The following is a 41,553-nucleotide window of genomic DNA, read 5'->3' as shown; positions in this document are numbered from 1 at the left end:
TCCGCGCGCGCCGAAGGGCGCCCCCCGGCCACCTCGCCGATTCATCCGTCGCAAGTCCCGCCGCCCGGCATGAGCCTGCCGGGCTTCCACGCGCCTGCCGTGTCGGACGGCACGGTCGCGCGCGGCACGGTGCGCGTGCAGCCCGCGCGCATGCCGTTCTACGTCGCGACCAAGGGCAAGGTCACGCTCTACGTGCTCGGCACGCTGCACACGGGCGACCCGTCCGATTACCCGAGCGCGCAGCCGTTCCGGCCGCGCATCCTCGCGGCGCTCGCCGCGTCGCCGACGCTCGCGCTCGAGCTGTCGCCGGACGATCTGCTCGAATCGCAGGACGACGTGTCGAAGTACGGCATCTGTCGTTACCCGTGCCTGCAGCGCCTGCTGCCGGAGCCGCTGTGGCTGCGGCTCGCGGCGCGCCTGCACGGCAACCCGGCCGCGCTCGCCGAGATCCGCAAGATGCGGCCGTGGCTCGCGGCGCTCGTCGTCGAGACCTACGATTCGCTGTCGGCCGGCCTGCAGACCGAATACGGCACCGAGGCGCAGCTGCAGAACGTGTTCCTGAAGAAGAAGGGCGGCCGCGTGATCGGGCTCGAGACGCTCGCCGAACAGATGCGCGCGTTCACCGGGCTCACGCTGGCCGAGCAGCGCGAGATGCTCGCGCAGGACATGGTGCAGACACCCGCGCAGAACGCCGACGACATCAAGTCGCTGCATCGGCTGTGGCGAATTGGCGACGCCGATGCAATCTCCGCGTGGGCGGTCGCGAAGACCGAGCGGCTCGCGCGTTCGAAGGCGTTGTCGGCGTCGATCGACAACAAGATCGTGTACGAGCGCAACCGGCGCTTCGTTGCACGGATGACCGCAATCGCCGCGCCGAACCGGCCGCTGTTCGTTGCGATCGGCGCGCTGCATCTGGGCGGCCCGCGCGGCGTGCTCGAATTGTTGCGTCAACAAGGTTACAGCGTCGACGCGAACTGAACGTCGCCGTCGCGCCCGAACCGATCCTCCCCTGTTTGATCGACGCCGTCCGGATCGCGTCAAACGCCTGTATGGGCGTGCCATTCGATAAGGAAAACCCTCGATTCGTCGGAAAATAGCGTTTCAAACGATTGACATCCCGTTCTGCCAATATCTATTCTTCGATCCACAAGTTGAAAAAATGAAAAGAATAGAAAAAGTTCTACGGGGTAGCAGAAAAGAAAGCGCGGGGTGAGCGCGTTGCCGGCACGTGGTGCACACGTGCCGGCCGCGGAAAGTGTCTGCATGTACGGCGGGGCCAATCATCGTCGGACAACAACAAGGCATGCAGGCCGACTTGCGAATAAGCAACGCTCCGTCGTCCAACCGGGGTAAGCAGTGAATCGGGCGGCGGCGGACGTTTTTTAATCCGGAAGATTTTTCCGGTCACCGTCGAAAGACGGTTTCGGGGGGTGAATCGACAGACGGCGAAGCCGCACCGATTGCACCAACGGAAAAGCGCCACGAGGGCGCTTTTTTCTTTTGGGCCGCCGATCCGTTCCGATTGCGATCGCGCGCGTCCTGATGCGCTGCTGCGCATCGCCCCCTCGCTTGCCGGGCACGCCGGCATGATCCATACACCGCCTGCGGGCGCATCTGTTCCATCGTCGAATCGCACCCTGTACGTACGTCAGGCGTGCACCACGCTCCACGAATTGGCGGATTGGACGGTATGCGATTGTTTCGAGATGCCCGCGATGGCACCGTCGACGTTCTGCCCCAGGTGCGAACAGGAGTGGACGGATGCAACGAGAAGGACGCGAGCGCCTGCCGGTGCTGGTGGTCGATGGGCACCCGATCGTCGCGGATGCGATCGGCGGGGTGCTCGTTGACCTCGACAGCCGGCTCGACGTGACGGTTTGTCACAGTGCAGTCGGTGCGATCGACGCTTTTCGTCGGGTGCCCACGTGGTTCCGGATTCTTGTGGATCTCGAGATGCCCTGCGGCGGGCTGGCGCTGGCACGACAGTTTCACGCGTCGGGTATTGCCGATCGATGCGCGATCGTCACGGCCGGCGCGCGGCCGTCGTGGATCGCCGAGGCGAAGCGCCTCGGCATGATCGCGTACGTCGTCAAGGATGCGCCGCTCGGCGTGTTCTCCGGCGCATTGCAGTCGATACTCGACGGGCGCCCTGCGTTTCCGGAAATCGCGACGGGCATGCGATTGACGGGGCGCCAGCAGGATGTTCTGCAGTTGCTTTGCGTGGGGTATTCGACGAAGGAAATCGCGGTGATGCTGAGTCTGGCCGTCGGCACGGTCGACAATCACATTGCGAGCGCGATGCGGATACTGGGCGTGAGGAATCGCACGCACGCCATTACGCGGGCACTCGCGCTCGGGATGATCGATGCATGCGAGGGCGGGGGATGGGGAGGCGAACCGGGCGAAGCTGTCGCTCGCAGGCGCGGTGCGATGTCGGCGTGAACGAGCGCGTCGATGAGCAGTCAGCGTCGTCGTTGCCGGCTCAGGTCGATTTCGAGCAAGACCGAGTAGACGAGAAAAACGACCGTCACCACGCTCCATCTGAACAGGTCCCATGTGCCCAGCAGGTACAACAAGAGCGCGTATGGGGCGGAAACGACGAGACTCCTGAAAGCACCGCCCGTCAGGATGCCGATCCATCCGCCTCCGAAGCGAGGGGCAAGCGGTGCAGGGAAAATGTTGTAAGCCCAGTATCGTTTCAATATGTTTGCGACAGCACGGAATTTCATTGACTGGATTCTCCCGGTCAGGTGTTACCAGCGGGAACGACAAATCGTTCCGCCATGGCAACGCGTGCCTTCACTCTGGAACAGAACCGATAAATCCAGCTTTGGGAATTGTCGTTCGCCCGCCGGTAATGATGGCCATCTGTCGTCTGGCCAATGTGCCTGTCGCTATCGACATGGCACGCGAGGAAGGGGCGATCGGCTCCGGATTCAGCGTGCACGTAGTTGCGCCGCTGGCCTGATCGAGTTCGTTCTTCGTCAAAGCGCGCATGAGTTAGGTATCCTATAAATTTGAGGCAAGTGACCGGCCAATCCGATCGACCTGCTCAGGCACCTAACTTATCACCGGCCCTTTCCTCAGGAAATATGGAATTTCTCACGTTTTTGGGGCCAAACCGACGATTCGACGAAAACAACGCGGCGCGCTGCCGCTTCGATGATCCGTCGGTTTGACGTGACAGTGGCTCACGGCCACGACCGCGCTACGCGCCTTCGTCCGCCTGCAGCGCACCCGGCGCCACGACGTCGACGCCGGCGGCCTCCAGCGCCGCGCGGATCCGCTTCGCGAACGCCAACGCGTGCGGCCCGTCGCCGTGCAGGCAGACGGTCTGCGCATTCAGCGGCACCCATTCGCCGCTCAGTGCACGCACCTGCCGGTTGCGCACCATGTCGAGCGTGCGCGCGAGCACCGCGTCTTCATCGTCGATCAGCGCGCCGGGCTGGCTGCGCGGCACGAGCGAGCCGTCCGCCCGGTAGCCGCGATCGGCGAACACTTCCTCCACCGCGGCGAGCCCCGCATGCCGCGCGGCCGCGACGAACACGCTGTTCGCGAGCCCGAACACCGCGAGCGACGGATCGAAATCGTGGATCGCGGACACCACCGCATCGGCGATCATCGGGTCGCGCGCGGCCTGGTTGTACAGCGCGCCGTGCGGCTTCACGTGCGCGATGCGCCCGCCTTCGGCCTGCGCGATCGCCGACAGCGCGCCGAGCTGGTACAGCACGCCGGCATAGATGTCGCCGGCCGGCAGTTGCATTTCCTTGCGGCCGAAATTCTCCGGATCGTGAAAGCTCGGGTGCGCGCCGATCGACACGCCCTTCTGCACGGCCCAGCGTACGCAATCGCGCATCGCATTGGCGCCGCCTGCATGCCACCCGCATGCGATGTTCGCCGACGTGACGAGGTCGAGCAGCGCCTCGTCAGATCCGCATCCTTCGCCGAGATCGGCATTCAGATCGATTTCCATGATGTTCCTCGTCCACTGATTGCGTGGCGCGTCTTTCGTACTGCTTCCGCCATTGTCACGCTGCGCGCGATTGCGCGCGGCGGCGCGCTTCCTCGCGCATGTCGATCGCGACGTCGATCTGCCGCAGATAGGCACGTTCTGCGGTCAGGGCGGCGCGCGCGGCGTCGGGTGTCGTGCGCACGAAGCGGATCGGCAGGTTGAGCCGCGCCTGCGCAAGCTTCCACAGATCGGCGCGGATCACCGTGCCGATCTTCGGGTAGCCGCCGGTGGTCTGCGCGTCGTGCATCAGCACGATCGGCTGGCCGTTCGGCGGCACCTGGATCGTGCCGGGCAGTACCGCGTGCGACAGCAGCTCGACCGGCCGCTCGCGCACGAGCTCCGCGCCGGCGAGGCGATAGCCCATCCGGTTGCTGTTCGCGGTGACGAGCCATTCCTCGTCCCAGAACGCCTGCTGCGAATCGGCCGCGAACGACGCGTAGTCGGGGCCCGGCAGCACGCGCACGGGCATCGCCCACGGCGCATGTGCGGGGCGGTGCCGGCGCGGCGGCTCGTCGATGCGCACGAACGCGCACCACGCGGGCGCCTTCACGCCGAATTCGGGCGCATCGGCCGCGAGGCAGCCCGCGCCGGCCGGCGGCACACCGACCGGGAGCCGATCGCCGTCGCGCAGCGTGCGGCCGCCGAGGCCGCCGAAGCGCGACGCGAGATCGGTGCTGCGCGAGCCGAGCATCGGCAGCACGTCGATGCCGCCCGCGATGCACAGATAACCGCGCATCCCGCGTTTCGCGGCCGGCAGCACGAGCGTCTGCCCGGCGTCGACCGGCAGGCTCCACCACGAATACACGCGTTCGCCGTCGAGCGTCGCGCCGAACTCGGTGCCGGTGATCGCGATGCGGGTGGCCCGCGTGAAGCGGAAGGCGGCCGGGCCGATCGTGATCTCGACGGCCGCCGCGTCGGGGCGGTTGCCGACGAGCCGGTTGCCGACCTCGAGCGCGAGGCCGTCGAGCGCGCCGCCCTGCGCGACGCCGAGATGGCGCGCGCCGCGGCGCCCGAGATCCTGCACGGTCGACAGCGGGCCGGCCCGCAACACTTCGATGGTGCCCGGTGCGTTGCTCTGGGTCATCGTGCGTCGACTCCCGCAATGGTGAAGCGGACCCGGTCGCCGGGCAGCAGCAGCGTCGGCTGCGGTCGCGTCGGATCGAACAGCACGTGCGACGTGCGGCCGATCAGTTGCCAGCCGCCGGGTGACGTGGCCGGGTAGATGCCCGTCTGCGCGCCGCCGATGCCGACCGAGCCGGCCGGCACCTCGAGACGCGGCGCCGCGCGGCGCGGCGTGTGCAGCGACGCGTCGAGGCCGCCCAGATACGCGAAGCCCGGCTGGAAGCCGACGAAGAACACGACGTATTCGCCGGCAACATGGCGCGCGACGACCTCGTCGGCCGACAGGCCCGTGTGCGCGGCGACGGCCGGCAGGTCGGGCCCGGCTGCGCCGCCGTACTCGACCGGGATCTCGACGTCGCGGCCGTCGGCGTGCTCGACGTCGGCGGTTTCCCACGCGTCGCGCAGCGCCGGCGTGAGCGACGCGGCCGTCGCGGCGAGCGGGTCGAATACGATGGTCAGGTTGTTCATGCCCGGCACGACGTCGATCACGTCGGGCCACGCGCGCGCGGCCTCGGCAACGGCCCAGACGCGGCGCTGGCAATCGAGCGTGGCGGGCGGCGGCACCTCACAGACGAGGGCGGCATCGCCGAGCGGATAAATGCGGGGTTGCGTCATCGGACTGGCACGGTTCGGACGGCAATGTTAGCGCACATTGTCAATAAGATATCGATAACTTCCCAATAAGCGTTTTCGCCTAGCCCGTATACCCGGGCTTCTGACGTACACTCGGCAAACCCTGACATCCTGCTTGCGCCGCCCTTCCATGAAGCGTCCTCCGACCAAGATCGTGTCATCCGAACACCTCGTTTCCGATTCGAGCGCGGAGCTGTCGGAGCTCGAATACGGGCTCATCATGGCCGGCAACGCGTTCAACCGCTGGATGGTGCGCTGCATGTCGGCAGCCGGCGCGAAGGACATGACGGCGGTCGAGGTATCGCTGCTGCACCACGTCAGCCATCGCGAACGCAAGAAGAAGCTTGCCGACATCTGCTTCGTGCTCAATATCGAGGATACGCACGTCGCGACCTATGCGCTGAAAAAACTGATCGCCCGCGGCTATGTGAAGAGCGAGAAGAGCGGCAAGGAAGTGTTCTTCTTCGCGACCGACGCGGGCCGCGAACTGTGCCTGAAGTATCGCGAGGTGCGCGAGCACTGCCTGATCGAGACGCTGAAGGACAGCGGGCTCACCAACGCGCAGATCGGCGACGCGGCGCAGTTGCTGCGCCACGCATCGGGCCTGTACGACACGGCCGCGCGCGCGGCGGCGTCGCTGTAAACGATTGCGGAAACAATTGCGCGCGGCCAGGCGCTGACGGGCGTGCGGCGACGACCGTGGCGCGCCGCGCCGCGTCATCCGGCGGCCGGGTAGAGCGCGCCGTCGGTCACGATCCAGCGCAGCGCGAGATCGTGCGCTTCGGCCGGCAGCGCATCGACGCGGCACGCTTCATAGGCGATGCCGACCGTCACGGGCAGCGCGTCGCCCGGCCACGCGGCGAGCGTGCGGTCGTAGTAGCCGCCGCCATAACCGAGCCGGTAGCGCTGCGGATCGAATCCCACACAGGGAATCAGCAACAGGTCGGGCACGACGTCGATTCCCGACGCCGGTTCCGGAATCCGGTGATGACCTTCGCGCATCGGCGTGTGCGCATCCCATGCATGGAACGCGAGCGGCGCGTGCCGCTCGCCGATCACCGGCAGCGCGGCGCGCCGGCCCGCGCCTGCCGCGCACCACGCGAGCACCACGTCGCGCGCATCGAATTCGCCCGGCAGCGGCCAGTAGAACCCCACCGTGCGCGGCGCGAGCCGTTCGAGCAGCGTGCGCAGCCGCGCGTCGAGCGCGGCGTTCGCGGCGGGTTGCGACGCGGCGTCGCGGCGCGCGCCGGACAGCGTTTTGCGCAGCGCAACCTTCGGGTTCGGCACAGGGTTGCGTGCTATGCTTTCGCTCAATTCGTGCTCCATTCAAAACGATGTCGAACAGCCTTTTTCGAGTATATCGCGCGGTCGCGCTGACGCTTTCCGCCGCCGCGCTCGTCGCGGGCACGACCGCGTGCGCGGCACCGGGCGACGACACGGTCGCCGGGGATGACCAGACCTTCGTGCAGCTTCGCGAAGCCGCGCGCCGCAACGACGCCGCGAAAGCCGCGCAGCTCGCGTCGATGATCCCGAACTATCCGGTACCGTCCTACGTCGAGTATTTCCAGATCAAGCCGCAGCTGTTCGATTCGACGGGCCGCGCGCGCGTCGATGCGCCGGACGCGCCCGTGCAGTCGTTCCTGCAGCGCTACGACGGCCAGGCGATCGCCGACCGCCTGCGCAACGATTACCTGCTCGTGCTCGGCGCGCGCCACGACTGGCGCAGCTTCGACGATCAATACAAGCGCTTCGTGCTCGACGACGACACGCAGGTCAAGTGCTACGCGCTCGAATCGCGCGCGGCGCGCGGCGAGAACGTCGCCGAGGCCGCGCGCGCGCTGCTCGTCGAGCCGAAGAACTACGGCGACGCGTGCGTCGACCTGATCACCGCGCTCACGGTCAACCAGCAGTTCACGAACGACGACGTGTGGCAGCAGGCGCGTCTCGCGTACGAACAGAACTACACGACGCTCGGCGGCAAGATCGTCGACGCGCTCGGCCCGCGACCGGTCGGCTTCGACCAGGCGACGAGCGCGCCGCCGCTGTACCTCGCGCGCGGCGTCGGCCCCGACGCGGCGTCGCACCAGCTTGCGCTGATCGCGCTCGGCCGCATGGCGCGCAACGATCCGGACGCGGCTGCCGGGATGCTGACGTCGGTCGCCGGCTCGCTCACGAAGCAGGAGCAGGCGATCGCGTGGGGTGCGATCGGCTACCAGGGCGCGATCAAGCGCTCGCCGCTCGCGTCGGTCTGGTATGCGAAATCCGCGAATGCGCCGCTGTCGAACCCGGGCTACGAATGGCGCACGCGCGCCGCGCTGCTCGCCGGCAACTGGCCGATGGTGCGCTGGTCGATCGAGCAGATGCCGCCGTCGCTGCGCGACGATCCGGCATGGATCTACTGGCATGCGCGCGCGCTCAAGCAGAGCGGCGACACGCTGCAGGCGAACCAGGAATTCGAGCAGGTCGCGGGCCAGTTCAACTTCTACGGGCAGCTCGCCGGCGAAGAACTCGGCCAGCGCACGACGATCCCGCCGCGCACGAAGGTGAGCGACGCCGAGATCGACGCGATGAGCAAGATTCCGGGCTTCGCGCTCGCGCAGCGCTTCTACGCGCTGAACCTGCGCCTCGAAGGCAACCGCGAATGGAACTGGCCGCTGCGCGGGATGACCGATCGTCAGCTGCTCGCGGCCGCCGAGTACGGCAAGCGCGTCGAGCTGCTCGACCGCACGGTCAACACGGCCGACCGCACGAAGGCCGAGCACGACTTCACGCTGCGCTACCCGTCGCCGTACCGCAACATCGTCGAGCGCTATGCGCAATCGACGGGCCTCGACGTCGAATGGGCGTACGGGCTGATCCGCCAGGAATCGCGCTTCATCACGAGCGCGCGTTCGTCGGTGGGCGCGGGTGGCTTGATGCAGCTGATGCCGGCGACGGCCCAGATGGTCGCGAAGAAGCTCGGCATGGGCGCGATCACGCGCGCGCAGATGCACGACATCGATACCAACATCCAGCTCGGCACCTGGTATCTGTCGGACATCTACAATAACTTCGACAGCTCGCCGGTGCTGGCCACCGCCGGCTACAACGCGGGCCCGGGCCGGCCGCGCCAGTGGCGCCAGGTGTTGACGCAGCCGGTCGAAGGCGCGATCTTCGCGGAGACGATTCCGTTCAACGAGACGCGCGACTACGTGAAGAACGTGCTGTCGAATACCGTCTACTACGCGGCGCTCTTCGAGGGCAAACCGCAGTCGTTGAAGAAACGTCTAGGCATGATCTCGCCCTGATCCGCAATCTTCACACTGCCGCGCGAGACGCGGCAGTGTTCTTTTGAGGTGTCGAACATGGATCGCCAGACCGTCGCGCTGCTGGGCGGCACCGGCTTCATCGGCAGCCGGCTCGTCAATGCGCTGATCGACGCCGGCAAGCAGGTACGGATCGGCACGCGGCGGCGCGACCACGCGCGTCACCTGCAGATGCTGCCGGTCGAGATCGTCGAGCTCGAGGCGCTCGACACGCGCACGCTCGCCCGCTTCGTCGCCGGCGCGCACGCGGCGATCAACCTCGTCGGCGTGCTGCACGGCGGCCGCGGCACGCCGTACGGGCCCGGCTTCGAGCGCGCGCACGTCGCGCTGCCGGCCGCGCTCGCGAGCGCCTGCACCGAGGTCGGCGTGCGACGCCTGCTGCACATGAGCGCGCTCGGCGCCGATTCGCGCGGCGCGAGCATGTACCAGCGCTCGAAGGGCGACGGCGAAGCGGCGCTGCATGCGATCGCGGCGACCGATTCGCTCGCGCTGACGATCTTCCGCCCGTCGGTCGTGTTCGGCCCTGGCGACGCGTTCCTCAATACGTTCGCGAAGCTGCAGCGCACGGTGCCGGTGCTGCCGCTCGCGATGCCCGATGCGCAATTTCAGCCCGTGTTCGTCGGCGACGTCGTGCGCGCGTTCGTCAACACGCTCGATCTCGCGGCCGCGCATGGCAAGACCTACGAGCTCGGCGGCCCGACCGTCTATACGCTCGAGCAACTGGTGCGTTATTGCGGCACGCTGGTCGGCCGGCAGGCGCGCATCGTGCGGCTGCCCGACGCGCTCGCGCGGCTGCAGGCCAGCGTGTTCGAGTGCCTGCCCGGCGAGCCCGTGATCACGCGCGACAATCTCGCGTCGATGTCGGTGCCGAACGTGCTGTCGGGGCCGCTCGCGCCGGAACTCGGGATCTCGCCCGCGAGTCTCGAAAGCATCGCGCCCGCCTATCTCGGCAACGCCACGCAGCGGTCCCGGTTCGACTGGTTCCGCTCGCGTCGCCACTAGGCCCGCCCGGCGCCGTTGTTCGGCACCGCTTTTTTCACCTTCGCGTTTTCCGGAACACCGTCATGAAACTCGTCATTGGAGACAAGAACTACTCGTCGTGGTCGATGCGTCCGTGGCTGCTGCTCACGCATTTCGGCATCCCGTTCGACGAGATCGCGGTCGAGCTGCGCCGCGACGACACGACCGCGCGCATCCTCGAGTATTCGCCGTCCGGCAAGGTGCCGTGCCTGGTCGACGACCACGGCGTCGCGATCTGGGATTCGCTCGCGATCGCCGAGACGCTCGCCGAGCGCTATCCGCAGTTCCCGATGTGGCCGGCCGACCCGCTCGAGCGCGCGCATGCGCGCTGCGTCGCGGCCGAGATGCACGCGGGCTTCGCGGCGCTGCGCACGCAGATGGGGATGAACGTGCGCGCGTCGATGCCGGGGCGCGGCGCGACGCCCGACGCGCTCGCCGATGTCGCGCGCATCGATGCGCTGTGGAGCGCATGCCTCGAAGCGTCGGGCGGGCCGTTCCTGTTCGGCGAATTCGGGATCGCCGACGCGATGTACGCGCCCGTCGTGATGCGCTTCAACACGTACGCGCCGGGCCTGTCGCCGGAAGCGGCCGGTTACGCGGCGCGCGTGACGGCGCTGCCGGCCGTCCAGCGCTGGATCGACGCGGCGCGCCGCGAAACGACCGTGATCGCCGACTACGAGCCGACGCGATGAACATCTATGCGGTAGGCGGTGCGATCCGCGACGAATTGCTCGGCGTGCCCGTGCAGGACCGCGACTACGTGGTGGTGGGCGCGACGCCCGAGCAGATGGCCGCGCAGGGCTTCCGGCCGGTCGGCAAGGATTTCCCGGTGTTCCTGCATCCGCAGACGCAGGAGGAGTACGCGCTGGCGCGCACCGAGCGCAAGACGGCGGCCGGTTATCACGGTTTCCAGTTCCATTACGCGCCGGACGTGACGCTCGACGAGGATCTCGCGCGGCGCGACCTGACGATCAACGCGATGGCGCGCGAGGTGAGCCCGGAGGGTGTGCTGGTCGGGCCCGTGATCGATCCGTTCGACGGGCAGGCCGACCTGCTCGCGCGCGTGTTCCGGCACGTGAGCGACGCGTTCGTCGAGGATCCGGTGCGGATCCTGCGCATTGCGCGCTTCGCCGCGCGGTTCGCGGATTTCACGGTCGCGGACGAAACGCTCGCGCTGATGCGCCGGATGGTCGACGCGGGCGAGGTCGATGCGCTGGTGCCGGAACGCGTGTGGCAGGAAATCGCGCGCGGGCTGATGGAGGCGAAGCCGTCGCGGATGTTCGCGGTGCTGCGCGAGTGCGGCGCGCTCGCGCGCATCCTGCCCGAAGTCGATGCGCTGTGGGGCGTGCCGCAGCGCGCCGACTACCACCCGGAAGTCGACACGGGCGTGCACGTGATGATGGTCGTCGACTATGCGGCGAAGCAGGGTTATTCGCTGCCGGTGCGCTTCGCGGCGCTCACGCACGATCTCGGCAAGGCGACGACGCCCGCCGACGTGCTGCCGCGCCACGTCGGCCACGAAGGCCGCAGCGTCGACCTGCTCAAGCCGTTGTGCGAGCGGCTGCGCGTGCCGAACGAATGCCGCGATCTCGCGCTGGTGGTCGCGCGCGAGCACGGCAACCTGCATCGCGTGATGGAGATGGGCGCGGCCGCGCTGGTGCGGCTGTTCGAGCGCAGCGACGCGCTGCGCAAGCCCGCGCGTTTCGCCGAAATGCTGCAGGCCTGCGAATCGGATGCGCGCGGGCGGCTCGGACTCGACACGCAGCCGTATCCGCAGGCCGAGCGGCTGCGCGTGGCGCTCGCGGCCGCGCGCAGCGTCGATGCCGGCGCAATCGCGCGCGGCATCGGCGCCGATACGGAGAAGATCAAGGATGCCGTGCATCGCGCGCGGATCCAGGCCGTCGCGCAGGCGCTCGAGATCGGCGAATAAGGACGGGCGGCGCGCGCCCGCAAGCCGCCGTTACGACTTCTTGCGCGTGGCCGCCTTGCGGGCCGGGGTGGCGGCAGCCGGGCGTTTGCCGGCGGTGGCGCGCGGCTTCGCCGATGCCTTCTTTTTTTCCACCGTGCTGACCGGCCGTGCCGCGTCGGCGTCGCGCTCGCGTTTCGGCGCCGGCTCGCGGCGGCTCACGCGCGGCTCGCCCGGCGCGGGCTGCCTGATTTCCATCGTCGCGGATACGAATTCGGCGCAGCTGTCGTCGAACAGCGGCAGCGTGCCGACCGCGATCAGCTCGGCGGGCCCGTCGCCCACGTTGGCGACGCGATGCCGCTTGCGCGCATCGAAGTGCAGCGAGTCGCCGGGCGACAGCGGGTAATCCTTCTTGCCGACCGTGTAGCAGATGCGGCCGGTCAGCACGTACACGAATTCGTCGCCGCCGTGCGACACCCATTCCGAGCGATAGCCTTCCATCATCCGCACCTTCACCGCGTTGATCAGGCTGCCGTCGAACGTGGTGGAGAGGCGTTCGTACCACTGCGACGTGCTGTCGACCGCGTACGGCTCGCGGCTGCCCGCGTGCGAATCGGGCTGCGCCTGGCGCGGCTGGTCGATCAGCGCGCCGAGCGGCACGTCCAGCGCCTTCGCGACGTTGACGAGCGACGACAGGGAGATGCCCGTGAGATGGCGCTCGACCTGGGACAGGAACCCGACCGACAGCTTCGCTTCGGTCGCGACTTCCAGCAGCGTCTTCTTTGCTTCCCGGCGCAGGCGGCGAATGCGCTGGCCGATACGCATGATGTCTGAATCCATGAATCTCTTTCGTGGCAACGAGTCGGGAGGCGAGCGGAGGGGCGGTGCAGTCGCCGGGAAGCTGGGTTCCGCGAATCGCACGAAGCACGGCCGTCGGGACGCCGATGCCGGCGCATTGTACCGCGCGGCTTGGCCGCGCGAAGCCGCGTTGCGCGGGCCTGCGGCACCGTGTCGCCGATTTTAGTCCTACGAAAATTTTAGCTTGACCTCAATTTCCGCCTGCTCTAGATTCTGTCGCGCGCATCAAAAAAAGTTAAGTGAGACAAAAATTTCCGCGGACCTGCCGCTGGCATAGCCCAGTGGCCCGGCGACGTGCAGTGCCGCGCGTCGTCCGTGCAGCGGCGCCGTGTCGCGTTACGCCTGTTTCAGGCGTGCGCCCCGCCGCGTCGCATCGCCGACCGCCGACAACAATGAATAACGTGGGGATCCGATGATCGATCGACTGCAATACAACTTCTCCGGCCTTCCCCCGTACGACGCGTCCGTCGCCGACACGCAGGCCGGCCTGGCGCGCCTGCTCGACGCCGCGCGGCTCGACGCGGTGGTGGTCACGTCGCAGGACGAATACGTCACCGAGTACCTGCCGCGCAGCAACAACCCGCGCTACGCGCTGTCGGGCTTCGACGGTTCGGCCGGCTGCGGGATCTTCCTGAGCACGGCGACCGCGCAGGCGCTCGGCGTGCCGCCGTTCGTGCTGTTCGTCGACGGCCGGTATCACTTTCAGGCCGACCAGCAGTGCGATCCGGCGCGCGTGCGCATCGAGAAGCTCGGGATGGGCGTGACGATCTGGCAGGCGCTGGCCGACTGGCTGGTCGCGCACGCGAGCCGGCTCGCGCGGGTCGGCTACGACGCGCTGCGGGTCAGCGTCGCGCAGCGCGACCGGTTGTTCGAGCAGGCGCAGGCCGCGGGGCTGGACTGGACGAGCTTCGCCGAGCGCGAGATCGACCGCGCGATCGCGCTGCCGGGCTGGGTCGTCGAACGGCCGATTTTCGAGCTGCCGGAATCGATGACCGGCCTGAGCGTCGCGCAGAACCTCGACACGCTGAGCCGCAAGCTCGCCGCGCATACCGGCGCGGCCGACGGCAAGACCGCGTTCTTCTCGTGCGCGTCGGACGATCTCGCGTATCTGCTGAACAGCCGCGGTTATCACATCCCGAACGCGTCGTCGCACCTCGGCTTCCTGTTCGCGGTCGGCGGGCAGGTCGCGCTGTTCCTGCCGGAAGGCTGCGACCGCTGCGACGTCACGCTCGAATCGTATCCGGCGCTGCACGTGATCCGGCGCGATGTCGCGGCGCTCGAGCGCTTTCTCGCGCAGTTCGTAGTCGATCACGTGTGCTACGGCTTCGAATCGGTGAACTGCGCGCTCGTCGACGCGGTGAGCCGTGTGTGGCCGCGGGCGCGGCATGCGGACTTCAACCCGGTCGAGGCGATGCGGGCCGCCAAGACGCCGGCGGTGCTCGACCGGTTCCGCGACGCGTTCGCGCGCAGTTCCGCGGCGATCGCCGAGACGATGCGCTGGGCGAAGACCGGCGAGCCGGGCGCACGCCACACCGAATACGACCTGGCGCGCACGATCAACGACGCGTACGGCGCGCGCTCGGCGGTGGCGCTGACGTTTCCGTCGATCGCGGCGAACGGCGCGAACAGTGCGTTCGCGCATTACACGGCGGCGAGCGCCGACGTCGAGCTGACGGAAGGCGAACTCGTGCTGCTCGACAGCGGCGCGTACTACGAAGCCGGCTTCGCGACGGACTGCACGCGCGTCGTGCTGCGCCGGACGCACGCGGATACGGTCGCGCAGCCGTGGCAGCGCGAGATCTACACGGTCGCGCTGAAGGCCTGCATCAAGGGGCTCGTCACGCGCTTTCCGAGCACGGCGACGGGCGGCGACGTCGATGCGGTCGTGCGGCAGGTGTGCCTCGACCATGGCCACGATTTCGGTCACGGCACCGGGCACGGCGTCGGCATTCACGTGCACGAGGGCGGCGTGCGGTTCGCGCCGGGCGCGAAGTACGGGCTGGTGCCGAACGCGGTGATTTCAGTCGAGCCGGGCATCTACGTGCAGGGCAAGGGCGGCGTGCGGATCGAGAACATCGTGATCATCCGGCCGGACGAAACGCAGCCGGACACGGTGACGTTCGAGAACATTGTGACGGTCGGCTACGACTGGGACCTGATCGATCTCGACCTGCTGGACGACGACGAGCGCGCGTACCTGCGCGACTACGAGCGGCTGTGTGCGGAGCGCGGCACGCAGGTGACGGCGTGCCCGCTGCTGTAAGCGGGGCCGGCGCGGGCGGCATCGGCCGCCCGCTTGCCCCCGGTCATCGATGACCGGTCATCAGAGCCGGATCGGGATCCGGCTCCATTTCAGTCCAGCAACCGCGCGCGCACGAACGGCGCGATCCGCTCGGCGAGCCACGCGTGCGTGCGCGTCGTCGGGTGCAGCGTGTCCCAGAACACGAAGCGCGCCGGGTCGCGGCAGTCCGCGCGCGGCGTCTGCGCGGCCATATAGGTGAACGACGACGGCTTCGGGATGTCGAGGCACGAGCGCTTCGAATCGTCGAAGCCGTATTGCGCGGGGCGGCTCAGCAGATCGTCGAACGGCGCGTACGCATCGAACACCTCGAGCCGCAGCGTTGCGCCGTAGCGGGCCCGGACGGCGGCGGCCGCGTCGGCGAGCCGCTGGTTGTAGTCCTTGACCTGCGCGGCGACGCTGGCGGTGTCGGTGCGCGTCGCGAACACCGGCGCGCGCGACACGTCCGGCAGCGTGACGAGCAGGATGCGCGTCGCACCAGCCGCGGCGAGCCGCTCGAGACTGTCGCGCACCGCGTTCGCCGCCTGCTCGGGCGTGCGGCCGTAGTTCACCAGATCGTTGCCGCCCGCGAACACCACGAACAGCGTATTGGCGGGCCGGTAGTTCGGCGCGCGATCCATGTATTCGCGCCACGAGTCGACCTCCTGCACCAGGCCCGGCACGACGAGGTGCTGGTCGGTCGCCGCGCCGCCGATTGCCCAGTTGTAGAACGGCAGCCGCAGCGTGTTCGCGACGTATTCGGCCCACACCGGCCCGTTGCTGAAGCGTCCGGCGTGCCAGCTCGTGCCGTTCGGCAGCTTCCACTGGCTCGCGTTGAACATGTTCTGCGTGTCGGACAGGCTGTCGCCGAACACGATCAGCTTGTTGACCCGCGTGTCCTGCTGCGCGGCGTCGATCGTCCAGACCGTGTAGTTGAACGACAGCGCGTTGTTGGCCGCGACCGCCTGCGTCAGGTTCGCGCGGATGCCGCGCGCGGCGAGCGTCTGGCGGCAGACGTCGGCGAGCGTGTCCTGCGTCGTCGCGCTGTAGAACATGTTCTTCCACTGCGTGATGCCGTCCGCCCACCAGTAGCCGGGCACGCGATACCAGTCGCCGCCCGACGGATCGCGCGCCCACTCGTAGGTCGCCTCGGGCTTGAGCGGATCGTCGCTGATCCGGTACCAGCAACGCAGGTAGGTGTAGGTGTCGCTGCCGCGCGATGTGGCGCGCGGCGCCCTGCCGGGCGGAGTGGAAGCCGGTGCCGCGAGCGGGCCGGCCGGCGACAGCGTCATGTCGCCGGTCGGCGTCGGCAGCGGGGCCGGGGCCGGGGCGCCCAGCGCGAGCGACGCGGTGAAGGTCAGTGCGGCGCCGAGCGTGGCGACGGCGGCCTGACGGCGTGCGGATTCAAAACGGGAATGATGCATCGATGCCCTCCGATCGGTTGTTGTTGGATCAGGCAGCGCGGCTGCGCTGCCGCGTATCGGGGGGACGGTTGCGCCGGGCTGGAGCCCGGTCTGTCGAAGCGGAATTCGGGGTGAAGCGGGTAAGGCGGGTGAAGCGGCGGCGGACCGGACTGCGGGCCGCCGCGGGGCGTCAGCGCGTCAGCGCCGACACGCGCCCGTCGGGGCCGTAGACGCCGGCCGGCGCGGGTGCCGAGCGCAGCACCGCGAGGGCGCGCTCGTTGTAGTCCATCCGGATCCGGATCAGCATGCCGTTGTTCGCGTTGGCCTGGCGCGCGCGTTCGGCGGCCTGTTGCAGCAGTTGCCAGCGGCCGGCGAGGCGCGCATCGCGCTCGGCGGCCTGGTCCATCCCCTTCTTGCCGGCCGGAAAGCCGAGCGCGGAAAGCTGCGTGTCGCGCGTGCGTTCGAGTTGCGCGAGCCGGTCGATCAGCGCGCTTTTCTTCTCGACGATCCCGGGCAGCATCTCGAGCGGCTCGGCCGTCGTCAGCGCCTTTTCCTCGTAGACGAGCAGGGACGCGAACGCCTCGACCGTCGCGTGTTCGTCGTTGACCGTGGCCAGCAGCTCTTCTCTCATCGCGTCATGCTCGTCGCGCCGGTGCGCGGGGTGCGGCGCGCCGGCAAACCGGGGGACCGGCCGCGAGGCGGCCGGCTCAGCTGCCCGGGCGCTGCTGCTGCAGCAGCTCGCGGGCGGTATTCAATACGCCGTCGGCAATCTTGTTCGCGTCGATCGTCAGCGTGCCGTTGTTCAGCGCGTCCTTGATCGACTGGACTAGGCCCGTGTCGATATCGGCGCCGCCGGACGCGGATACCGAGCGCAACTGGCCGGACAGCCCCGACAGATTCACGTTCGTGTCGCCGCCGGTCGTGCCTGCGTCGGCCGCCTGCGCGGACGACGGGGCCGCGCCGGATTGCGCACGGGTCGCGCCGTTGCCGGTCGGCGCGAGAGGGCTCGGTTTCGGAGTGGAATCGATCTTCACGATGGGGTTCCTGTACGGTATGACCCAGATAACGGCCGGGTCGGCCCGAACTTTAGCATCGTGAGCCCGAAATTCTCCGAATAAACAATTCTTTGCAATCTTGCGGCGATATCCGTCCCTATAGCGGAATTTCCACGGTGCCGGCGTCCTTGACGATCGCCGTGACGATCTGGCCCGCCGCCATCCGCACCCGCACCGACTGGCCGGGCGCCGCATTCGCGAGCACGCTGCCTTCGGCCGAAATCGTGAAACCGGGCCCGGCCGCGACGACCCGCACCGTCTGGCCGGCCGACACCGACGCCGCGCTCTTCAGCATGTCCTGCCGCAGCGGCAGCCCGGCCGAGATGCGCGCGAGCGCGGTCGAGCCGATCGCCTGCGCCGGATCGGTGATCACCGCGAGCGGCAGCACCGTCAGGTCGCCGTCGCGCGCGACCAGGTCGGCCGCGCTCAGCGGCTCGCCGGGCGCGATCTGGCGCGCGGCGACGTAATAGGTGGCCTGCACGGTGACCTTCGCCTGCAGGTAGACGGTCCACGGCCGCTCGCCCGCGCAGCGCACGCCGACCGTCGTGCGGCCCCACAGGCGCGCGCCGGTCGGCAGGAACGGTTCGAGCGTCGTGCACGCGGCGAGCCCGCGCGGGAAGGCGGTCGTGACCGTCGCGGTGGTCTTGCCGGGCAGGCCCGCGATCTGCTGCTGCAGGAACGTGAGGGCCGCACGGCGGAGCGCTTCAGGGTCCTGCTGGCCGGGCGGCGTCGCGGGCTGGGCCGCGGGGGCCGCCTGGGCCGGGTTGGCGGCCACCGCCGCCGTGCGCGGCGCCGGCGCGGCTGACGCGGCGCGGGCCGCCGCCATGCGCGCGGCGCTTGCCTGCGGCGTCGGCCGCGCGGGATTCGATGCGGGCTCGGCCGTACCGGCGACGACCGTCGCGATGGCGTTGGGATCGGCAGCGCGCGGCGCGCCGTAGGCGGGCTTCGCGCGGGCGGTTGCGTATGCCGGGGCCGGCACGGAAGCCGGCGGCGGGACGGTCGTCACGACCATCGCGCCGGACGGTTGCGCCGCGTAGCCGGCCGCGGCAGCACCGGCCACACCGGCCGACCCACTGGCGCCCGCTGCCGCGCGCCCGGCATCCGGCGCGATGCCCGGACCCGAACCCATCCCCGCATTCCCGCCGACCTGCCCGCCGCTCGCCGCGTTGGCGTGCGCGAGCGCCGTTTCGGCCGTCTCGCCGCGTCCGGGAATCACGATCATCCCGTCGTCCGCGTGCGCGGCCGGCACGGCGATCCACAGCGCCGCGGCGAGCGCAAACGCACGCCGGACGTGCGTGAGCCGCCCGTTGCTGCCGCGAAGTGCGCTGCCCGTCATCGCCGTGTCCTCGATCTGTTGCTCCGCTTCGCATTCTAGGGAGCGGGGCCGTCGCGCAAACGATGAATAGAGGGGGGCTTTGCCGCGTTATTCGCCCGATTGCCGGTTGCGTGCGACGCCTACCATCGCTGTCATGGAAAAAAGCCTCTCGGGTCGCCATCCGGCGCGAGGGGCGTGCAGCGCTTCATACGGAGAGACGCACACATGCTGGACAAACTCGATGCGGAATTCGCGTTCGGCCGACAGGCGCTCGACGTGCGCGCCTACCGGCAGGAACTGCTGTCGTCGAACATCGCGAACGCCGACACGCCGGGCTACCAGGCCCGCGACGTCGATTTCGCGTCGACGCTCGCGCGCTCGCTGAAGCAGACGAACGGCGGCCTCGCGCCGAGCAACGCAGGGCAACTGCCGATGACGCAGCCGGCCGGCGTGACGAGCGGCATGTCGATGGTGTCGACGGCGCAGGGCCACATGGCCGGCACGGCGAAGCTGATCCCGACCGGCGGCCCGGCGGACGACTACGGCCGCGCGCAGTACCGGATGCCGCTGCAGCCGTCGCTCGACGGCAACACGGTCGATCTCGACGTCGAGCGCGTGCAGTTCGCGAACAACGCGCTGCACTACGAGACCGGGATGACCGTGATGACCCAGCAGATCAAGGCGATGATCGCCGCGATCACGACCAACTCGTAAGCGCGCCGCTTCCGAACCCGAGCACAAGCACACGCACCAGGAGCCTCCATGCCTTCGTTGATGAACATCTTCGGCGTCGCCGGTTCGGCGCTGTCCGCGCAATCGCAGCGCCTGAACGTCACCGCGTCGAACCTCGCGAACGCCGACAGCGCCACCGGCCCCGACGGCAAGCCGTACAAGGCCAAGCAGGTCGTGTTCGCGACCGACCCGATGGGCGGCGCACGCACCGCGTCCGGCCAGGGCGTGGGCGGCGTGCGCGTGACGAAGGTGATGGACGACCCGTCGCCGATGAAGTCGACCTACGACCCGGCGAACCCGGCCGCCGACGCGAACGGCTACGTGCAGATGCCGAACGTCGATCCGGTGCAGGAGATGGTGAACATGATCTCGGCGTCGCGCTCGTACCAGGCCAACGTCGAGACGCTGAACACCGCGAAGACGCTGATGCTCAAGACGCTGACGATCGGCTCGTAAGCCGCGCGCCGCCCGATCTTACCGACCCGACAGTTCCGATAGTTCCGACAGAAGGCTAGCCAGGATGACCTCCTCCAACACGACGATCGGCAGCAACGGCACGAACGTGTCGACCTTGCCGACCGACACGATGAACACCAACAACGTGTCGTCGACCAACGGCACGTCAGCGAGCGACCTGCAGGCAACGTTCCTGAAGCTGCTCGTCACGCAGCTGCAGAACCAGGATCCGACCAGCCCGGTCGACAGTTCGCAGATGACCTCGCAGCTCGCGCAGATCAACACGGTGAGCGGCATCGCGCAGCTGAACACGTCGCTCACGTCGTTGTCGACGCAGCTGGCAGCCGGCCAGCAGACGCAGGCCGCGATGCTGATCGGCACGAACGTGCTCGCGCCGGGCAACGCCGTCGCGGTGAAGAGCGGCGCGGCGTCGCCGTTCGGCGTGTCGCTGGCGAGCTCGGTGTCGAACCTGACGATCACCGTGAAGAACTCGGCGGGCACCGTCGTGAACACGATCAACGCGGGCGCGCAGTCGGCCGGCACCGTGCCGTTCAACTGGAAGCCGACCGACGCGGCGGGCAACGCGCTGCCGGACGGCAAGTACACCGTCAGCGCGTCGTACACCGACAGCAACGGCACGCCGCAGCCGGCCACGACGCTCGCGGCCTCGACGGTGCAGAGCGTGATCAAGCAGGCGGACGGCACCGCAGGGCTCGTGCTGTCGAACGGCACGACGGTGGGGCTCAGTCAGGTCGCGTCGATTTTTCCGAACACGACGTCGTCCGCGTCGTCCTCTTCCTCGTCCGGCGGCACCGCCACCAACTGATCGAGCTTTCTCGAAACGGAGACCGAAATGGGTTATCAACAGGGTCTGAGCGGCCTCGCCGGCGCATCGAACGCGCTCGACGTGATCGGCAACAACATCGCGAACGCGAACACGGTCGGCTTCAAGTCGAGCACCGCGCAGTTCGCCGACATGTACGCGAACTCGGTCGCGACGTCGGTCAACACGCAGATCGGCATCGGCACGGCGCTGAACTCGGTGGAGCAGAATTTCGGCCAGGGCACGATCAATACGACGAGCTCGTCGCTCGACGTCGCGATCAACGGCAACGGCTTCTTCCAGATGTCGAACAACGGCGTGACGACGTACTCGCGCGACGGCACGTTCCAGCGCGACAAGAACGGCTACATCATCGACTCGCAAGGCCGCAACCTGATGGGCTACGCGGCCAACGGGGCAGGCGTGATCAACACCGCGCAGACCGTGCCGCTGCAGGCGCCGACCAACAACATCGCGCCGACCGCGACGACCAAGATCACCGGCCAGTTCAACCTGAACTCGCAGGACACGGTGCCGGCCAAGACGCCGTTCAGCGCGACCGACAACACGACGTACAACTACTCGACGTCGATCCAGGTGTACGACTCGCTCGGCGGTTCGCAGGCGGTCAACATGTACTTCGTGAAGTCGGCGGCCGGCACGTGGGAAACCTACGCGGGCGTCCAGGGCGGCGCCACGACCGATCTCGGCACGGTCACGTTCAACTCGTCGGGCGCGATCCAGAGCACGACGACGGGCACGCCGGCGACACCGACCGCGTCGCTCGGCCAGTTCCAGTTCACCGTGCCGAACACCGACGGCTCGGCGACGCCGCAGGGCCTCACGCTCGACCTGACCGGCACGACGCAGTACGGCGGCAAGGACGGCGTGAACAACCTCGCGCAGGACGGCTACGCGAGCGGCACGCTGACGACCTACACGATCGGCACCGACGGCAAGCTGACCGGCAACTACTCGAACGGCCAGACCGCCGTGCTCGGCCAGATCGCGCTCGCGAACTTCAACAACCCGAACGGGCTGGTGAACCTTGGCGGCAACCAGTATGCGGAGTCCGCCTCATCGGGCGTGCCGCAGGTCTCCGCGCCGGGCAGCACGAACCACGGCACGCTGCAGGGCAGCGCGCTGGAGAACTCGAACGTCGACCTCACGTCGCAGCTCGTGAACCTGATCACCGCGCAACGCAACTACCAGGCGAACGCGCAGACGATCAAGACGCAGCAGACCGTCGACCAGACGCTCATCAACCTGTAACCCAGGGATAACGGGCAGCCATGGACCGACTGATCTACACGGCGATGACCGGCGCGTCGCAGTCGCTCGACCAGCAGGCGACCGTCGCGAACAACCTCGCGAACGCGTCGACGACGGGCTTTCGCGCGCAGCTCGCGACGTATCGCGCGGTGCCGATGAATTTCGGCGACGGCAGCACGAGCGACCCGACGACGACGCGCACCTACGTGCTCGCGTCGACGCCCGGCGCGGATTTCGCGCCGGGTCCGATCACGCGTACCGGCAATCCGCTCGACGTCGCCGTGCAGGGCGCGGGCTGGCTGTCGGTGCAGACGGCCGACGGCAGCGAGGCGTACACGCGCGCCGGCAACCTGCACGTCGACGAGAACGGCCAGCTCGTGAACGCGAGCAACCTGCCGGTGATCGGCAACGGCGGCCCGATCTCGGTGCCGCCGAATGCGGAAGTGACGATCGGCAAGGACGGCACCGTTTCCGCGCTGATGCCGGGCGACCCGCCGACGGCGGTCGCGATCGTCGACCAGATGAAGCTCGTCAATCCCGATCCGGCCACGCTCACGCGCGGCAATGACGGCTTGTTCCGCACCGCCGACGGCAATCCGGCCGACGCCGACGCGAACGTGGTCGTCACGCCGAATTCGCTCGAAGGCAGCAACGTCAACCCGGTGACCGCGATGGTCGCGATGATCGACAACGCGCGCGCGTTCCAGCTTCAACAGAAGCTGATCCAGACGGCCGACCAGAACGAGCAGTCGGCGAACCAGCTGCTCAACTTCAGCTGAGCGCCCGCGCCAGCTTACGCAGGAGAATCGACAAGTGAACCGTTCGCTCTACATCGCCGCCACCGGCATGAATGCGCAGCAGGCGCAGATGGACGTGATCTCGAACAACCTCGCGAATACCAGCACGAACGGCTTCAAGGCGTCGCGCGCGGTGTTCGAGGATCTGCTTTACCAGACGATCCGCCAGCCGGGCGCGAACTCGACGCAGCAGACCGAGCTGCCGTCGGGCCTGCAGCTTGGCACCGGCGTGCAGCAGGTCGCGACCGAGCGCCTGTACACGCAGGGCGGCCTCACGCAGACCGGCAACTCGAAGGACGTCGCGATCAACGGCGCGGGCTTCTTCCAGGTGCTGATGCCGGACGGCACGAACGCGTACACGCGCGACGGCTCGTTCCAGACCAACGCGCAGGGCCAGCTCGTCACGTCGAGCGGCTACCAGATCCTGCCCGCGATCACGATCCCGCAGAACGCGACGTCGCTGACGATCGGCAAGGACGGCGTCGTGTCGGTCACGCAGGCGGGCTCGACCAATTCGGTGCAGATCGGCTCGCTGCAGATCGCGACCTTCATCAATCCGGCCGGCCTCGAGGCGCGCGGCGAGAACCTGTTCTCCGAGACGACGTCGTCGGGCGCGCCGAACGTGTCGCAGCCGGGCCTGAACGGCGCGGGCGTGCTCAACCAGAACTACGTCGAAGCGTCGAACGTGAACGTCGTGCAGGAGCTCGTCAACATGATCCAGACGCAGCGTGCCTACGAGATCAACAGCAAGGCCGTGACGACGTCCGACCAGATGCTGCAGACCGTCACGCAGATGAAGAGCTAACCGGAATACCCGTCGTCGCCATGAAGCAGGTTCGCCTCCTCCCGTCAGCCACCGTCCGCGCCCTAGGCGCGCTCGCGGTGGCGGCGCTCGCCGGTTGCGCGCAGATTCCGCGCGATCCGATCATCCAGCAGCCGATGACCGCGCAGCCGCCGGTGCCGATGTCGATGCAGGCGCCCGGCTCGATCTACAACCCCGGCTACGCGGGCCGGCCGCTGTTCGAGGATCAGCGGCCGCGCAACGTCGGCGACATCCTGACGATCATGATCGCGGAGAACATCAACGCGACCAAATCGTCGGGCGCCAACACGAACCGGCAGGGCAACACCGATTTCAACGTGCCGACGGCCGGTTTCCTCGGCGGGCTGTTCGCGAAGGCGAACCTGTCGGCGACCGGCAACAACAAGTTCGCGTCGACGGGCGGCGCGAGCGCGGCGAACACGTTCAACGGCACGATCACGGTGACCGTCACCAACGTGCTGCCGAACGGCAACCTCGTGGTCAGCGGCGAGAAGCAGATGCTGATCAACCAGGGCAACGAATTCGTGCGCTTCTCGGGCGTCGTGAACCCGAACACGATCTCGGGCGCGAACTCGGTCTACTCGACGCAGGTCGCCGACGCGAAGATCGAATATTCGGCGAAGGGCTACATCAACGAAGCCGAGACGATGGGCTGGCTGCAGCGCTTCTTCCTCAACATCGCGCCGTGGTGATGACGATGCAGACGACCCTGTTCAACCGCCTGTCGGCCCGCGCGCATGCCGCCGCGCGGCTCGCCGTCGCGTTCGCGGCCGTGGCCGCCGCCTGCGTGTTCGGCGCGGCGCCCGCGCACGCGGAACGCCTGAAGGATCTCGCGCAGATCCAGGGCGTGCGCGACAACCCGCTGATCGGTTATGGCCTCGTCGTGGGTCTCGACGGCACCGGCGACCAGACGATGCAGACGCCGTTCACGACGCAGACGCTCGCGAACATGCTCGCGAACCTCGGCATCTCGATCAACAACGGTTCGGCCAACGGCGGCCCGTCGTCGCTGAGCAACATGCAGCTGAAGAACGTCGCGGCCGTGATGGTGACCGCCACGCTGCCGCCGTTCGCGCGGCCCGGCGAGGCGCTCGACGTCACCGTGTCGTCGCTCGGCAACGCGAAGAGCCTGCGCGGCGGCACGCTGCTGCTTACGCCGCTGAAAGGCGCGGACGGGCAGGTGTACGCGCTTTCGCAGGGCAACATGGCGGTCGGCGGCGCGGGGGCCAGCGCGAACGGCAGCCGCGTGCAGGTGAACCAGCTCGCGGCCGGCCGGATCGTCGGCGGCGCGATCGTGGAGCGCGGGGTGCCGAACGCGATCGCGCAGATGAACGGCATGCTGCAGCTGCAGCTGAACGACATGGATTACGGCACCGCGCAGCGGATCGTGTCCGCGGTCAATTCGAGCTTCGGCCCGGGCACCGCGACGGCGCTCGACGGCCGCACGATCCAGCTCGCCGCGCCGGCCGACTCGGCGCAGCAGGTCGCGTTCATGGCGCGGCTGCAGAACCTCGACGTGAGCCCGGACAAGGCCGCGGCGAAGGTGATCCTGAACGCGCGCACCGGCTCGATCGTGATGAACCAGATGGTCACGCTGCAGAGTTGCGCGGTCGCGCACGGCAACCTGTCGGTGGTCGTCAACACGCAGCCGGTCGTGTCGCAGCCGGGGCCGTTCTCGAACGGGCAGACGGTGGTGGCGCAGCAGTCGCAGATCCAGCTCAAGCAGGACAACGGCGCGCTGAAGATGGTGACGGCCGGCGCGAACCTCGCCGACGTCGTGAAGGCGCTGAACACGCTCGGCGCGACGCCCGCGGACCTGATGTCGATCCTGCAGGCGATGAAGGCGGCCGGCGCGTTGCGCGCCGACCTGGAGGTCATCTAAATGGCGGCGAACCTTCCGAACGCAAACGACCTCACGCAGCGCTTCGCGCTCGACGTGCAGGGTTTCGACGCGCTGCGCGCGCAGGCGAAGCAGTCGCCGCAGGCCGGCGCGAAGGCCGTCGCGGGCCAGTTCGACGCGATGTTCACGCAGATGATGCTCAAGAGCATGCGCGACGCGTCGCCCGACGGCGGGCTGTTCGATTCGCATACGTCGAAGATGTACACGTCGATGCTCGACCAGCAGCTCGCGCAGCAGATGTCGACGCGCGGGATCGGCGTCGCCGACGCGCTGATGAAGCAGCTGCTGCGCAACGCGGGGCAGGGCGCGGGCAGCGACACGGCGGCCGACGTCGGCGCGGGTGGCCTCGGCGCGGGCGGCAACGAAGGCAGCCTCGCCGCGATGAACGCGATGGCGAAGGCCTACGCGAACGCGTCGAACAACGGCGGGCTCGCCGGCGCGCGCGGCTACTCGGCCGGCAGCGCGCTGACGCCGCCGCTGAAGGGCGCGAGCGGCGCGCCGGACGCCGACGCGTTCGTCGACCGGCTCGCGGGCCCCGCGCAGGCGGCCAGCGCGTCGACCGGCATTCCGGCGCGTTTCATCGTCGGCCAGGCCGCGCTCGAATCGGGCTGGGGCAAGCGCGAGATCCGCGCCGCCGACGGCTCGACCAGCTACAACGTGTTCGGCATCAAGGCGAACAAGGGCTGGACCGGGCGCACGGTGTCGGCGCTGACGACCGAATACGTGAACGGCACGCCGCGCCGCGTGGTGGCAAAATTCCGCGCGTACGACTCGTACGAGCACGCAATGACCGATTACGCGAGCCTGTTGAAGAACAATCCGCGCTACTCGGGCGTGCTGAGCGCCAGCCGCAGCGTCGAAGGCTTCGCGCACGGAATGCAGAAGGCCGGTTACGCGACCGACCCGAACTACGCGAAAAAGCTGATCTCGATCATGCAGCAGATCGGCTGACGAGCCCGCCGGCCGCCTGCAGCCTCCTTTCGGACCGCGCCCGGCAGCCCGCCGCGCGCGGTTTCAACGTTTGCGCGAAAAAAATCGCCAATTCGATCTAAACTTTCGGTCAGCACTGCCGCTAAGTGTGAGAGACCTGCGACCGGGCCCCCGTTCTGGCCCGGTTTTACTGCGCACCGGTTGTCCGGGCGCCCATGACAAGAAAGACCGGCTAGCCATGAATATCGAAACGTCGACCGACCCCAGCCTGGATGCAGGCCACTCCGGGCCCGACTTTGCCCGCCGCAATCCGCTGGAAATCGGCGTGCAGCTGCGCAACCTGGTGAATCGCGGCGATTTCCTGACCGTCCAGTATCCGGGCGGCCAGCTCGTCACGCGCCTGCTCGAGGTCGACGTCGGCGCGCGGACGTTCACGTTCGACTGGGGCGCGCTGTCCGAGCAGAACGCCGGCATCCTCGGCGCGTCGCATTGCACGTTCGCGGCCTCGCCGGAGGGCGTGCGCGTCGAATTCACCACGGGCACGCCGCGCGAGACGCGCTACGAGGGGCTGCCCGCGTTCGTCGCCGATTTCCCCGACGTGCTGGTCTGCATCCAGCGCCGCGAATATTTCCGCGTCGACGCGCCGATCGTCGATCCGTTCCTGTGCCGCGGCAAGCTGCCGGACGGCGAGAGCTTCCTGTTCGAGGTGCACAACCTGTCGCTCGGCGGCGTGGGGCTGCGCACGGCCGACGAACGTGTCGAGGCGCTCGAGGTCGGCACGCTGCTGCCCGACGTCGAGCTCGAGCTGACCGGCCACGGCAAGCTGTCGCTCGACCTGCAGCTCGTGTCGCAGCGTTCGACGCAGATGCCGAACGGGTCGCGGCGCTACCAGCTCGGTTTTCGCTACATGTCGCTGCCGGGCAGCGCGGAGAACACGCTGCAGCGCCTGATCACGCAGCTCGAAATGAAGCGCCGCTCGCTCGCGCGGGCCTGACGCGCACGCGGGAACCGGCCCCGCACGGGCCGCCCCGCGCCCCTTCGCCGGCACCGGTTGCCGGGCGCCCTGATCGGCGACGCGCGAGTGCGCGTCGCGCGTGCATTTTTTCCTCAATTTTTTCAATCGGCGGCCGTTATACCGGGAGTCACGCAACCCGGCGGCCGCAGCGCGGCCGGCTCATCAGGATCGCGCATGTCCAACTCACTCATGAACCTCGGCGTCAGCGGCCTGAATGCCGCGCTCTGGGGCCTCACGACGACCGGCCAGAACATCAGCAACGCCGCGACACCCGGCTATTCGGTCGAACGACCCGTCTATGCCGAGGCGAGCGGCCAGTACACGAGCAGCGGCTACATGCCGCAAGGCGTCAACACCGTCACCGTGCAGCGGCAGTACAGCCAGTACCTGGGCGACCAGCTGAACGGCGCGCAGACGCAGGGCGGCGCGCTGTCGACGTGGTACTCGCTCGTTACGCAGCTGAACAACTACGTCGGCAGCCCGACGGCGGGGATCTCGACCGCGATCACGAGCTACTTCACCGGGCTGCAGAACGTCGCGAACAGCGCGTCCGACTCGTCGGTGCGGCAGACCGCGATGAGCAACGCGCAGACGCTCGCGAACCAGATCACGGCGGCCGGCCAGCAGTACGACGCGCTGCGCCAGAGCGTGAACACGCAGCTCACGAGCACCGTGACGCAGATCAACACGTACACCGCGCAGATCGCGCAGCTGAACCAGCAGATCGCGTCCGCGAGCAGCCAGGGCCAGCCGCCGAACCAGCTGATGGACCAGCGCGACCTCGCGGTGTCGAACCTGTCGAACCTCGCGGGCGTGCAGGTCGTGCGCAACAGCGACGGCTACAGCGTGTTTCTCGCGGGCGGCACGCCGCTCGTCGTCGCGAACAAGAGCTACCAGCTCGCGACCGTCACGTCGCCGTCCGATCCGAGCGAGCTGACCGTCGTGTCGCAGGGGATCGCCGGCGCGAACCCGCAGGGGCCGAACCAGTTCCTGTCCGACGCGTCGCTGTCGGGCGGCACGCTCGGCGGCCTGCTCGCGTTCCGCAGCCAGACGCTCGACCCGGCCGAAGCCCAGCTCGGCGCGATCGCGACCAGCTTCGCCGCGCAGGTCAACGCGCAGAACGCGCTCGGCATCGACCTGTCGGGCAAGCCCGGCGGCAACCTGTTCACGACCGGCGCGCCGGTCACCTATGCGAACCAGGGCAATACCGGCAACGCGGCGCTGTCCGTGTCGTTCGCGAACGCATCGCAACCGACCGCGAGCGACTACACGCTGTCGTACGACGGCACGAACTACACGCTGACCGACCGCGCGAGCGGCACGGTGGTCGGCACGTCGACCTCGATGCCGGCCTCGATCGGCGGGCTGAACTTCTCGTTCTCGTCCGGCTCGATGAGCGCCGGCGACAAGTTCACCGTGCAGCCGACGCGCGGCGCGCTGAACGGCTTCGGCCTCGCGACGTCGAACGGCTCCGCGATCGCGGCGGCCGCGCCGTACGTGCCGTCGGCCACCACGACGAACACGGGCACCGGCACGATCGGCGCGCTGTCGGTCACGAGCGCGGCGGCCGCGGCCAACGCGCACAAGTACACGATCACGATGGGCGGCACCACGGCCAGCCCGACCTACACGGTCACCGACAACACGGCCGTGCCGCCGACGACCACTGGCGCGCAGCCGTACCAGGCCGGCACGCCGATCACGCTGACGGCCGGCGTCACGGTAACGGTGTCGGGGTCGCCGGCGGTGGGCGACACGTTCACGGTCGCGCCGAACACGGGCGGCACGAACGACGGCAGCAACGCGCTCGCGCTGTCGAAGCTCGTCAACTCGAAGACGTTCGGTAATGGTTCGAGCACACTGACCGGCGCGTACGCGAGCTACGTGAACAGCATCGGCAACACGACGAGCCAGCTGAAGTCGTCGAGCGCCGCGCAGACCGCGCTGGTCGGCCAGATCACGCAAGCGCAGCAGTCGGCGTCGGGCGTGAACCAGAACGAGGAAGCGGCCAACCTGATGCAGTACCAGCAGCTCTACCAGGCGAACGCGAAGGTGATTCAGACGGCGTCGACGCTGTTCCAGACCGTGCTCGGCCTGTTCAACTGATTTCGGGGATCGAAGCGATGCGGATTTCCACCACCCAGTTCTACCAGATGAACGTCGCTCAGATGAGCGACCAGCAGGCGCAGCTCGCGCAGCTGTACCAGCAGATCTCGAGCGGCGTGAGCCTGGCGACGCCGGGCGACAACCCGCTCGGCGCCGCGCAGGCCGTGCAGCTGTCGATGACGTCGGCGACGCTGTCGCAGTACGCGTCGAACCAGAACGCCGCGCTGTCGTCGCTGCAGAAGGAAGACCAGACGCTGATCAGCGTCAACAACCTGCTGAACAGCATTCATACGGTCGTGATCCAGGCCGGCGCCGGCTCGCTGTCCGACAGCGATCGCTCGGCGCTGTCGACGCAGCTGCAGGGCTATCGCGACCAGCTGCTGACGCTCGCGAACTCGACCGACGGCTCGGGCAACTACCTGTTCTCGGGCTTTCAGTCGACCACGGCGCCGTTTTCGAACGCACCGGGCGGCGGCGTGACCTACAGCGGCGACGCGGGTACGCGGCAGGTGCAGATCGCCGACACGCGCGCGATCTCGCAGGGCGACAGCGGTGCGAACGTGTTCCTGTCGGTGCCGATGCTCGGCAGCCAGCCGGTGCCGCTCGCCGCCGCGACCAACACGGGGACGGGCACGATCGGCGCGGTATCGATCACGAGCCCGTCGGCCGCGACCAATGCGGACCAGTTCAAGATCACGTTCGGCGGCACGGCGGCCGCGCCGACCTATACGGTCACCGACAACTCCGTCGTGCCGCCCACCACGACCGCCGCGCAGCCGTATTCGGCCGGCGCCGGGATCGCGCTCGGCAATGGCCTGTCGGTGCCCGTGTCGGGTTCGCCCGCGCCCGGCGACTCGTTCACGGTCACGCCCGCGCCGAAGGCCGGCACCGACGTGTTCGCGGCGCTCGACACGATGATCGCCGCGCTGAAGGTGCCGGTCAGCAGCAACACGACGGCCGCCGCCGCGCTCCAGAACGCGATGACTACCGGCACGACGAAGCTGAACAACATGATGACGAACGTGCTCACCGTGCAGGCGTCGGTCGGCGGCCGCGAGCAGGAAGTCAAGGCGATGCAGACAGTGAACCAGACCAACACGCTGCAGGTCACCAGCAACCTGGCCGACCTGACGAGCACCGACATGGTGTCGACGATCAGCCAGTTCCTGCAGATGCAGAACGCGCTGACCGGCTCGCAGAAGGCCTACTCGCAGCTGCAGAACCTGTCGCTGTTCCAGTACATCAACCCTTGATGCACGGCGCGTCCGCGGCGATGTGAGCGTGTGCTCACATCGCGCGGGTCGCGGGTTGGGATGGACAGGGACCGAGCGGAGGCGTCGATTTCGGTCCGGCAGGAATGCGCGCTCGCTCAGTCATCCGGGATGTTTCCCGGCGCGCACAGTTTCATCGATTTCATGGGCACCGCGCCTCGGATATTCTCTTCGGGAATGAGGGAGAATGCTGGCCAGTCCGCTTCATCGACATAGACCTCTCCAGTCTTGCACCGCATGTGTGCCTGGCGCGGCCGCGTATCGCACCATGCGCCGTCTATTGCACATCGCTGCCAGCGCGGAATCGCGCCTGATATCGCGACGGAGCCGCGCGATGCCTTGCTGTATGTTGGAACCTCGCGCGTCGTGATGGCCATATACATGAAATCGAAATTCGCTTGGACGGGGCGGGCGGCGTCGGCTTCCCGGTAGTGTCGGTGAAGTTCCGCGATGTAGTAGCCGCTTCCGGCAAGCAGCGCTGTGGCAGACAGGAATAGGGCTGTCAGCGAGAGCCGCTTGACGGTGACCTGTGCGCGTCGCGTGGCAAGGTGGCCAATCAAAACAAAACTGAGCAGGCATGTGCCGACCACCATGATGAATATGCCGGCGGACCGATTCTCGCAGTCGTAACCGCACACCGGGGCAAAGGCCAGAATCAGCTTGGTGGCGGCGTATCCCGAAGCGGTGCCGGCAAAGGCCAATGCGAGAAGCGAGACTGCGCGATTCACTTGATCTCCCAGAAGCGCGTTTTCCTCGACTGTCCGAGGTCGGAGAATCCGAACCCGTATTTTGACCGATGAGCGCCTGCTTGCTCAGTCGACCGTTCGGGCTTGCCGCGCTTGCCAGCCCCATTCCCGCTCCGTAAACTCGCGCCAGATTCCAGACCGGCGCACCCTCCGCAGCCGGCGACCGACAGGAGCCCTTTCCCCATGTCCGATTCCTACTTCCCGCGCTGGCGGGTGCAATCGACCGGCGCGGCGTCGCGCGTGGTCGGCCCCGACGAGCGCCTGCCGTGGCCGCAGATGGTCGCGATGGGCGTGCAGCACGTCGTCGCGATGTTCGGCTCGACCGTGCTCGCGCCGCTGCTGATGGGCTTCGACCCGAACCTGTGCATCTTCATGTCGGGCATCGGCACGCTGCTGTTCTTCGCGCTGGTCGGCGGCCGCGTGCCGAGCTACCTCGGCTCGAGCTTCGCGTTCATCGGCCTCGTGATCGCGGTGACGGGCTACGGCGGCAGCGGCCCGAACCCGAACATCCCGGTCGCGCTCGGCGGGATCGTCGCGTGCGGCGTCGTGTACGTCGCGCTCGGCGCGCTGGTGCAGGCGATCGGCACGCGCTGGATCGAGACGCTGATGCCGCCCGTCGTCACCGGCGCGGTGGTCGCGGTGATCGGGCTGAACCTCGCGCCGATCGCGGTGAAGGGCGTGTCGGCGTCGACCTTCGATTCGGTGATGGCGCTCGTCACGGTGCTCTGCGTCGGCCTGGTCGCGGTGTTCGCGCGCGGGATGATGCAGCGCCTCCTGATCCTCGTCGGGCTCATGATCGCGTATGCGATCTACGCGATCGCGACCAACGGGATGGGCCTCGGCAAGCCGATCGACTTCGCGATCGTCGGGCATGCCGCGTGGTTCGGCGTGCCGGCCTTCCGCGCGCCGGTGTTCGACCCGCACGCGATGCTGATGCTCGCGCCGATCGCGGTGATCCTGGTTGCCGAGAACCTCGGCCACATCAAGGCCGTCAGCGCGATGACGGGGCACAACCTCGACCGCTACGTCGGCCGCGCGTTCATCGGCGACGGCCTCGCGACGATCGTGTCGGGCAGCGTCGGCGGCACGGGCGTCACGACCTACGCGGAGAACATCGGCGTGATGGCCGTCACGCGGATCTATTCGACGCTCGTGTTCGCGGTCGCCGCGCTGATCGCGATCGTGCTCGGCTTCTCGCCGAAGTTCGGCGCGGTGATCCAGACGATCCCGGGCCCGGTGCTCGGCGGCGTGTCGATCGTCGTGTTCGGGCTGATCGCGGTGACGGGGGCGCGGATCTGGGTCGTCAACAAGGTCGACTTCTCCGACAACCGCAACCTGATCGTCGCGGCCGTCACGCTCGTGCTCGGCGCCGGCGACTTCTCGCTGAAGATCGGCGGCTTCGGGCTCGGCGGGATCGGCACCGCGACGTTCGGCGCGATCATCCTGTACGCAATCCTGCGCAAGGAAAAGGAACCGGGCCCGGTGGTCTGAACGAGACACGGGCGGCGCACCGCCGCCTGCCGGCGCGCACTCACGCGCCGGTATTGGACTGCGCCTGCAGCCACGCGCAGAACTGCGCGACGAGCGGATCGTCGGCCGGCGCGCGCGGCGCGATCCACCAGTAGCTGCGGGTCGCGATGCGCGGCCCGTCGAGCGGCATCACGAGCCGGCCGCTCGCGAGTTCGTCGTCGATCAGCGGCAACGGGCCGAGCGCGACGCCGAGCCCGTCGACGGCCGCCTGCAGCGCCAGGTAGAAGTGGTCGAACGACTGGCGCTTGCGCCCCCTCATCGTCACGCCGGCCGCCGCGAACCAGTCGCGCCAGCCCTCCGGCCGTGTGTCCGAATGCAGCAGCACGTGCCGTGCGAGGTCGTCCGCGCGCGCGATCGGCGTGCGCTTGAGCAGCGCAGGGCTGCAGACCGGAATCACGCTTTCGTCGAGGAAGTGGCCGCTCGTGCAGTTCGGCCAGTGGCCGGGGCCGCGGCGGATCGCGACATCGAAGCCGTCGAGCGCGTCGAGCGGCGCGTTCGACGTCGACAGCTTCAGCTCGACGTTCGGCACGTCGCGCTGGAACCGCGACAGGCGCGGCAGCAGCCATTTCATCGCGAAGGTCGGCAGCGCGTTGATGCGCAGCACGCGCGCCGCGCCGGTGTTGCGCAACTGCTCGGTCGCGTGCGCGATGCTGTCGAACGCGGCGCGCACGGTGTCCAGGTAGCGGCGGCCTTCGTCGGTGAGCTTCACGCGCTTGCCGTAGCGGTGGAACACCGGCTTGCCGAGCCAGGCCTCGAACCCGGCGATCTGCCGGCTGATGGCACCGTGGGTCACATGCAGCTCGTCGCCGGCGGCGCTGAAGCTTTCATGTCGTGCCGCGGCTTCAAAGGCCCGAAGCGCGGAAAAGGGCGGGAGATCGCGTGCCATGCTTGTGATTCTAGATCACAAGGACGCGTCGATAAAATCGTTTTGCCGGATTCCTGAACGGCGGTAATCTCGGCTGACCGTTTGATGAGGAGCCCCATGCAATCCGTTTCCCCGCCGCCTGCCGCGTCACCCCGCAGCGTCGGCCTCGTCGAGCTGTTCACCGGCTTCCTGTCGCTCGGCCTCATGTCGTTCGGCGGTGCGCTGCCGTTCGCGCGTCGTACGATCGTCGACGAGCGCAAGTGGCTCTCCGCCGACGAATTCACCGATCTGCTCGGCCTGTGCCAGTTCCTGCCGGGCGGCAACGTGATCAACCTGTCGGTCGCCGTCGGCATGCGCTTTCGTGGTGTCGCCGGCGCGTTCGCCGGCATTCTCGGGCTGATCGCGGGCCCGACGCTCGTCGTCGTCGCGCTCGGCGTGCTGTACGCGAAGACGCAGAACGATCCGCACGTGCAGCACCTGTTCGCGGGGCTCGCGGCCGCGGCTGCCGGGCTGCTCGTCGCGATGGCCGTGAAGGTCGCGAAGCAGCTGCGGCATGCGCGCACGGCGGCCGGTATCGCGGCACTCGCGTTCGTCGCGATCGCGGTGCTGCGCATGCCTTTGCTGACCACGATGCTGGTGCTGACGCCCGTCAGCGTGTGGCTCGCGTCGCGGCGTCGCGATGCGGGCACGCCACGGCCGGCGCCGGCTGCCGCGCGCGACGCGCAGCACGGAGGCCGGTGATGAACGACACGCTGGTCGCGATCGCGACGATTTTCAGCCAGCTGTCGCTGCTGGCGTTCGGCGGCGGCAACACGATCCTGCCGGAGATGCAGCGGCAGGTGGTCGACGTGCATCACTGGATGAGCGCGCACGAGTTCACCGCGCTGTTCGCGCTGGCGCAGGCGGCGCCCGGGCCGAACATGATGATCGTGTCGCTGGTCGGCTGGCACGTGGCCGGCTGGGCCGGGCTGCTCGTCGCGTCGCTCGCGAAGTTCGGGCCGTCGTCGATCGTCACCGTGCTCGCGCTGCATGCGTGGGAACGCTTTCGCGACCGGCCGTGGCGTCGTTACGTGCAGCAGGGGATGATGCCCGTCACGGCCGGGCTCGTCGCGGCGAGCGCGGTGCTGATCTCCGAGGCGTCGAACCGTACGGCGATCCAGTGGGGCATCACGGCCGCGTGCGCGGTGCTCGCATGGCGCACGCGCATCCATCCGCTGTGGCTGCTCGCGGGCGGCGCGCTGATCGGGCTCACGGGCATCGGGCAGTGAGCCGCCGTGCCGCCGGCCGTTGCCGGTTGCGATCGCCGGCCATGGCAGGCTACTGCGGCGCCGGCAGGTCGCTGTTCACCATCCCGAGCAGCCGGCCGCGCTCGCTGTAGACGTCGTCCGTCGTTGTCGGCCAGTCGACCACGTATCCCGCCTCGAGCGCATCGCGCATGATCGTGCCGTAATCGGCCTTCGCGAGTCTGCCGCCGCGCAACGCGTCGGCCACCTCGTGCTTCAGCTTCGGCGTGAACGACGGATAGGCCGCCACCAGCGCCGCATACTGGCGCGCATCGATCTCGCCCGATTCGCGGTTGAACGCCCAGACGGCCACCAGCACGATCGCGGCGAGCGGGATGACGGTAAAGCGCAGGAAGAACTTCGCGAGTGTCATTCGAAGGCTCGATGAAGAGGCGCGGGGCGGCGATCGGCTCCAGGCGGGCCGTAATCGGCCCGCAACCGGCCCGGTATACTCGGCCGGTCCGTCGGCGGCGAAACCCGCCCGGACGACACGTTCCCGCCGGGCGATACGCGGCGGCAATCCGCACCCTGACGGCGAGCATTATATTGGCGCGCGGCAAGCGGCGAGGCCCGGCCGCGCAGCGCCGACGGCATCCCGCGCCGGCCGGCGGGACTGAATTTCGCACCGCCCGCCGTGCGCGGCGCGCACCACGGGAGGATCGATGGATCTCGACGGCGCCAGCCGCAATCTCACTGTCGCCGCGTTGCTGACGCTGTCCGGCGGTTACCTCGACGCGTACACGTACGTCGGCCACGGCCACGTGTTCGCGAACACGATGACCGGCAACGTCGCGCTGCTCGGCATCAACCTGTCGGCCGGCGAATGGGCCGCCGCGCTGCATCACGTGCCGCCGCTCGTCGGCTTCGTGATCGCGGTGTTCGTCGCACACCTGCTCGGCCTCGCCGCGCAGCGCGGCTGGATGCGGCACACGGCGTTCGCGTGCCTGATCGTCGAGATCGCGTTTCTCTGCGTCGCGGCGAGCGGCCTCGTCGGCGCATCGAGCGCCTGGCTGATTCCGGGTATCTCGTTCGTCGCGACGCTGCAGACGCTGTCGTTCACCCATCTCGAGGAACTGTCGTACACGTCGGTGATGACGACCGGCAACCTGCGGCGCGCCGCGCAGAAGCTGTTCGTCGGTTTGATCCCGCGCTACGACGCGGGCGCGCTGCACGACTCGGCGCTGCTCGCGACGATCAGCTTCTGCTTCCTGGCCGGCGCGGTGGCCGGCGGCCTCGTGACGCGGCTCGTGCCGGACATCGCGCTGTGGGGCGCGGTGCTGCTGCTCGTCGGCGCATTCGCGGAGATCGTGCGGCGTGCGTGGCGTCGCGCGGGGAACGGCGGCGATGGCGACGGCGAGGCCGCGCAAACGGCCTGACCGCACGCTTCACGCGGCAGCCGTTGGCGCCGCGTTCCGTCGTCACCGATTCATCGATCCATTGTTGTTCCGCCGGCGCACCCCGACGCGGGCCGGTCGCACTGGCCGCGCCCGTTGTCGGTATGCGCGGCATCTTCCGGTTGCGTTCGATCGCGCGGGCCGGCCCGCCACGATACCGCTTTCACCGCGCCGCACCATCGCCGATCCTTACAGCGCGGCACGCAAATGCCGATGGCCTCGCGACCCGTGGCGTCGCCGCGTCAGGCAAGCCCGGCGCGGGAAACGTTGTTCCCGGGCGACAGTCGCGCCATTACGGCGCGTTTCAATTTCTTTCAGCGAAGGCACTCGTCATATGATTCAGGCCACATCGCGTGCGCCATGAACGTGCGCGATCGCCACCCGGCTGCGCACGCGGCCGGCAATGAACGGAGACACCTACAAAAAGGAAAGCTCATGAAGCAGACCACCCGACTCGCAGCCATCGCAGGGGGCGCCGCGCTCGCATTCGCCAGCCAGTACGCGGCGGCACAAAGCTCGGTCACGCTGTGGGGCGTCGCCGACGTCAGCGTCCGTTACCTGACCAACGCGAACGCCAAGAACGACGGCCTGCTGTCGATGACCAACGGCGCGATCACCAACAGCCGCTTCGGCATCTACGGCACGGAAGACCTCGGCAGCGGCCTGAAGGCCGTGTTCAACCTCGAAAGCGGCGTGAACCTGCAGAACGGCGCATTCGCCGACAGCGGCCGCCTGTTCAACCGTGCGGCATACGTCGGCCTGCAGAGCCCGTACGGCACGGTGACCCTCGGTCGCCAGAAGACGCCGCTGTTCGACCTGCTGTCGGACACCTACGATCCGCTGACGGTCGGCAACTACCTCGAGAACGCATGGCTGCCGGTTGCACTCGGCGGCGGCCTGTATGCGGACAACCAGATCAAGTACACGGGCAAGTTCGCGGGCCTGACCGCGAAGGCGATGTACTCGACCGGCACCAACTACGAATCGACCGGCGCCGGCGGCTTCTCGGGCCAGATTCCGGGTTCGCTCGGCAAGGGCAACGCATGGGGCGTGTCGCTGTCGTACGTGATGGGTCCGCTCAGCATCGCGGCCGGCGCGCAGCAGAACAGCGACAACTCGGCGCGCAAGCAGACGATCTACCACGCGAACGTCGTGTACGCGTTCAGCAAGGCGAAGGTCTATGCCGGCTACCTGCGCTCGAAGGACGACACGGGCTTCGTCGACAGCCTGCTCGCACAGCAGACGATTCCGGTCGCGAAGGGCACCGGCCGGATCGACGACGGTCCGTTCGCGGGCGTGAGCTGGCAGGTCAGCACGCCGCTGACGCTGACGGGCGCGTTCTACTACGACCACATGCGCAATGCGATGACCGCGAACGGCACGCTCGCGAGCGGCAACCGCTATGCGGTCGTCGGCATCGCCGAGTACGCGCTGAGCAAGCGCACCGAAGTCTACGGCACCGTCGACTTCAACAAGACGAACGGCGCGGCGAACGTCGAGCTGCCGGGTCGCAGCAACCAGACCGGCATCGCGATCGGCCTGCGCAATATCTTCTGACGAACGTCGGAACACGTGCGCCGGCATCTGTCTGGCACGCATCGAAGAGGCTCCGCAAGGGGCCTCTTTTTTTTCGTCACGCGGCCTTCATATGCGCGCACGACTATTCAGCGATCGCTCCATCACGCAATGCCCGCGCCGTAAGCCATCCGTCGGCAATCCAGAACATACTTTTACAGTACGCGCGTAGGCTTTCCGCTACGCTGCGTGCATCGCCCGTTGCGTGCCGTCGTGCGCGCGCGTGCGCTGTTCCGGCAGGCGCTCGGCGAGCGCGGCCGGCCTGGTGCGTAACTTGTGTATCCGGTGATGACAATCGCGGTGCGCCGGTTTTTTTCGTGGGACGATGCGCTCACGATTTTCTTGAAAGGGGATGACGATGGGTATCCTGAACACGGTAGGTGAAATCGCTGGCGCAGTGGCGGCTGTCGAAGGCGCGGAAAAGCTGGATCCGGATGCGGGTCTGCTGACCAAGGCGGCAGCGGCCGTCGCCGGCTTCAAGGGCGCCGAGGCAGTCGAAGGCCTGCTCGAGAAGAAGAAGGAAGACCAGCCCGAGCAGCAGGCAGACGATACGCAGGCGACGGACGGCAGCGACACGTCGCAGGCATGAGCATGGCGGCTGGTCCGGCCGCGGGCGCGCACTTCGCGCGCCCGGGCGGACCGGTGCCGCGCGGCCGGCAGGTCGGGCATGCGGTCGATCGGTGACGCATGACACACCCGGCAGCTGGGTTGACCGGCGAGAGGCAATGTCTCTCGCCGTTTTTTATTGGGCGCGCGCCGGGTCGTACCGCGGCCCGCAAGAATTCCGGAATCTTGCTATCGTGCCGTCATCCGAACTGCGATGAGGCAATGCGATGGATTTCGACTACGACCTGTTCGTCATCGGGGCCGGCTCGGGCGGCGTGAGGCTCGCGCGGATGTCGGCGTCATACGGCGCGCGCGTCGGCATAGCGGAACAGGAGCAGATCGGCGGCACCTGCGTGCTGCGCGGCTGCATTCCGAAGAAGCTGCTCGTCTACGCATCGCACTACCCGCACGAAGTCGAGGACGCGAAGGGCTTCGGCTGGACCTTCGGCGCCGGCACGCTCGACTGGTCCGCGCTGATCGCCGCGAAGGATCGCGAGATCAATCGGCTGAGCGACATCTACATCAGCCTGCTGCGGCAATCGGGCGTCGACATGCACGCGGGGCGCGCGACGCTCGTCGATGCGCACACGGTCGCCATCGGCGAGCGCACGATTCGTGCGCGCCACATCGCGATCGCCACCGGCTCGCGTCCGTCGCTGCCGCCGCGGCCCGGCATCGAGCATGCGATCACGTCGCGCGAGGCGCTGTCGCTCGCGACGCTGCCCAAGCGTATCGCGGTGGTGGGCGGCGGTTATATCGCGGTCGAGTTCGCGGGCATCTTCAACGGCTTCGGCAGCCACGTCGACCTGTTCTATCGTGGCGAGAAAATCCTGCGCGGCTTCGATGACGACGTGCGTCAGTTCCTGACCGACGAGATGACGAAGCAGGGCGTCACGATCCATTCGCGCGCGGTGGTCGAATCGATTTCCCGCGCGGACGACGGCACGCTGAGCGTGCGCGTCGGCGACGCGCGGCACGGGCCGTACGACGCGGTGCTCTATGCGACCGGCCGCGTGCCGAACGTCGACGGGCTCGGACTCGAACAGGCGGGCGTCATGCTCGACGCACGTGGTGCGATCGCCGTCGATGCGTATTCGGCGACGTCGGTTGCGTCGATCCATGCGATCGGCGACGTTACGTCGCGTCCGCAGCTCACGCCGGTGGCGACACGCGACGGCGGGCTGCTTGCGCGGACGCTGTTCGGCGGGTCACGCGTCGCGGCCGATCACGCATGGGTGCCGTCGGCCGTGTTCAGCCAGCCCGAGGTCGCGACGGTCGGCCTCACCGAAGCGGATGCGCGTCGCACGCACGGCGACGTCGACATCTACCGCACGTCGTTCAAGGCACTGCGCCATACGCTGTCGGGCCGCGACGAGCGCACGATGATGAAGCTCGTCGTCGCGCGCGACAGCCAGCGCGTGATCGGCGCGCACATGGTCGGCCGCGACGCGGGCGAGATCATCCAGGGCATCGCGATCGCGATTCGCGCGGGCGCGACGAAGGCGCAGTTCGACGACACGATCGGCATCCATCCGACTGCGGCCGAGGAGTTCGTGACGATGCGGCAGAAGGTGGCCGACTAGCGGGAAGGGCGCGCGCGTCTGCACGCGCGCGTGCGGCCGGATTGCGTATTGGCCGGGATACTGCTTTTTGCGTGGCAGGGCCCGACGATATTCGGCGATTATTTTCGAGATATTGGTAATCCGGGCTGACTGCGCGGGCAATATGTCTCGATATTGACGGATCGGCGCCCCGTTCGCCGCCGCAACCAAAGAAAATCGCCGCACTCGGGTTATATACAGGCGAAGCATTTATCTACAGGGCATTCCGCCTGATTCGGCCGCGCATTTCATATAGATACGAAAATCGTCAACTATTATCAAGATTGCCCGTCTCAATAATCAGGCTTGATATGATCGCGAAAAATCATATACGGGGCCGATCATGCGCGATCAACAGCGCAGTAACCAGCGTCACGATGTAACCGGCGCGCGCGAGCCTGTCGCGCACTGCGTCGTCCATCCGCTTTTTGCCGCAACACATCGGTTGCGCATTCCACTTCTTCACATCTAGCTATCGCCGGCCCGGCGATGAGTTCGCGTGCGCGCGCATCGCGCCGATGCACGCGCACCCGTTCCGGGCAATCTTTCCACGCAAGGAGACCAGCAGTGAACATTCAGACACGACGCACCGTTCTCGTGGTGGCAGCGGTTGTCGCAGCGCTGTCCGGCTGCGCGACCGAATCGTCGCGCACGCTCGACGTGCCGGCCGTGAGCAGCGCGCAGAAGCCGTATGCAGGCAAGCGTGTCGCGATCGCGGTCGGCAAGTTCGACAACCGCTCGAGCTACATGCGCGGCATCTTCTCGGACGGCATCGACCGCCTCGGCGGACAAGCGAAGACGATCCTCGTCACGCGCCTGCAGCAGAGCCGGCGCTTCAACGTGCTCGATCGCGAGAACCTCGACGAGATCAAGCAGGAAGCCGGCTTCATGAAGAAGGCGCAAGCCGTGAAGGGCGCGAAC

42 protein-coding genes (1 of these 42 cut by a window edge) are annotated in these 41,553 nt (G+C 68.2%); 28 read left to right on the top strand and 14 right to left on the bottom strand.

The annotated features are described in order from the left end of the window. Window positions 1-978, top strand: a 978-nt coding sequence (locus ACTRWB_RS24665; protein ID WP_446903434.1) for a TraB/GumN family protein, incomplete at its 5' end; no start/stop codon positions are given. A 783-nt stretch (window positions 979-1,761) separates the two neighbouring features. Further along, window positions 1,762-2,442, top strand: coding sequence for a LuxR C-terminal-related transcriptional regulator (locus ACTRWB_RS24660; RefSeq protein ID WP_446903433.1), 681 nt, complete (start codon window positions 1,762-1,764; stop codon window positions 2,440-2,442). 20 nt (window positions 2,443-2,462) lie between these two features. Here the strand turns inward: ACTRWB_RS24660 and ACTRWB_RS24655 are convergent, their stop codons facing one another. The 5 genes from ACTRWB_RS24655 to pxpB form a co-directional block, all read right to left on the bottom strand. After that, complete coding sequence (locus ACTRWB_RS24655; RefSeq protein WP_446903432.1) at window positions 2,463-2,729, bottom strand: hypothetical protein; 267 nt, start codon at window positions 2,727-2,729, stop codon at window positions 2,463-2,465. A 70-nt stretch (window positions 2,730-2,799) separates the two neighbouring features. Then, window positions 2,800-2,997, bottom strand: coding sequence for a hypothetical protein (locus ACTRWB_RS24650; RefSeq protein ID WP_446903431.1), 198 nt, complete (start codon window positions 2,995-2,997; stop codon window positions 2,800-2,802). Window positions 2,998-3,208: 211 nt separating this feature from the next. Then, window positions 3,209-3,973 carry a 5-oxoprolinase subunit PxpA gene (pxpA, locus tag ACTRWB_RS24645; protein WP_034190296.1) on the bottom strand — a complete coding sequence of 255 codons (765 nt, stop codon included), beginning with the start codon at window positions 3,971-3,973 and terminating at the stop codon, window positions 3,209-3,211. Between the two features lie 55 nt (window positions 3,974-4,028). Continuing rightward, window positions 4,029-5,096, bottom strand: a complete 1,068-nt coding sequence (locus tag ACTRWB_RS24640) for a 5-oxoprolinase subunit C family protein (protein WP_129513186.1) — start codon at window positions 5,094-5,096, stop codon at window positions 4,029-4,031. Beyond that, window positions 5,093-5,749, bottom strand: coding sequence for a 5-oxoprolinase subunit PxpB (gene pxpB / locus ACTRWB_RS24635; RefSeq protein ID WP_419685461.1), 657 nt, complete (start codon window positions 5,747-5,749; stop codon window positions 5,093-5,095). The genes ACTRWB_RS24640 and pxpB overlap by 4 nt, the downstream gene beginning before the upstream one ends. A 148-nt stretch (window positions 5,750-5,897) precedes the next feature. On the opposite strand from pxpB, the gene ACTRWB_RS24630 reads away from it, so the two are divergent. Beyond that, window positions 5,898-6,410 carry a winged helix DNA-binding protein gene (locus ACTRWB_RS24630; RefSeq protein ID WP_129513184.1) on the top strand — a complete coding sequence of 171 codons (513 nt, stop codon included), beginning with the start codon at window positions 5,898-5,900 and terminating at the stop codon, window positions 6,408-6,410. Window positions 6,411-6,484: 74 nt separating this feature from the next. Here ACTRWB_RS24630 and ACTRWB_RS24625 read toward each other — a convergent pair whose 3' ends face one another. Then, window positions 6,485-7,093, bottom strand: a complete 609-nt coding sequence (locus ACTRWB_RS24625; RefSeq protein ID WP_446903430.1) for a 5-formyltetrahydrofolate cyclo-ligase — start codon at window positions 7,091-7,093, stop codon at window positions 6,485-6,487. 8 nt (window positions 7,094-7,101) lie between these two features. Between ACTRWB_RS24625 and ACTRWB_RS24620 the strand changes: the two genes are divergently transcribed. The 4 genes from ACTRWB_RS24620 to ACTRWB_RS24605 all read left to right on the top strand — a co-directional run bounded on the left by ACTRWB_RS24620 (window position 7,102) and on the right by ACTRWB_RS24605 (window position 12,022). Further along, window positions 7,102-9,054: a lytic transglycosylase domain-containing protein gene (locus ACTRWB_RS24620; RefSeq protein ID WP_412022861.1), complete on the top strand. Its 1,953-nt coding sequence runs from the start codon at window positions 7,102-7,104 to the stop codon at window positions 9,052-9,054. 57 nt (window positions 9,055-9,111) lie between these two features. Continuing rightward, the gene (locus ACTRWB_RS24615) at window positions 9,112-10,074 is read left to right on the top strand and encodes a complex I NDUFA9 subunit family protein (RefSeq protein WP_193099355.1); all 963 of its coding nucleotides are present in this window, start codon (window positions 9,112-9,114) and stop codon (window positions 10,072-10,074) included. 62 nt (window positions 10,075-10,136) lie between these two features. After that, window positions 10,137-10,784, top strand: coding sequence for a glutathione S-transferase family protein (locus ACTRWB_RS24610; protein WP_193099354.1), 648 nt, complete (start codon window positions 10,137-10,139; stop codon window positions 10,782-10,784). Beyond that, on the top strand, window positions 10,781-12,022 hold the full coding sequence (locus ACTRWB_RS24605) for a multifunctional CCA addition/repair protein (RefSeq protein ID WP_446903429.1): 1,242 nt from the start codon (window positions 10,781-10,783) through the stop codon (window positions 12,020-12,022). The genes ACTRWB_RS24610 and ACTRWB_RS24605 overlap by 4 nt, the downstream gene beginning before the upstream one ends. A 30-nt stretch (window positions 12,023-12,052) precedes the next feature. Here ACTRWB_RS24605 and ACTRWB_RS24600 read toward each other — a convergent pair whose 3' ends face one another. Continuing rightward, on the bottom strand, window positions 12,053-12,838 hold the full coding sequence (locus tag ACTRWB_RS24600; protein ID WP_446903428.1) for a helix-turn-helix domain-containing protein: 786 nt from the start codon (window positions 12,836-12,838) through the stop codon (window positions 12,053-12,055). Window positions 12,839-13,268: 430 nt separating this feature from the next. On the opposite strand from ACTRWB_RS24600, the gene ACTRWB_RS24595 reads away from it, so the two are divergent. Continuing rightward, a complete protein-coding gene (locus ACTRWB_RS24595) occupies window positions 13,269-15,119 on the top strand; it encodes a M24 family metallopeptidase (protein WP_446903427.1) in 1,851 nt (616 codons plus the stop codon). A gap of 89 nt (window positions 15,120-15,208) precedes the next feature. Here ACTRWB_RS24595 and ACTRWB_RS24590 read toward each other — a convergent pair whose 3' ends face one another. The 4 genes from ACTRWB_RS24590 to flgA form a co-directional block, all read right to left on the bottom strand. Next, window positions 15,209-16,558, bottom strand: a complete 1,350-nt coding sequence (locus ACTRWB_RS24590; protein ID WP_446903426.1) for an SGNH/GDSL hydrolase family protein — start codon at window positions 16,556-16,558, stop codon at window positions 15,209-15,211. A 169-nt stretch (window positions 16,559-16,727) separates the two neighbouring features. Then, entirely contained in the window at window positions 16,728-17,168 is a 441-nt protein-coding gene (locus tag ACTRWB_RS24585) for a flagella synthesis protein FlgN (RefSeq protein ID WP_034208608.1), read from the bottom strand. A gap of 76 nt (window positions 17,169-17,244) precedes the next feature. Beyond that, window positions 17,245-17,571, bottom strand: a complete 327-nt coding sequence (gene flgM / locus ACTRWB_RS24580) for a flagellar biosynthesis anti-sigma factor FlgM (RefSeq protein WP_419685454.1) — start codon at window positions 17,569-17,571, stop codon at window positions 17,245-17,247. Window positions 17,572-17,689: 118 nt separating this feature from the next. Next, window positions 17,690-18,928, bottom strand: coding sequence for a flagellar basal body P-ring formation chaperone FlgA (gene flgA / locus ACTRWB_RS24575; RefSeq protein WP_446903425.1), 1,239 nt, complete (start codon window positions 18,926-18,928; stop codon window positions 17,690-17,692). Window positions 18,929-19,132: 204 nt separating this feature from the next. On the opposite strand from flgA, the gene flgB reads away from it, so the two are divergent. From flgB to flgL, 12 genes are all read left to right on the top strand, one after another. Next, window positions 19,133-19,621 (top strand): flagellar basal body rod protein FlgB, encoded by a 489-nt coding sequence (gene flgB / locus ACTRWB_RS24570; RefSeq protein WP_412022867.1) that lies wholly within the window; start codon window positions 19,133-19,135, stop codon window positions 19,619-19,621. A gap of 48 nt (window positions 19,622-19,669) precedes the next feature. Next, window positions 19,670-20,095: a flagellar basal body rod protein FlgC gene (gene flgC / locus ACTRWB_RS24565; RefSeq protein ID WP_006485701.1), complete on the top strand. Its 426-nt coding sequence runs from the start codon at window positions 19,670-19,672 to the stop codon at window positions 20,093-20,095. 64 nt (window positions 20,096-20,159) lie between these two features. Next, on the top strand, window positions 20,160-20,921 hold the full coding sequence (locus ACTRWB_RS24560; protein ID WP_446903424.1) for a flagellar hook assembly protein FlgD: 762 nt from the start codon (window positions 20,160-20,162) through the stop codon (window positions 20,919-20,921). A 27-nt stretch (window positions 20,922-20,948) separates the two neighbouring features. Then, on the top strand, window positions 20,949-22,190 hold the full coding sequence (gene flgE, locus ACTRWB_RS24555; RefSeq protein ID WP_412022868.1) for a flagellar hook protein FlgE: 1,242 nt from the start codon (window positions 20,949-20,951) through the stop codon (window positions 22,188-22,190). A gap of 20 nt (window positions 22,191-22,210) precedes the next feature. Then, window positions 22,211-22,969 (top strand): flagellar basal-body rod protein FlgF, encoded by a 759-nt coding sequence (gene flgF, locus ACTRWB_RS24550; protein WP_129513170.1) that lies wholly within the window; start codon window positions 22,211-22,213, stop codon window positions 22,967-22,969. Between the two features lie 34 nt (window positions 22,970-23,003). Continuing rightward, window positions 23,004-23,792, top strand: coding sequence for a flagellar basal-body rod protein FlgG (gene flgG / locus ACTRWB_RS24545; protein WP_021164160.1), 789 nt, complete (start codon window positions 23,004-23,006; stop codon window positions 23,790-23,792). Between the two features lie 20 nt (window positions 23,793-23,812). Beyond that, window positions 23,813-24,502, top strand: coding sequence for a flagellar basal body L-ring protein FlgH (gene flgH / locus ACTRWB_RS24540; protein ID WP_193099345.1), 690 nt, complete (start codon window positions 23,813-23,815; stop codon window positions 24,500-24,502). Window positions 24,503-24,507: 5 nt separating this feature from the next. Further along, window positions 24,508-25,692 (top strand): flagellar basal body P-ring protein FlgI, encoded by a 1,185-nt coding sequence (locus ACTRWB_RS24535; protein ID WP_129513168.1) that lies wholly within the window; start codon window positions 24,508-24,510, stop codon window positions 25,690-25,692. Then, entirely contained in the window at window positions 25,693-26,661 is a 969-nt protein-coding gene (gene flgJ, locus ACTRWB_RS24530) for a flagellar assembly peptidoglycan hydrolase FlgJ (protein ID WP_446903423.1), read from the top strand. It abuts the gene before it with no gap. Window positions 26,662-26,878: 217 nt separating this feature from the next. Continuing rightward, complete coding sequence (locus tag ACTRWB_RS24525) at window positions 26,879-27,634, top strand: flagellar brake protein (protein ID WP_129513166.1); 756 nt, start codon at window positions 26,879-26,881, stop codon at window positions 27,632-27,634. 195 nt (window positions 27,635-27,829) lie between these two features. Next, a complete protein-coding gene (flgK, locus tag ACTRWB_RS24520; RefSeq protein ID WP_446903422.1) occupies window positions 27,830-29,761 on the top strand; it encodes a flagellar hook-associated protein FlgK in 1,932 nt (643 codons plus the stop codon). A 17-nt stretch (window positions 29,762-29,778) separates the two neighbouring features. After that, window positions 29,779-31,014 (top strand): flagellar hook-associated protein FlgL, encoded by a 1,236-nt coding sequence (gene flgL, locus ACTRWB_RS24515; protein ID WP_446903421.1) that lies wholly within the window; start codon window positions 29,779-29,781, stop codon window positions 31,012-31,014. Window positions 31,015-31,130: 116 nt separating this feature from the next. Here the strand turns inward: flgL and ACTRWB_RS24510 are convergent, their stop codons facing one another. Beyond that, complete coding sequence (locus tag ACTRWB_RS24510; RefSeq protein WP_446903420.1) at window positions 31,131-31,760, bottom strand: hypothetical protein; 630 nt, start codon at window positions 31,758-31,760, stop codon at window positions 31,131-31,133. Between the two features lie 201 nt (window positions 31,761-31,961). On the opposite strand from ACTRWB_RS24510, the gene ACTRWB_RS24505 reads away from it, so the two are divergent. Further along, the gene (locus ACTRWB_RS24505) at window positions 31,962-33,269 is read left to right on the top strand and encodes a solute carrier family 23 protein (protein WP_446903419.1); all 1,308 of its coding nucleotides are present in this window, start codon (window positions 31,962-31,964) and stop codon (window positions 33,267-33,269) included. A gap of 40 nt (window positions 33,270-33,309) precedes the next feature. On the opposite strand, the gene ACTRWB_RS24500 is transcribed toward ACTRWB_RS24505, so the two are convergent. Beyond that, entirely contained in the window at window positions 33,310-34,194 is an 885-nt protein-coding gene (locus ACTRWB_RS24500) for a transcriptional regulator GcvA (protein ID WP_446903418.1), read from the bottom strand. 96 nt (window positions 34,195-34,290) lie between these two features. Between ACTRWB_RS24500 and ACTRWB_RS24495 the strand changes: the two genes are divergently transcribed. Both ACTRWB_RS24495 and ACTRWB_RS24490 read left to right on the top strand, forming a co-directional pair. Next, the gene (locus tag ACTRWB_RS24495; protein ID WP_446903417.1) at window positions 34,291-34,914 is read left to right on the top strand and encodes a chromate transporter; all 624 of its coding nucleotides are present in this window, start codon (window positions 34,291-34,293) and stop codon (window positions 34,912-34,914) included. Continuing rightward, window positions 34,914-35,441: a chromate transporter gene (locus ACTRWB_RS24490; protein WP_065499028.1), complete on the top strand. Its 528-nt coding sequence runs from the start codon at window positions 34,914-34,916 to the stop codon at window positions 35,439-35,441. The genes ACTRWB_RS24495 and ACTRWB_RS24490 overlap by 1 nt, the downstream gene beginning before the upstream one ends. A 49-nt stretch (window positions 35,442-35,490) precedes the next feature. Here the strand turns inward: ACTRWB_RS24490 and ACTRWB_RS24485 are convergent, their stop codons facing one another. Then, window positions 35,491-35,829, bottom strand: a complete 339-nt coding sequence (locus tag ACTRWB_RS24485) for a hypothetical protein (protein WP_446903416.1) — start codon at window positions 35,827-35,829, stop codon at window positions 35,491-35,493. A gap of 289 nt (window positions 35,830-36,118) precedes the next feature. Here ACTRWB_RS24485 and ACTRWB_RS24480 point away from each other — a divergent pair, with 289 nt between their 5' ends. The 5 genes from ACTRWB_RS24480 to ACTRWB_RS24460 form a co-directional block, all read left to right on the top strand. Continuing rightward, window positions 36,119-36,832: a YoaK family protein gene (locus tag ACTRWB_RS24480; protein ID WP_419685445.1), complete on the top strand. Its 714-nt coding sequence runs from the start codon at window positions 36,119-36,121 to the stop codon at window positions 36,830-36,832. Window positions 36,833-37,285: 453 nt separating this feature from the next. After that, window positions 37,286-38,407, top strand: coding sequence for a porin (locus tag ACTRWB_RS24475; protein ID WP_048248353.1), 1,122 nt, complete (start codon window positions 37,286-37,288; stop codon window positions 38,405-38,407). A 376-nt stretch (window positions 38,408-38,783) separates the two neighbouring features. Further along, complete coding sequence (locus ACTRWB_RS24470; protein ID WP_048248366.1) at window positions 38,784-39,014, top strand: hypothetical protein; 231 nt, start codon at window positions 38,784-38,786, stop codon at window positions 39,012-39,014. 244 nt (window positions 39,015-39,258) lie between these two features. Continuing rightward, window positions 39,259-40,614: a glutathione-disulfide reductase gene (gor, locus tag ACTRWB_RS24465; protein ID WP_446903415.1), complete on the top strand. Its 1,356-nt coding sequence runs from the start codon at window positions 39,259-39,261 to the stop codon at window positions 40,612-40,614. Between the two features lie 591 nt (window positions 40,615-41,205). Next, window positions 41,206-41,553, top strand: partial view of a CsgG/HfaB family protein gene (locus tag ACTRWB_RS24460; RefSeq protein WP_446903490.1) — the 5' portion only. It continues 324 nt past the right edge of the window; the window shows 348 of its 672 coding nt (coding positions 1-348); it begins with the start codon at window positions 41,206-41,208; its stop codon lies beyond the right edge, outside the window.

Source organism: Burkholderia sp. YIM B11467, from assembly GCF_052952715.1.
This window is presented reverse-complemented; position numbering and strand designations above follow the sequence as displayed.

Coding starts and splice junctions, on each gene's coding strand:
- ACTRWB_RS24660 (WP_446903433.1), top strand. CDS start 1,762: ATGCAACGAGAAGGACGCGAGCGCCTGCCGGTGCTGGTGGTCGATGGG.
- ACTRWB_RS24655 (WP_446903432.1), bottom strand. CDS start 2,729: ATGAAATTCCGTGCTGTCGCAAACATATTGAAACGATACTGGGCTTAC.
- ACTRWB_RS24650 (WP_446903431.1), bottom strand. CDS start 2,997: ATGCGCGCTTTGACGAAGAACGAACTCGATCAGGCCAGCGGCGCAACT.
- pxpA (WP_034190296.1), bottom strand. CDS start 3,973: ATGGAAATCGATCTGAATGCCGATCTCGGCGAAGGATGCGGATCTGAC.
- ACTRWB_RS24640 (WP_129513186.1), bottom strand. CDS start 5,096: ATGACCCAGAGCAACGCACCGGGCACCATCGAAGTGTTGCGGGCCGGC.
- pxpB (WP_419685461.1), bottom strand. CDS start 5,749: ATGACGCAACCCCGCATTTATCCGCTCGGCGATGCCGCCCTCGTCTGT.
- ACTRWB_RS24630 (WP_129513184.1), top strand. CDS start 5,898: ATGAAGCGTCCTCCGACCAAGATCGTGTCATCCGAACACCTCGTTTCC.
- ACTRWB_RS24625 (WP_446903430.1), bottom strand. CDS start 7,093: ATGGAGCACGAATTGAGCGAAAGCATAGCACGCAACCCTGTGCCGAAC.
- ACTRWB_RS24620 (WP_412022861.1), top strand. CDS start 7,102: ATGTCGAACAGCCTTTTTCGAGTATATCGCGCGGTCGCGCTGACGCTT.
- ACTRWB_RS24615 (WP_193099355.1), top strand. CDS start 9,112: ATGGATCGCCAGACCGTCGCGCTGCTGGGCGGCACCGGCTTCATCGGC.
- ACTRWB_RS24610 (WP_193099354.1), top strand. CDS start 10,137: ATGAAACTCGTCATTGGAGACAAGAACTACTCGTCGTGGTCGATGCGT.
- ACTRWB_RS24605 (WP_446903429.1), top strand. CDS start 10,781: ATGAACATCTATGCGGTAGGCGGTGCGATCCGCGACGAATTGCTCGGC.
- ACTRWB_RS24600 (WP_446903428.1), bottom strand. CDS start 12,838: ATGGATTCAGACATCATGCGTATCGGCCAGCGCATTCGCCGCCTGCGC.
- ACTRWB_RS24595 (WP_446903427.1), top strand. CDS start 13,269: ATGATCGATCGACTGCAATACAACTTCTCCGGCCTTCCCCCGTACGAC.
- ACTRWB_RS24590 (WP_446903426.1), bottom strand. CDS start 16,558: ATGCATCATTCCCGTTTTGAATCCGCACGCCGTCAGGCCGCCGTCGCC.
- ACTRWB_RS24585 (WP_034208608.1), bottom strand. CDS start 17,168: ATGAGAGAAGAGCTGCTGGCCACGGTCAACGACGAACACGCGACGGTC.
- flgA (WP_446903425.1), bottom strand. CDS start 18,928: ATGACGGGCAGCGCACTTCGCGGCAGCAACGGGCGGCTCACGCACGTC.
- flgB (WP_412022867.1), top strand. CDS start 19,133: ATGCTGGACAAACTCGATGCGGAATTCGCGTTCGGCCGACAGGCGCTC.
- flgC (WP_006485701.1), top strand. CDS start 19,670: ATGCCTTCGTTGATGAACATCTTCGGCGTCGCCGGTTCGGCGCTGTCC.
- ACTRWB_RS24560 (WP_446903424.1), top strand. CDS start 20,160: ATGACCTCCTCCAACACGACGATCGGCAGCAACGGCACGAACGTGTCG.
- flgE (WP_412022868.1), top strand. CDS start 20,949: ATGGGTTATCAACAGGGTCTGAGCGGCCTCGCCGGCGCATCGAACGCG.
- flgF (WP_129513170.1), top strand. CDS start 22,211: ATGGACCGACTGATCTACACGGCGATGACCGGCGCGTCGCAGTCGCTC.
- flgH (WP_193099345.1), top strand. CDS start 23,813: ATGAAGCAGGTTCGCCTCCTCCCGTCAGCCACCGTCCGCGCCCTAGGC.
- ACTRWB_RS24535 (WP_129513168.1), top strand. CDS start 24,508: ATGCAGACGACCCTGTTCAACCGCCTGTCGGCCCGCGCGCATGCCGCC.
- flgJ (WP_446903423.1), top strand. CDS start 25,693: ATGGCGGCGAACCTTCCGAACGCAAACGACCTCACGCAGCGCTTCGCG.
- ACTRWB_RS24525 (WP_129513166.1), top strand. CDS start 26,879: ATGAATATCGAAACGTCGACCGACCCCAGCCTGGATGCAGGCCACTCC.
- flgK (WP_446903422.1), top strand. CDS start 27,830: ATGTCCAACTCACTCATGAACCTCGGCGTCAGCGGCCTGAATGCCGCG.
- flgL (WP_446903421.1), top strand. CDS start 29,779: ATGCGGATTTCCACCACCCAGTTCTACCAGATGAACGTCGCTCAGATG.
- ACTRWB_RS24505 (WP_446903419.1), top strand. CDS start 31,962: ATGTCCGATTCCTACTTCCCGCGCTGGCGGGTGCAATCGACCGGCGCG.
- ACTRWB_RS24500 (WP_446903418.1), bottom strand. CDS start 34,194: ATGGCACGCGATCTCCCGCCCTTTTCCGCGCTTCGGGCCTTTGAAGCC.
- ACTRWB_RS24495 (WP_446903417.1), top strand. CDS start 34,291: ATGCAATCCGTTTCCCCGCCGCCTGCCGCGTCACCCCGCAGCGTCGGC.
- ACTRWB_RS24490 (WP_065499028.1), top strand. CDS start 34,914: ATGAACGACACGCTGGTCGCGATCGCGACGATTTTCAGCCAGCTGTCG.
- ACTRWB_RS24485 (WP_446903416.1), bottom strand. CDS start 35,829: ATGACACTCGCGAAGTTCTTCCTGCGCTTTACCGTCATCCCGCTCGCC.
- ACTRWB_RS24480 (WP_419685445.1), top strand. CDS start 36,119: ATGGATCTCGACGGCGCCAGCCGCAATCTCACTGTCGCCGCGTTGCTG.
- ACTRWB_RS24475 (WP_048248353.1), top strand. CDS start 37,286: ATGAAGCAGACCACCCGACTCGCAGCCATCGCAGGGGGCGCCGCGCTC.
- ACTRWB_RS24470 (WP_048248366.1), top strand. CDS start 38,784: ATGGGTATCCTGAACACGGTAGGTGAAATCGCTGGCGCAGTGGCGGCT.
- gor (WP_446903415.1), top strand. CDS start 39,259: ATGGATTTCGACTACGACCTGTTCGTCATCGGGGCCGGCTCGGGCGGC.